Here is a 55,945-nt window from a genome sequence, read left to right as displayed (position 1 = left end):
TGGTGACGGTGTGGTCGGGCTTCTCGCTGAAGTGGTACTCGGCGCTGCTCGATGACGACGAGCTGCTGACCGCCGCGTGGCTGTCGCTGAAGATCGGTCTCTTGACGGCCACCGCGTCGGTCGTGATCGGCACGTGGGCGGGCTTCGTGCTGGCGCGCTTCGGCCGCTTCAAGGGCTTCACGTTGTACACGGGGATGATCAATGCGCCGCTGGTGATTCCGGAAGTGATCCAGGGCATCTCGCTGCTGTTGCTGTTCGTTGCGCTGGAGCAGATGTTCGGCTGGCCGAAGGGTCGCGGGATGGTGACGATCTGGATCGGCCACGTGATGCTGTGCGTGTCGTACGTGGCGATCATCGTGCAGTCGCGCGTGAAGGAGATGAACAAGTCGCTGGAAGAGGCGGCGCTGGATCTGGGGGCGACGCCGCTGAAGGTGTTCTTCGTGGTGACGCTGCCGCTGATCTCGCAGGCGCTGCTGTCGGGGTGGCTGCTGTCGTTCACGCTGTCGATCGACGACCTGGTGCTGTCGGCGTTCCTGTCCGGGCCGGGCTCGACGACGCTGCCGCTGGTGGTGTTCTCGCGCGTGCGGCTGGGGCTGAACCCGGAGATGAACGCACTGGCGACGCTGTTCATCACGGCGGTGACGATCGGCGTGATCGTCGTGAACCGGATGATGATCGCGCGCGAGCGGCGGCGCATCGCCGACATGAAGGCGGCGTTCGCGGTGGCGTGAGGGCGGGTGTGATGGCGTGACGAAAGAGACGGCGGGCGCGTGACGGACCCGCCGTTTGCGTTGGTCTGCGGGGCGGGATAACCGGGCAGTCGTGAACCGCGCGCTTTGCTGGCATCATGTCGGACAATTCAACGACATGCGTTCCTGCCATGCTCTGCCATCTGTCAAGAAGAATGGTGCCGGCGATCGGCTTCGCCGCCGCCGTCGTCGCGATGAGTCACGGGCAATGGGCCGCCGCCGCGCCGGCCGCCGATTCCCGCACACTGCCGGCCGTCGGCACGACGTGGTGCTACAGCGTCGGCGAGGGCCGTGTGACGCCGATGACGCTCAAGGCCGTGCATGACGGCGTCGCGAGCTACGACGTCGGGCCGGCCGCCGCGCCGATGAAGATCGACGAAGATATCGCGACCTATACGACGCCGAATCCGGCGCGGCACGGTGAGCGCAGGCTGATCGTGTTTCCGCTGAAGCAGGGCAAGCAGTGGGAGGATCGCTTCGACGAAACGGTGACCGCGAACATCGGCCGGGGATGGGCATGGCATTACCGCTACAAGGCGGTTGCGTCGAGCGAGGTGATCGGTACGGAGAAGCGGCAGGTTGGCGCGGGCACGTACGACACGTTCGTGATTGTGCGCACCACGTCGTGGACCAAGAGCGATCCCGGTACGACCGACGCGACGCTGCGCGACATGAACATGCATTGCGACCAGCCGGAATGCACGGTGTCCGGCTACAGCAAGGAAGTGTCGTGGTATGCGCCGTCGATCGGACGGGTCGTGCTGCGCGCGAACCTGCAGAGCGGGTTCGAGCCGTCGATGGCTGACGGAGCAGCCGACGAATCGCTGAAGAATGCGGGCTCGCTCGTGACCGAGCTGGTCGGCTACGGCGACGATGCCACCTGCAAGGCGGCGCAGCCGTCGCGATTCGCGACGGTGCCGTCGGCACCGGGATTCGGGTTCCCGATGCGGATGACTGACACGTGGGAATTCCACATGGCACGCGATATCGCGCGTGAGTAGCGCGTTCGCCATGCGGCGGGCGACACGCTATAGTCGTGCGATGCCCGCTGCGGTTGCGATACACCCGGCGGCCCTTTCACGCACGCGTGCTCCCGATGACAGCCCTTCCCGACGTTACCCTCCGGCTCACCGACACCGAGCAGCCGGCCGCTCACGACTTCATCAGCCGCAAGCTCGGCGAATTCAATCACGCGATGACGGGGCGCGCCGACGCGGCCGCGCTCGACGTGTACGTCACCGATCCCACGACCGGCGAGATCCTGGGCGGCCTGACCGGGCGCACGTCGCTCGGCCTCTTCTTCATCGATCTGTTCTACCTGCCCGAATCGCTGCGCGGCGGCGGCTTCGGCAGCCGGCTGCTGCGCGAGGCCGAAGCGGAAGCGAAACGGCGCGGGTGCGCGCGTGCGGTGCTCTACACGATCTCGTTCCAGGCGCCGGATTTCTACCGGAAGCAGGGCTACGAAGCGTTCGGCGAGGTACCGTGCGAGCCGGAAGGCGCGTCGCGCGTGTTCATGGTGAAGGTGCTGTGAACCGGTTCAGGCGGCTCGCCTTACGCGGTCGGAATTTTCGTCGCGATCGCCTTCGGCACGTAGCTGGAGTGAGCGACCGGATCGACGAACAGGCCTCTGAATGACCCCTCGCCGTTCTGGTCGGACATGAACGGCGGTGAGGCCGGATCGAGCATGCGGCGCCAGAATGCGTCGCGGCGGGCGATGTTGTCGATCGTCCGCTTCGTTCCGAGGATCTTGCCGGTGATCGTTGCATCCTTGTCGCTGAGGCCGCCGCTGAGAAAAAACGGGAAGCTCGATGGAAGGGGAAGCGTTCGACGAATTTCCGACCAGCACAGCGTGCCGATGCCCTGGCAGCACAATTCCGGCGGCAGGATGAAGTCGCCGACGTGCATCTCGAACGACCGCTGATCCAGCGGAAACCATTTTCCGTCGAACGGGAATTTCCTGACCTGGGTGGTCGATCCGCCCGACGTTTCCGGGTAGTCGAGCTCGACGGTCACGCGCCCGGTGCAGTACCGGTAGGACGCGGGGTCCGGCTTGTCGAGCGTGTGCGCGATCGTCATGGTCACGTCCGGCGCGTGTTGCAGATTGCCGATCAGGTATCGATGCCGCGTGGTGTTCGTGGTGCGAATCCTCGGGTAAGCACGATTACGCGGCTCGAACGCCGGCATCCCGGCGCCGCCCCGTGCGAACCGCCACGGGGCGCATGCCACGCGGGTCAGCAATGCTCCAGCGCGTACGACAGGTCGGCGATCAGGTCGTCCGGATGTTCGAGCCCGACCGACACGCGAATCAACCCTTCCGACACGCCCGCCGCCGCACGCGCGTCGGCCGGCACGCCCGAATGCGTCGTCGATGCCGGATGGCAGATCAGCGACTCCGTGCCGCCGAGACTGACCGCCGACTTGAAGAGCGTCAGGTGGTTGATGAACCTGAACGCCTGCTCGCGGCCGCCGTCGAGGATGAACGCGAACGTCGAGCCGGGTCCGGTGCACTGGCGCTGATAGACGGCCTGATAGGCCGGTTCGTCGATGAGCTCGGGGTGCAGCACGCGCACCGGCCGATGCGGATTGTCGGCGAGCCAGCGAGCGACGGTGCTGCCGCTGCGGGCGGCCTGCTGCATGCGCAGCACGAGCGTTTCCATCGAGCGCGTGATCATCCAGCACGAATGCGGGTCGAGCTGCGAGCCGAGCGTGCTGCGGATCGAGCGGATCTTCGTGATCAGCTCGCGGGTGCCCGTGACACCGCCGGCGACGAGGTCGCTATGCCCGCCGATGTATTTCGTCAGCGAGTACACGCTCAGGTCGATGCCTTGCCGCGACGGCTTCTGGTACAGCGGCCCGAGCAGCGTGTTGTCGCAGACCGACAGCGGACGATAGCCGTGGCGAGCCTCGAACGCGTCGATCTCGCTGCGCAGCCCTTCGAGGTCGAACAGCGCGTTGGTCGGGTTGGCGGGCGTCTCGATGTAGCACATCCGCACGTTGCCCTTTTGCGCGGCCGCTTCGAGCGCGGCGCGGATCGCGTGGGTGGACAGTCCGTCGGCAATCACTTCGGAGCGGATGCCCCACTCGGGCAGGAACTTCGAGATCAGCGTTTCGGTGCCGCCATACAGCGGCACGGACTGGACGACGCAGTCGCCCGGCCGCAGAAAGGTCAGCAGGATCGCGGCGATGGCCGACATGCCGCTCGACGTCACGACAGCGGCTTCGGAATCGTCGAGCAGCGCGAGGCGATCCTCGACGATCTCCAGGTTCGGGTGATTGAAACGGCTGTAGACGAGGCCCGCGCCTTCGCCTTCGGGCGACGGCTTGCGTCCGGCCACGACGTCGAAGAATTCGGCGCCGTCCTCGGCCGTGCGGAACGCGAACGTCGACGTGAGGAACACGGGCGGCTTCACCGATCCTTCCGACAGGAACGGATCGTAGCCGTACGACATCATCTGGGTTTCGGGATGGAGTTCCCGGTCTGCAATCTTGCGCTTGTGATAGTTGCGATAGGCCATGCAGTGCTCCGTGCAGGGGTGGTGAGGAACGGCCGTTGCAGCGACGGCATGACGCGCGCGGCGCCGGGTAGGCACCGGCCGTTGCGACCGCGTGTGGCGATACTACCCCGAAGGCGCTGCTGCGTGACCCACCCCCTGACACTATCGTCAGGGGGTCGCCTGCTCGACGATCATGTCGTACAACGCACGGGCGGCCGGCGACAGTTGCGCGCTCTTGCGTGTGACGAGCACGAGCGTGCGCGACACCGCCGGCTCGACGAGCTCGATCGTGCGGATCATCGGATACGCGTTCTTCTGGATCGCGAGCTTCGGCACCACGGCCGCACCGAGCCCTTCGGCGACGAGCCCGAGCGCCGTCGAACTGCGCTGCACTTCGTAGAACGAATGCAGCGACACGCCGCTCGTCTTCAGCGCACCGTCGAGCAGCCCGCGATTGCCGCTCACTTCGCCGGCGAAGATCAGCGGGTGCGGCTGCAGGGCGGCCCAGCGAATGCGCCGCCGCTTCGCGAGCGGATGATCGTCGCGGCACACCAGCACGTACGGGTCGCTCGTCAGCGGCACGTTGACCAGTTCGGGATGCTGGTCGCCGGCGATGCCGATGCCGAACTCGGCCTCGCGATGCAGCACGGCCTGCAGAACCGACGCCGACGCGTGATCGAGAATCTTCACGCGATCGTGCGGCCGGTGCGCGGAGAAGGCGCGCAGGATGCGGGGCAGGTATTGCACGCCGACCGTCGGCACGCATGCGATCGTGACGTCGCCGCGCTGGCTCAGGCCGGTTTCGCGAATTTCGGTGAGCGCGTCGGACAGTTCGTTCAGCAGCCGGCGCGCTTGCGGCAGGAAACGCCGGCCGATTTCGGTGAGTGTGGTGCGGCGCGTGGTGCGCTCGACGAGCGCGACGCCGAGAAAGGTTTCGAGCTTGCGCAGCCGCTGCGTGATGGCTGTTTGTGTGACGTGCAGCGTTTCGGCTGCCTGCCGGAAGCTGCCGCCGTCGGCGATTGCGACGAAGGCCTGGACACCGAGCGTATCGATTTTCATCAGAAATATGACTCAATCACGATATTAAATTCATTTTACTGAACTCCGTGACGATCGCAGAATGCGTGGGATCGACGGCCGCTGGCATCCCCTCCGCGTAGAAGCCAAGGCCGTCCACGCCGACCAGGAGAAACGACATGACGACCCCACTCGACCGATACGCCGCCCAGTACGTGCAATTCGAAGACGAGCGCACGCGGCCGATCCGCGATCTGTTGGCCGCCGTGCCGAACACGCCGATCCGTACCGCGATCGACATCGGCTGCGGGCCCGGCAATTCGACGGAGGCGCTGATCGCACGTGCGCCGCACGCAACGGTCCACGGGATCGATGCATCGGCGGACATGATCGACGCCGCGCGCAAGCGCCTGCCGGACCTGCGTTTCGATGTCGTGGATATTTCCACCTGGGACGATCCGGGCGGCTACGACCTGATTCTCGCGAATGCGGTGCTGCAATGGGTGCCCGCGCACGACACGCTGTTTCCGGCACTCGTCGGCCGGCTCGCGCCGGGCGGCCATCTCGCGGTGCAGATGCCCGACAACCTCGACGAACCCGCGCATCGGCTGATGCGCGAAGTCGCCGCGGCCGGGCCGTGGGCGGACAAGCTGAAGGGGGCGGCGCGCACCGAGCGGTTCGATGCGCGTTATTACCACGCGCTGCTGTCGCCGTTGTGCTCGCGCGTGGATGTATGGCGGACGACTTACTACCACCCGCTGCGCGGCGGCGCCGACGCGGTCGTCGAATGGTTCAAGGGCAGTGCGCTGCGGCCGTTCCTCGCGGCGCTCGACGATGGCGAGCGCGCGGCGTTTCTCTCGCGGTATCGCGATGCAATTGCGGGGCCGGGTGGTTATCCGGCACTCGCCGACGGCACCGTGCTGCTGCCGTTCCCGCGCCTGTTCATCGTCGCGACGCGGACGTAAAGCGGCAATGATTCGGTCATGAAGCGCGGGCGGCCGTGCATCAGCCCACCGGCCGCATCGATTCCGGGTCGACCGTGCGGATCCGCGCGGTCTGCCCGTCGCGCAGGTCCTTGTACCAGAACAACGCCACTTCACCGTCGTTCTCGTCGTCCGCATACAGCAGGCGGTCGTGCCCGCCCAGCACGAAGCCCCCGCGCGCATAGGTGCTGCACGCGGCGACATTGTTCGACTGCGTTTCCAGCCGCATGAAGCCGAACCCGTGGCCGCGCGCCCAGGATTCGGCGGCCGCCAGCAGCAACTGCCCGATGCCTTGCCGCCGGCAGTGGCGGTCGACGGCCAGCTCCGCGATCTCGGCCATGCCGTTCCAGCTCTGGCCGATGGCCACGAACCCGGCGAGCCGGCCGCCGGCCGTCGCGCGAAAGAGCGCCGTCTTGCCGGACGCCTCGTCCGCCCAGCCGGCCGGATCGAAGCCGTAGTGCTTGCGCCGCGTCGGTAGCGCGCGGAGATCGAGCAGGTCCTGATACGGCGCGTTCAATTCCCAGGCGATGTCGAACGAGAAGTCGCATCGGTCCAGTTCGTCGGCGGGCAGCCCGCTCGTCTGTTCGATGCTGATGTGCTCGGTTCGGTCCATGTGTCGGTGTCCTGTTTTCTGCGGGATGGCGTGGTGGTGTCCGTGATGCGAGGGTCGGCGCCCTGATGTGCGCCGCATCGCGATTGTCCTTGCTTCGTTTTTTTGCACCTGCACAATTCGCCGCGCTCGCGACCGGCACAGACTCGCTGCGTCCGTGCCGGTGAAACGCGGTCAAGCGATGGACCGGACGGCGACGCAAACGTGTGCGGGGCGCGCGCGCCGGTTGAGGCGCTCGTTCAACCGCCTGATTATGCTGGATTTCGGCGTAGGCCCCGTGTTTGCTTCGGTGCGATGACGGCCGCGATGAGTCGTGCATTCGATCCGCGAGGCCGTCGGCCGCATGTGGATGAAAGACGACAGGAACCCGAATAATTGTTTACCGTTTGGTGACAACTCGATATATTCCGAAAAATATATCGAAGGTCGTGGCGTCGTCAGGCGCCACGTCGTCCACCGCTCCACGAAAGCCGGAAGAGATTCTGACCTGCATCGCCGGAGCAACGCGTCGTCGCGGCATGCGCAACCGGAGCGCACGCTGTTCGACGCTGCAATACGAGCGGCCGCCCCGCGGCATGCCGCTTCAGCAAGCCCACACTGGCATCGAAACGGAACATCGTGCACGCGCATGAGGTGTTGGTGCGTGTGGCGATCCTGTGGCTTGCGCTCGTTCATCAGTCGGTTCTTCGTCAATACGCCGCGCGTCACGCTGCGATGCAGGCGCGCGCGTCAACAACAAAAGGAAGTGAGCATGAAAAAGACCATCGTGGCCGCGGCCGCACTCGGGATGTTCGGCACCGCCGCGCACGCGCAAAGCAGCGTCACGCTCTACGGGTTGATCGATGCGGGTATCACGTATTCGAACAAGGTCGCGACGACGGGCGGGCACGACAAGCTCGTCAAGTACGGTGACGGCGTCGCGTCGGGCAGCCGCTGGGGCATCCGCGGCACCGAGGATCTCGGCGGCGGGCTGAAGGCGCTGTTCGTGCTGGAGAACGGCTTCAGCAGCGGCGACGGCTCGATCGGCCAGGGTGGCGCGATCTTCGGCCGCCAGGCGTTCGTCGGCCTGTCGAAGAACGGGATCGGCTCGCTGACGTTCGGCCGCCAGTACTCGTTCTCGACCGACTACATCGGCGCGAACTATTCGATGGGCAGCCAGACGCCGGCCGGCAACTACGCGTATCACATCAACGACCTCGACCAGCTGACGTCGAGCCGCATCAACAACGCGGTGAAGTTCCAGAGCGCGAACTTCGCGGGCCTCACGTTCGGCGCGATGTACGGCTTCTCGAACTCGACGCAGTTCGCGGGCACGCCGACCACGACCGGCGCGAACGGTTCGCAGGGTTCGTCGAGCGCGTACAGCTTCGGCGCGAACTATGCACAAGGGCCGTTCGGCATCGGCGCCGCGTACACGAACATCCGCTTCCCGAACGGCGCACAGCCCGCATTCGGCGTGAGCATCGCGAACGTCAACACGCAAGGGCTGCGCGACCTCGAGACGGTCGGCGTCGGCGCGCGCTATGCGATCGCCGCGGCGCTCGTGTGGGCGAACTGGACGCACACGAAGTTCGTGCCGCTGTCGGGCGAAACGTCGAAGCTGAACAACTACGAAATCGGCGGCCGCTATGCGTTCACGCCGGCCCTGAGCGGCGGTCTCGGCTATACGTTCTCGAAGCTCGACGGCCGCTACGACGGCAAGTGGCACCAGGTCAACGCCGCGGTCGACTATGCGCTGTCGAAGCGTACGGACGTGTACGTGAGCGCGGCCTACCAGAAGGCGTCGGGCAGCAACACGATCAACGGTCGCGTGGTGCCGGTGCAGGCCGAGATCGGCTCGTCGGGATCGTTCATCGGCAACGCGGGCGCGAACACGCAGTTCGTCACGCGGATCGGCCTGCGTCACAAGTTCTGATCGACGCGTCACGCTGACGGGCGCTCCATCGGGGCGCCCGTTTTGCTGTGGGGGGGCGAAGCGCGACTCGGCACCGATCGGCGAATCGATATATTCTCCTGTGCATATCGAAACGACGAACGACCGACCCCACCCCCTTTCACCCGCACGGGAGCACCATCTTGAATTCGACGCACCGCGAAGCCGTCGGCGAAGCCTTTTCGCTCGACGCGATGCAGCACGCAAGAACCATGACATGGCAGGCGGTCGACGCGATTGCCGAGGGCATCCGGCCCGGCATGCTGGAATCGGAGGCCAATGTGCTGGGGTTGAGCGTGCTGAAAGCGCTCGGGATGGACAGGATCTGGCATCCGGTGCTCGTGCGTTTCGGGGAAAACACGCTGCGCACGTTCAAGGAGCGCTCGGTGGCGGACCCCGTCCTCGCCGACGACGACATCTTCTTCATCGACCTGGGCGCGGTATGGGCGAAGCATGAGGGCGACGCGGGCGCGACGTTCGTGCGCGGCGACGATCCCGACATGCACGCGTGCGCGCACGCGGCGCGCGTGATCTACGACGAAGTCGAGCATCACTGGCGCACCACCGGCTGCGCGGGCATCGCGCTGTACGAATTTGCCGCGCAACGCGCCGACGCGCACGGCTTCCGGCTGAACGTCGACATCAAGGGGCATCGCGTCAGCGACTTTCCGCACGCGATCTACAAGGCCGGCAATCTCGGCGACTTCGATGCTGCACCGGCGGCCGGGCTGTGGATTCTCGAAATCCAGATCGCGCATCCGACGCGGCCGTTCGGCGCGTTCTACGAGGATCTGCTCGTCTAGCGCGTACCGTGCGGCTGGAAAAGCATTCGGGCGCAACGGGGTACGTCGCGCCCGAATGCGTGTCGGCCCCATGCGGGCAGCCGACACGGTCCGGCCCTGCCGTCAGATGGTGATCGTGACGGGGCCCGCGAGCGGCGTGTAGCCGTCGTCGAACAGGTACCACGCGTCGTACTGCCCCGACGCCAGCGTGCTGTTGGCCGTGGACGAGAACAGCAGCGAGCCGCTGCTCTTCGGCAGGTACGCCCACGACTTGTAGCTGCCCTTGGTCGGCTGCGCGCCATGCGCAAAGATGCCGACCCAGTTCTTCGGGCTGTGGCTCCACGGCGGCGCGACGTAGTCGAACCGCAGCGTGCCGAACGTCGAGCCCTGCGACGCGAGCGACGCGACGAACTTCTTGCTGGTATTGCCGATCGCCGAATCCGTGAGCAGCGCACCGGATTGCGTCTGCACGCAGCCGGCCACACGACGCAGGAAGTTCGGATCGTTCGCGTCGCGAATGCTGGCGTCGTACCAGCCGGCGTCGCCGTACCACGTGACCGCTTGCGTCGCGCCGGCGGCGACGGTGAACGACTGCCGCGTGTTCATCCCGTACGCATTGTCGGTGAGCTGGAACGTCGTCGCGCTGGCCCCGGCCGAGTTGTCGAGCGTGATCTGCACGTTGCCGTTCGCCACGTCGTAGCACAGGCTGATTTCGGCGGTCGATCCCGTATTGCCGGACGAGCCGATGCTGCCGCGGAACGTCTGCAGGAAGCCGTTCGGCCCGTAGACCGAATAGTCGTAGCTGCCGCCGCTATTCAGCGCGAGCGAATCCGACAGGTTCGTGCACTGGCTCGCGCCGGCCGCGATCGTGTAATGCCGGGGGATCGTGCTCGTGCCGTCGACCCACGCCTGCAGGTGCACGCCGGCGGTGCCGGTGTTGGTCATCGTCAGCGCCAGCGTGTGGCCGGCGCGGTTGACCTTGCCTTGCACGAAGAACTCGTAGGGCAGGCGGCAGGCGGTGCTGCGGCCGGTGGCCTGCGCCGGCACCGCGGTGGTGGTCGGATAGGGGATCAGGACGGTCGAGCCGTTCGGGTTCATGTTGCTGGCCGGCGGCTGGATCGCGGGCACCGTCTGGTCCGCGTTGGAGAAATCGAAGGCCGACGTCAGGTCGCCGCACACCGTGCGGCGCCACGGCGTGATGTTGGTTTCCTGCAGACCGAAGCGCGCTTCCAGAAAGCGGATCACCGACGTGTGATCGAAGACCTGCGAGTTGACCTTGCCGCCCTTCGACCACGGCGAGATCACGAACATCGGCACGCGCGGCCCGAGCCCGATCGGCACATCGCCGCTGGCCGAGCCGTCCGATGCGGCGCCGCTGCTGGCGACGAATTCGGCGGCCGTCGAGACCGTCGACTGGCCGGTGCCGGCGGCGGAGCTGGCCGGGACGGCCGGCGGCATGTGATCGAACAGGCCGTCGTTCTCGTCGTACATGACGAGCAGCACCGTGCTGGCCCACACCGCCGGATTCGACGTCAGCGCATTGAGGACGTTGCTCACGTACCATTCGCCGCCGCTCGCGGCCCACGACGGATGTTCGCAGTAGGCGTAGGGCGCGGCGATCCACGATACCTGCGGCAGCGTGCCGTTGGCGACGTCGGCGCGCAGCTGGCTGAAGAGGTTCGTGTCGTATTCTTTGCCGCCGCCTGACGGGTCGATCTGCGTGCCGTTGAGCGCCGGCGCGAGCGGATCGCTTGCGCCGAGGTTCTGGTATTGCTTGAAGTTCAGGATGACGTTGTCGCCGTAATTGCCGTTCCACCAGAGATCGCTTTTGGAGCCGTTGTATTCGCCGTAGCCGTGGCCGGCATCCAGGCCGTTGCCCTTGTCCTGGTAGAACTTCCACGTGACGCCGGCCGAGTTCAGGCGCTCCGGCATCGTGGTCCAGCCGGTGCCCGTCATCGTGTTGGTCGTGTACGGCGAATAGCCGGTGACGTTGCCGCAGCACCCGGTCCACAGATACAGCCGGTTCGGGTCCGTCGGGCCGAGCATCGAGCAATGGTATGCATCACACACCGTGAACGCGCTCGCCAGCGCGTAGTAGAACGGAATGTCGTTCTGCGTGAAGTAGTACATCGTGCCGCTGCCCTTCGCGTCGGCCCAGTTGTCGTAGCAGCCGTTGTTCCACGCACTGTGCGTGCCGCTCCAGCTGTGGTCGAGGTCGCCGTAGTAGGTGTCGCCGTTCGCGGTGCCGGAAGGCGGGGACGGGTTGAACGGGAACACGTAGGACGTCAGCCAGGGCTGGCGCCACACCGGATACCCGCTCGAGATCACGACCGGCCGCGGATCGCCGAAGCCGCGTGCGCCGCCCAGCGCGCCGAGGTAGTGGTCGAACGAGCGGTTTTCCTGCATCAGGATCACGACGTGCTTCACGTCCTGGATCGTGCCGGTTACGGTGGCGGCCGGAATGGCCTGCGCGCGTGCGATGCTTTCGGGCAGCATGCCCGTGATCGCGGTGGCGCCGGCGAGTTTCAACGCATCGGCGAGGAATTGACGTCGTGTTGTGGGTTTGTTTTGCATGATCGCTCTCTGTCGTGGATGGCTGGCCTCGCGGCCGGCGTCGGTCAGTGGCACGCGCTCGCGCAGTGCAGGACAGGCGTGGACGCCGCGCCCGGTGCGGCGGCGCGCGCGGCCGCCACGCTGGCGGCCGTGCCCGAGTCGCCATCGCCGCAAGCGGCCAGCGTGCACAGGAGTGCGATCATGAAAACGCCGCGCCAGTGCGGAAAGCGGCTTTCCGACTGGCTCGACTTGACGATTGGCTTTCGATCCGATTCGAATCGGATTCCTGAATGATCGAGACTGTTGCTGCGTGCTCCGTATTTCATTACCCCTCCAGACATGAAAAATGGACAGCAGAGAATATCGCCCGAATCAGAACAACTTCATGACAGGCCACCCGCGCGTGCCTGCCACTTGCAACAGCTTCGAGTCGGGATTGGTGGCGACCGGATGCGTGACGTAATCCAGCAGCGGCACGTCGTTGATCGAGTCGCTGTAGAAGTAGGTGCGTTCGAAATCGGACGGCGCGTAGCCGAGTGACGCGAGCCACGCGGTCGTGCGTACGATCTTCCCTTCACGGAAGCTCGGCACGCCCGTACTGCGCCCGGTGAACGCGCCGCCCGGCGTGCCGTCGTCGGTATCGAGCTCGATGCCGAGCAGGTGCTCTATGCCGAATTCCGTCGCGATCGGCTGCGTGACGAAGACGTTGGTCGCCGTCACGATGCAGCAGAGATCGCCGTTCTCGCGATGGCGGTCGACCAGCTCGCGCGCCTGCGGCGTGATCGCCGGACGGATCACTTCGTCCATGAATCGTGCATGCCAGCGTTCGAGCACCTTGCGCGGATAGCGGGAGAGCGGCGCGAGCGTTACCGCGAGATACGCGTCCATGTCGAGCGTGCCGGCCGCATAGTGCCCGTAGTGTTCGTCGATCAGCGCCACGTGCGCGTCGTCTTCCCGCCACCCCACTCGCGTGATGAAGCGGCTCCAGGCCTGGTCGCTGTCGAGCGGCAACAGCGTGTGGTCGAGGTCGAACAGCGCGAGATTCTTGTACATAGGTGGTTCCTTGTGTTGCGTGTTCAGGCGCCGATGAGCTTCTCGATCGCGTCCTTCGCGTTCTTGCCGTCGATGGTCGTGACGCCGTCGAGCCACTTCGACAGCACGCCGGGGTTCTTCTTCGCCCATTCCTTCGCGACGGCGACCGGATCGGCGTGATTCATGATCGGCACCATCAACTGGTTCTCTTCATCGGTCGTGAACTTCAGGTTGGTCAGCAGCCGGCCGACGTTCGGGCAGCGGTCGAGGTAGCCGGGCGTGACGAGCGTGTAGACCTTCGCCGAGCCGTAGTTCGGGCCGAACACGGTATCGCCGCCGTCGAGATAGGCGATCTTGTAGTTGATGTTCATCGGGTGCGGCTCCCACGCGAGGAACACGATCATCCGGTGCTCCTGCACCGCGCGGGTCACTTGCACGAGCATCCCGGCCTCGCTCGATTCGACCAGCTTGAAGCCGCCGAGCCCGAACTCGTTCTTGTCGATCATCCGCTGGATCAGCGCATTGCCGTTGTTGCCGGCGCCGATCCCGTAGATCTTGCCGTCGAGCTGGTCGCGGAACTTCGCGATGTCGGCAAAACTCTTGAGGCCCTTGTCCGACGCGTATTGCGGTACGGCCAGCGTGTAGCGCGCGCCGATCAGGTTCGGCTGCGGCAGCTGGTGGACGGCGCCGGCATCGACGAACGGCTTCACCGTCGGCGTCATGCTCGGATCCCAGTAGCCGAGGAACGCGTCGATCTGCGCCTTCTTCACGCCGGCCAGCACGATCGGCGGCGACGCGATCGTCTTGGTCGCCTCGTAGCCGAGCCCGTCGAGCAGCATCATCGCGACGCCGGTGGTGGCCGCGATGTCGCTCCAGCCGACATCGCCGAGCGTCACCTTTTTGCAGACGTCGCCTTCCGACGCGTGAGCGGGGGCCGTCGCCAGCGCTGCCAGCAGTGTTGCGGCCAGCATCCATGCCTTCTTCATCATGTGGGTATCCTAAGCAAGTGTTCCGGATCGTGTTGCCTGAATGGTCTGACGATTGATCGTGCTGATCGGATGAAACGAACGAACTTGGGTCTGGCTTTGTAGTTTTGCGTACCGTATATTAGAACGCACAAAATCGCAAGATCGCACAAAAATACAACTTGCCGGTTGCCGGGTTGGGCGACGGGCGGGCGAGGGCAGGAAGAATCGGGCGGCGGCCCGGGCGGGCCGTGCTTCATCAGGTAGACCAGGCAAAGCAAGGAGACCTCGCATGATCAGTCAGCTGGAAATCGTGTCCCGCCTGTTGCTGGCGGCATTGCTCGGCAGCATCGTCGGCATCGAGCGCGAGCGTCTGTCGTGGGCGGCCGGATTGCGCACGCACATGCTGGTGGCCGTGGGCGCCGCGCTCGTGATGGTCGTGTCGGCGTTCGGCTTCGCGGATATCCAGAACGCGAAGAACGTGTCGCTGGACCCGTCGCGCGTCGCCGCACAGGTGGTGTCGGGCATCGGCTTCCTCGGCGCCGGTTCGATCATGCTGCGCGGCGAGATCATCCGCGGCCTGACGACCGCCGCGAGCCTGTGGGTCGTGGCGGCGGTCGGGCTCGCCGTGGGCGGCGGCATGTACGTGGCCGCGATTGCCGCGACGGCGATCGTGCTCGCGATCCTGGCCGGCCTGAAGCCGATCGAGAAGCGCTTCTTCGCCGCACGGCAGCGCTGGGGCGTGCGTATCCTCGCGAGTCGCGGCGCGGTGAAGCTGACGTCGCTGCAGGCGATGCCCGGCATCGACCAGGCGCGCATCGTCCAGTTCATCATCGAACAGGACGACGCCGCGCCGGACGACGATCGCATCCACGTGGTGTTTTCAAAGATGACGAGCAGCGAGGTCCAGGCGGTCCGTCAATCCCTGCAGACCCTCGTCGGCATCAAAAAGTTGGAGGAGAGCGCAGCGTAGTTCGCCGTTCGAATAACATTGACGTTCATTCCGAGGACATTCCATGTGGCAAGAAGAGCGATACCAGAGGATCCGGCTTCTGTTATCGAAGATGCAGCGCGTTTCCACCGACCGGATCATGGCCGACCTGAACGTGTCGCGGGAAACCGTGCGGCGCGATCTCGTCGACCTCGAGGCGCTCGGTGAACTGAAGCGCGTACACGGCGGTGCGGTACAGGTGGGCGACGAAGCGCCGATCGCCGAACGCGCGCAGACGCACGTGAAGGCGAAGCTGGCGATCGCCCGCGCGGCGGCCCGGCTGGTCACGGGCTCGCAGACGTTGTTCATCGACGCGGGCACGACCACGACGCTGCTGGCCGAGGAACTGGCGAAGCTGTCAGGCCTCACGATCGTCACGAACTCGATCGACGTCGCACTGAAGATGCGCTCGAGCGACCCGGCGCAGGCGAACAACGAAACGATCCTGCTCGGCGGGATGATCGGCAGCCGCGCGGCCGCGACCGTCGGCGACGGCACGGTGGCCGAAATCTTCCGCTACCGTGCCGACCTCGCGCTGCTGTCGCCGGTGGGCGTCGATGCCGTCCGTGGCGCGACCAACTACGATCGGATGGAAACCGAAGTGGCGCGCGCGATGGTCAGCAACGCGGCGGACGTCGCGATCCTGGCCGATTTCAGCAAGCTCGGCACGAACAGCCGGATCAGCTTCTGCGAGCCGGCGCGGATCGGCGCGCTGGTGACGGACTCGAAGGCGGAATCGGTCGACAGCTACAAGAGCCTCAAGAAAGCCATCAAGCACATCGTGCTGGCGTAGCGCCACGCGGTGCGGGGCACGATCGGCTGCCGTTATGCCGCCCATGCGGCGCGCATTCTGTCGGCCGGCTTTTTAGCGGCGTAATATACCCGTCGATACAACGCAGGCACGCCCACCGGCGGGCCGTCATGGAGGCGGGCGATGGAGATGGCAGGGACGGCGGCGCCTTCGGCGCATCAGGCGGCGGCAGGCTCGATCGCGCTGACGGGCGCATTCGAGCGGCCGATGACGGTGACGCTCGACGACCTGCGCCGGTACGCGAGCGCAATGGCCGAGCCGTTCGACCTGCGCTGCTTCACGACGAACCGCTTCATTCGCTCGGTCGCGCCATATCGCGGCGCGCGGTTGAAAGACCTGCTCGACGCGGCCGGCTTGCGCAACGATGCGCCGGGCGACTTCAAGCGCATGGTGTTCATCGCGCATGCGCACGACGGCTATGCGGTCACGTTTTCCTGGCATGAGCTGTTCAACACGCCCGTCGGCGAACACGTGATCGTCGCGTTCGAATGCGGCGATGCGCCGCTGTCGATCGACGACGGCGCGCCGCTGCTGTTCTCGGGCGCCGACCTCCTGCCCGCGCCGCGCCACGTGAAGCGGCTGGCCGGCATCGTCGCGCGCGTGCTCGAACTCTGAACCGGCACGCGCCGCACCGGCCATCGTGTATGCTTGCCCGCATCGTTCAAAGGGCAGGACAACATGAAGACACCGGCACACCCCAAGCCTGAGGTGCGGTTCAGGATGCGGATCCAGCAAGCCGACACGATCGCGCTCGGGCCGGGCAAGGTCGCGCTGCTCGAAGCCGTGCGCGAGCACGGTTCGATTTCGGCGGCGGCGCGCAGCCTGAAGATGTCGTACCGGCGTGCGTGGTTGCTGATGGACGAGCTGAACCGCTCGCTGAAGTCGCCGGCGACGGTGTCCGAACACGGCGGGCAGAGCGGCGGTGGCAGCGTGCTCACGCCGGTCGGCGAGGAGATCATCCGGCTCTATCGCGGGATCGAGGAGCGGGCTTACGCGGCCTGCGCCGACGACATCGCCGCGCTCACGAAAATGGTGCGGCGTTAAGGGCGCACTGAGTGCGTGCTTTCCCGCGGGGCTGCTTCAGGCTGACGACGGGCTTTCACCGGCCCATGACGGGCAGTGCGCAAGGGATGCGACGACGAGTACCAGGGCCTAGCCGTGCCGCAGGCAGAAGCGCGATGCGTCGCCCGTGGCGGCATCCGGCACGATGACATCGCGTGCCTGCGCATCGAGCCGCCCGATCAGTTCGACGAAGCTGGCGACGCTCGCCGTCCGCAGCGGGTAGTAGGCGATGTGATGGCGTTCGCAGATGCGCTTGAGCAGGTTCATCGAATCGTGGTCGATACAGTCGACCGGGAACACGACCATGTTCGCGCCCGGTAGCGCCGCCGCCAGCAGGCCCTTGCGATCCTCGATGCCGCCGTCGTGCAGCGTCATCTCGCCGCCCGCCGTTTCGACGATCCGCTTGATCGCGCGGTTCGAGCCGGGGCGCCCGCCGACATACACCAGACGCGTACCCTGAAGGATCGACAGCGGATCGGCTGCGCGTTCGGCCGGATCGTCGGCCGATGCCTGCACCGCCTGTTCGATCGCGCTCGCTTCGGCGCGCAGCGTTTTCACCATCGCCATCAGGTCGTCGAGCCGCGCGCGCATCGCGCGGGCGCTTGCCTGTTCCGCGGCTATCCGCTGCTCGGCTGCCTCGCGGCGGCTCGTGTGCAACGCGAGCCGTTCGTCGCGTGCGGCCAGCGCTTCGCGTAGTTCGTGCACTTCCTCACGCAAGACGTTTTCAGCCGCCAGCGGCTGCGCGTTCTGGCGCGCGGCGAGGGCATCCCGTTCCTGCAGCGCCGCGTCGCGCTGCGCGCTCATTTCCTGCAGGCGCGCCTGCTGCCGTTCGATCTTCGCGTGCAGCGCCGCATTCTCTTCCTCCAGCGCGACCAGCCGCCGGATATCGGCGCGATTGGCCGAGCCGACCAGGTGCGACAGCATGTGCAGGTCGCCGAACGCGGCCTGGCGTACGCCCATCGTCGTGCGCGGATGCGTCATCAGCGCCCAGTACGCGGGCGGAATGTCGCCGCTCTTCAGCGCTTCCTTCCAGCGTGCGAGGAGTTCGTTCGCATCCTTCGCGCTGTCGAACGCGCGGATCGCGCCGGCGTAGCGCTCGTCGAGCGCCTTGTGCAACGCCTTGGCGCCGGCCGTGCCGTCGATCGCGAGCTCGACGGCCGCGTGATGGATCTCGAGGTCGGTCGCGTGCTGGCGGTCGAGGTCGGTGAACTTCGGCACGAGCCTGCGCAGTTCGTGCGTGGTCAGGCAGGTGCCGATGATCGAGCAGTGCAGGTTCGCATCGAGCTCGGACAGGCGCGTGCGGCGCTTCAGCTCGGTCAGTTGCGCGCGCGACGGCGCGCAGCATGCGTCGACCCGCACGCCGGTTGCCGCGGGCAAATTACCGCCGGGTGACGAGAGATCCGCCGTGCGGGCAAGGCGAAAGGGCGGAGCGTGCATGTTGACCTCTATCCGGCGTGGTCGAGCCGGAGACGGATGCGCGAAAGATTTTCGAAATATACCACGGAATATAACGCACGAAATTCCGGGGAAATCACGGAGCAAGGCTGCGTGGCGTGGTCAGCAGAGCACGGTTGAATGGTCGGCGAGCGGCAGTGCGGCAGGGGCAGGGGCAGGGGCCGGGGCTGCGGCCTCGGGCGAAACGGCGGGCGATACCGGCGCGTGACGCGCCATCACGTACTCGACGCACAGCCCGACGAACAGCACGTCGACGCGCTCCAGCGCGGCGACCGCGTCGCGCATCGCCGCCGGGTCGTTGCTGAACGAGTCGGAGAACACGTCGTCGCGTGTGCGTTCGAGGCGGCGCGCGTGGCTAATCACCCGTTCGAGCTCGGGCAGGCGCGTGAAGCGGGCGGCGCGGGCTTCGTCTTCGAGCGTCGACAGCAGTTCACGAAAACCCAGGGCGGACAGCGCATCGTCCGGCGTGTCGTCGGCGTGCGCGGCCGAGAACATCCGGATGAAGCGCACGACGCTGCCGCGCAGGCGCCGGAACGCGTCCACGACATCCGTGACCTGCTGCGCGCGTGCGTCGCTCGACAGCGGCCTGAGCGCGCTGATCTTGCGCGCGAGCGGCTGTTCCCGTGCGGCGCGCTGCGGGGCGCGATCCGTCGGCGTGCGGGGCATGGCGAGTCTCCGGAAGTGCAGGTGTCGATATATTCTACGGAATATATCGACTACGCAGAAAAAGACGGCACCGCGGGTGAGACACGGTGCCGTCAACGGCCTGAGCGGCCGACTGGTCAGTCGATGGGGCTCACGGCTATTCCGACCGTGGCCGTGAAGCGGACGGACATGCTGCCGGGCAGGAGGACCTTGCGCGTGGCCGGACATCTCCGGCCCAAGGCCGTCGCGAACGCGCTTAATGCTGCCGCGTAACCGCGGCGGGCAGCACGGCGGCCCGGGCGCCCGCCGTTTCGTCCACGGTCGTCCGGCCGCCGTCGTGAAAGAACGCCTGCTCGGCCGCATTGTTCATTACGAGGATGCTGATGCGGCGATTGGTCGGCTCGTCCGCCACGTTCTTGTCGAGCGGCAGGACATCCGCGAGCCCGCGCACCTGAAGCAGCTTGTCTTCCCGCAACCCGCCCGCCACCAGCGCACGCCGCGCCGCGTTCGCGCGATCGCTGGAGAGCTCCCAGTTCGAATAGCCGGTGGAACCGTCGGGATACGGCGTCGAATCGGTATGCCCCGCAATCGATACGCGGTTTTCGACATCGTCGAGCGCCGTACCGATCTGGCTGAGGATCGCGGTGGCATAGCTTTCAGGTTGCGAACTGCCCGACGCGAACATCGGGCGCTTGAGCGAATCGACGATCTCGATGCGCAAGCCCTCGTTGGTGATCGCGATCCGGATCTGGTCCTGATACGCGCGCAATGACGGGCTTTGGGCAATCGCCGCGGTCAGTTTCGCCTTCAGCCGTTCGAGCTTTTGCGTATCGACGATGCCGGCGAGTGCGGCGGGCGAGCTGGCCGGCACCGGTTGCGCTTTCGTGTCGATCGCCGGCGTCGGGTCGGACATGTCGCGGCCGCCGCCTTGCACGACGCTCGGGCGCGGCGCCTGCGCGTCCTGCCCGCCGGACAGGAGCGTCGACAGCGGCGTGTTGAAGTAGTCCTCGATCCCCTGCTTGTCGTACTTGGAGACCGAGCCGAGCAACCACATCAGCAGGAAGAACGCCATCATCGCCGTGACGAAATCGGCGTACGCGATTTTCCATGCGCCGCCGTGATGGGCGTCGTGGTCCTCGCCTTTCTTGCGGCGCACGACGACGAGCGATGCCGCGACGGACTGTTTCGACGGGGTGGAGCGACTGTCGGCCATGGCGCCTCCGTTACGCGGCCTTGGGCGACTTCGTCGCGCGGACGGCCTCGTCGAGCTCCTTGAAGCTCGGGCGATCGGCCGTGAACAGCACCTTGCGGCCGAATTCCACCGCCACCGGCGGCGCGTAGCCGCTCATCGACGCAAGCAGTACGGCCTTCACGCACTGGAACGGCTTGGCCGCCGCGCGGCCCTTCGCGTTGAGCAGATCCGCGAGCGGACCGACGAAGCCATACGCGAGCAGGATGCCGAGGAAGGTGCCGACGAGCGCGCCGGCGATCATCTTGCCGAGCACGGCGGGCGGCGCGCCGACCGAGCCCATCGTATGCACGACCCCCATCACCGCGGCGACGATACCGAACGCCGGCAGGCCGTCCGCCATCTTCTGGATCGCATTGGCCGCGACCGACGCCTCCGCATGGTGCGTATGCAGTTCCTCGTCCATCAGGTCCTGCATCTCCAGCACGTTCACGTTGCCGCCCGACATCATCCGCAAGTAATCGACGATGAAGTCGAGCAGGTGATGGTCTTCGAGCACATGCGAATACTTCTGGAACAGCGGGCTTTGCTCGGGCGCATCGACGTCGGCCTCGAGCGCCATCATGCCGTCGCGGCGCGCCTTCTGCAGCAGCTCGTACAGCAGCGCGATCAGTTCGACGTATTGCTGCTTCGTGTAGCCGCCGCCCTTGAAGCAGGTCGGCAGGGTCTTGATCGTCTTCTTCAGCGTCGTGACCGGATTGCTGACGACGAACGCACCCAGTGCGGCGCCGAAAATGCACAGCAACTCGAAGGGCTGCAGCAACGCCGGCAAATGGCCGCCCACGCCGACAAAACTGCCGATCACCGACCCGATGACGACGATCCACCCGATGGCTACAAACATGATTACCTCGTCCGCGACTTGCGCTGCTGCATCCGTTGTTCAAAAGCGAGCGGGGCGCCTGGCTGCCCCGCTCCATGCCCGCGATGGCGCCGATTCGCTGCAAGACGACGTCGATCGGCGGGTGTTGATGCAATAACGGCGATCGTCTGGACAACTGAACCCGTGATTCCACGGATCACGCGGGATGCATGCGTGGCACACGTTTGCACCTGCCGTTCTGCGCGGTTTTCTTGATCGAAGTCAAAAAATGCGCGGCCATCGCGTGAACTCCAGGACGGATGGGCGCGGAAAACGGGGAGGGAGTGATGCAATCCTCTCCGGAAAGGGACGCCGCGGGAGGCCGGGGAACGCGGCGCGCATCGCCGGTTGAACGGCGGCGGCCGCATGCCGGCAGGGTTTTCATCAGGACATCCGGGGCGCCGCACGATCCATCATGGCGAAAGTGCTGTCGCAGCCAACCGCAGGAGGGCGCGCCGTGACGTCCGATCCCACTCTCACGACCGCCTTCGTGTTCGCCGGCGGCGGCAGTCTTGGCGCGATCGAGGTCGGCATGCTCCGCGAACTGGTCGCGAGCGGCGAACGGCCCGGTTGCGTCATCGGCGCGTCGGCGGGCGCGATCAATGCCGCCTATTTCGCCGGCCGCCCGGACGCGGACGGCGTCGCGATGCTTGAAGCGCTGTGGTGCAGGATCCGCCGCCAGGACGTGATGCCGTTCTCGATGCGCAGCCTCATCGCGATGCTGCTGCGCAACCGGCCGCATCTGGTCGAGGCCGATGCGCTGCGCCTGCTGCTGGAAAAGAACCTGCCGTACCGGCGGATCGAGCAGGCCGCGTTGCCGCTCCATATCGTCGCGACCGAGGTGCTGAGCGGCCGCGAAGTCGTGCTGTCCGCCGGCTCGGTGGTGGACGCCGTGCAGGCCAGCGCGGCGATTCCCGGCGTGTTTCCGTCGGTCAGCATCGACGGTGTGGAACTCGTCGACGGCGGCGTCGCGAACAATACGCCGATCTCGGTGGCGGTCGCGCTCGGCGTCAAGCGGATCGTCGTGCTGCCGGCCGGGTTCGCCTGCGCGTTGCGCGTCCCGCCGCGCAGCGCGATCGCGCATGCGACGCATGCGCTGACGCTCGTGATCGCGCGGCAACTGGTGCGCGATCTGGAACTGTATGCGGCGCGCGCGCAAATCCATGTCGTGCCGCCGCTCTGTCCGCTGGAAGTGTCGTCATACGATTACTCACAGTGCGCGCAGCTGATCGACAAGGCCGCGGAACGCACGCGCGCGTGGATCGATGAGGGCGGGCTCGCGGCGTGCGCGATTCCTGGCCCGCTGCGCGAGCACGATCATGCGGCGGCGCTGTCGCATTGACGGGGGCTCGCGCGCCGTGCAAACGCATGATCGATGCACGCCGGTTTCCGGGGCCTCGCTCCGTCAATCGGCAAAAAAAAAGCGGCACCGTGCCACTAGACACGGTGCCGCCAACGGCCTGAACGGCCGCACTGGTCAGTCGATCGCGTGCATCGCGTGGCGTAGTTCCTGATAGCTGCGCAGCCCTGCCACGCCGAGTTCGCGGCCGATTCCGCTGAGCCCGAAGCCACCCCAACACACGTGCGGGTAGATGAGCTGCGGCGCGTTGATCCACACGAGCCCCGCGCGCACGCGCTGCTGGAATTGCTTCGCGATGGCCGCATCGCGCGTCACGACCGTCGCGACGAGCCCGTAGCGCGTGTCGTTCGCGAGTGCGATCGCTTCGTCGTCGGTACGGAACGATTTCACGCATGCGACGGGGCCGAACACTTCGTCGGTCCACAGCGGGTTGTCGGCGGCCGGCTCGGCGATCACGACAGGCGCCATGAAGAAGCCGTCGCCGCCGGCATCCGCCACGCGGCCGCTGAAGGCGACGCGTGCGCCCGCATCGATGCCTTGCTGGAGCATCGCTTCGACGCGCGTACGCTGCGCGGCGGAGATCAGCGGCCCCATCGCGACCTGTTCCGCGGCCGGCGGCGCGACGACGAGCGCACGCACGGCCGTTTCGAACGCGGCCATGAAGCTGCGGTACACGCTGTCGTGCACGAGGATGCGCGCGGTGGCCGAGCACATCTGGCCTGCGTTCGTGAAGGCGCCCGCGACCGCGAGCGACACCGCGACGTCGAGATCGGCGTCGTCGCGCACGATCAGCGACGACTTGCCGCCGAGTTCGAGCGTCACGCGCTTCATGTCGACGGCGGCGGCCTGCATGACCTTTCGGCCGGCCGCGGTGCTGCCGGTAAACGAGATCTTGTCGATCAGCGGATGCGCGGTCAGCGCTGCGCCGACCTCGGCGCCGCCGTTCACGACGTTGACGACGCCGGCCGGCACGCCGGCTTCGGCGACGATGTCGAGCAGCGCGTGTTCGGTGGGCGACGTGAGTTCGGACGGCTTCAGCACGACGGCGCAGCCGGCCGCGAGCGCGGGTGCGAGCTTCCACGCGGTCGTGACCATCGGGAAGTTCCACGGCATGACGAGCGCCGCGACGCCGACGGAATCGTAGAAGCGTTCGGCCGTGACGGCGTCGCTCGGCAGTGCGACCGGTTCGGCCGCGAACAGCGCAGGGTCTTCGCACAGCTTCGCGTAGTACGCGAACGTGGCGGCGACGTCGCCGACATCGGCTTCGGCCTCGAACGGCGGCTTGCCGCTCACCTGCATCTGCAGCGCCGCGAGGCGATCGCGCGACGCTTCGACGCGCTCGGCGATTTTCGCGAGAATGCGGCCGCGTTCGGCGGGCGGCGTATCGCGCCAGCCGGCGAACGCGTCGCGCGCGGCGCGCACCGCGGCGTCGACGTGTGCGGCCGTCGCGAATTCCTGCCAGCCGATCGCGGCACCCGTCGACGCGTCGAAGATCGGCGCGCCGGGCGCGTCGGCATGCGTGCGTACGGGCTGGCCGGCAATGTGCGCCGCGGGCAGCACGAACGTGGCGGTGGAACGGGAAAGCTCGGCAGTGGACATGAGGGTCATCCTGTCGGTCGGGTTAGCGGTAGGCGACGCCCGGCATCACGCAGAGCATCTCGAACGCGAGGTTCGCGCCGGTGAGCGCGGTGGTGCCGGTCGGGTCGTACGGCGGCGCGACTTCGACGAGGTCCGCACCGACGATGTTCAGGCCCTTCATCCCGCGCACGATCTCGAGACCTTGCTGCACGGTGAGGCCGCCGATTTCCGGCGTGCCGGTGCCGGGCGCGAACGACGGATCGAGGCCGTCGATGTCGAAGCTCAGGTAGACCGGCGTGTCGCCGACGCGTTCGCGCACCTGCGCCATCAGCGGCGCGAGCGATTTGTTCCAGCATTCTTCCGCCTGCACGACGGTGAAGCCCTGCTGGCGGCACCAGTCGAAATCGTCCGCGTGGTAGCCGGTGCCGCGCAGGCCGATCTGCGTGACCTTGTTGCATTGCAGCAGGCCGTCTTCCACCGCGCGGCGGAACGGCGTGCCGTGCGCGATCTTCTCGCCGAACATCGTGTCGTTCACGTCCGCATGCGCGTCGACGTGCACGACGGCGACCTGGCCGTATTTCTTGTGCAGCGCGCGCAGGATCGGCCACGCAATCGTGTGGTCGCCGCCGAGCGTGATCGGCCGGCAGCCGTTCGCGACGATCTCGTCGTACGCCTCTTCGATGCGGCGCACCGAGTCCTTCAGGTCGTACGGGTTGGTCGCGACGTCGCCGATGTCGGCCACCTGCAGCGAATCGAACGGTGCTGCGCGCGTGGCCATGTTGTACGGGCGCAGCAGCACGGATTCGGTGCGGATCTGGCGCGGGCCGAAGCGCGAGCCCGAGCGGTTCGACGTGCCGAGGTCGAGCGGCACGCCGACGAAGCACACGTCGAGGCCGTCGGTCGTTTCGGCTTGCGGCAGCCGCATCATCGTGGCGATGCCGCCAAAGCGCGGCATCTCGTTGCCGCCCATCGGTTGATTCAGTTCGCGGGGCATGGGCCGTCTCCTTTTTTCTGAGGTAAAGCGATCGGCCGATGGTAGAGGAGAACGCTCGCGCGAAGATTTTGAAGTCGCAACGTTTACATCGACGGGTCTCGATGCAAGTGGCGCTGCCGCATCGACGAGGCGCAACCGAATGCGGCCGCGCGGCGCGGCCGGGCGCGTCAGCGCGGGATGGCCGACGGCGCGGCGCCGTCGTGCGAGCCGGCGGCAGGGAGCGCGGTGGTGGCCGAACCCCACGCGGCGAGTTCGCGCTTCGTGCGTACGCCGAGCTTCGCAAACGCGCGCTTCACGTACGACTCGGCCGACGCGACCCGCACGCCGAGGATCTCGGCCGTCTCCGGCACGGTCTTGCCGGACAGCAGGTGCTTGCAGGTTTCATATTCGCGCTTCGACAGCTTCACGCCGTCGGCCGCGATCCTCGCATCGAACTGCGCGAGCGGATGGACTTCGGGTGTGGGATGCGCGATGCGCCGCACGGCCGTGGTCGACGCATGCAGTTCGAGCAGCGGAAACAGCACGTCGCTGATGCTGCGAAAGCGGTTCATCTCGGCGAGCGTGAACGGCGGCCGGTCGCGGCCGCGCTCCAGCGCGATCGAATGCTGCGAATAGCGCGTGCCGCGCGCGAGCACGCATTCGTGCCCGATACGCACGTCGTCGAACAGCCGCTGGCGGAATTCGCCGGGCGGAATCGCCGCGATGTCGCGCACCACGAGCATCGTGCCCGTCTTGCCGCGCAGCCCCGCGAACAGCGGGTCGCTGTCGAGAAAGCGCTCGTAGTAGAGCGTCATCACGTCGGAGATTTCGGTGGATTCGGTGTCGATGCCGCTGCTGCCGATCCATTCGCATCGATAGCCTGTGGGCATCGAGCCGTCGACGCGCGAACGTTCGACATGCGCGACATCGAGCGGCACCACGTCATTGAGCAGTTGCGTGAGGCGCGGCACGAAGTGCGGCGTGCCGACCGTCTCGATCAGCTCGCCCAGCGCCTTGAACGACACGTTGAAACGGTCGTTGTCGCGGTGGAAGGGGTTCACGTTGAGCAGCATGCGGTTCCCCGGGTGAAAGGCGGCGCGATTGTAGCGTCGGCAACGAAAAACGTCATTAGGGGGAAATACCGGCAGGTGTCCTTGCGACCTGTCGGAAACCGGAAAACACCGCTTGTCCCCCCCGGAGGGGGGCATACCGGGGCAGTGTAAATGAGTAACTTTGTCTCTGCTTTTTTCAATCAAGAGACGAAAGACTCAGATGACCAAACTGATCAAGGACATCCTGCCGCTCGGCGCAGGCATCGGCGAATTCACGAAGCTCGACTTCGGCATGGACGAGAGCGACTGGCGCGCGGCGGAAGGCAAGAGCGGCAACTACATCATCGGCTGGTGGGAAGGGAAAGTCGGCTCGGTGGAGTTTCCGGAAACCGCGGCCGACGAAGCCGTGTGGCTCGTCGAGGGCCGGATCGCACTGACCGACGTCGAAGGCAATCGCAAGGAATTCACGCCGGGCCAGGGCTACCTGCTGCCGGCCGGCTTCGCGGGCCGCTGGGAGACGATCGAGGACGCGAAGAAGTTCTACGTGCTGCTCGAGAAGTCGTGATGCCCGAAACCGCCGCCGTGGTGTCGTCGTCCGTGTGACGCGCGCCCGGCGGCGGTTTCGTTTTTCGCGTGTGATGGCTGGGATCATGGAAATGGAAGTCAAAGCAAGAGAGACTGCACCGGAGCAGGCGCACGCAATGCGTGGCGCGCCGGTCGCACTGGGCGTCGAGGCGGCGCTCGCGAATACGAAGCTGTTCCCGTACTGGCTCGACAACCCGGCGGCGCCGGCCACCGAGCCGGAACTCGTCGGCGACGTGACGGCCGACCTGCTGATCGTCGGCGGCGGCTTCACGGGGCTGTGGTCGGCCGTGCAGGCGAAGGAACAGATGCCGCACCTGAACGTGGTGCTGATCGAGGCCGGCAAGGTGGCGCACGGCGCATCGGGCCGCGCGGGCGGGATCATCTCGACGTCGGTGATGCACGGGCTGCCGAACGCGGTGCGCGTGTTCCCGAACGACATCGCGCAGCTCGAGGAATTCGGCCATCACAACCTCGACGGTTTCGAGGACACGCTGAAGCGCTACGACATCGATGCCGATATCGAGTGGAACGGCGAGATGACGGTCGCGGTTGATCCCGAGCACATCGCGCACCTGAAGGGCGACTACGACCTGCATCGCGAGTACGGCCACAACGTCGTGCTGCTGAACCGCGAGGAGACGCTCGAACAACTGAATTCGCCGCTGTTCGCGGGCGCGCTGTGGTCGCGTAACCGCAGCGGCATCGTGCACCCGGCGAAGCTCGCGTGGGGGCTGAAGCGCGCGGCGCTGAAGCTCGGCGTGAAGCTGTACGAGCACACGCCGCTCGTGACCGTGACCGACGAAGGCAGCACCGTCTTCGTGACGACGCCGAAGGGCAGCGTGCGCGCGCCGCGTGTCGTGTTCGGCAGCGGCACCGCGAAAGTCGGGATTCCCGACATCAACCGCCGCGTGATGCAGGTGCGCGACCACGTGCTCGCGACCGAGCCGCTCACCGACGAGCAGCTCGCGCGGATCGGCTGGAAAAATCGCCAGGGCGTGTACGACACGCGCACGCAGCTCAACTATTTCCGTCTGACGAAGAACAACAACATCATCTTCGGCGGGCTGGTGAGCTATCACTTCGACGGCGATCCGGAGCCGCACCAGGACGGCCAGCGCGAAACGTATTACCGGCTCGCGGAAGCGTTCTACCGCACGTTCCCGCAACTGAGCGACGTGCGCTTCTCGCACGCGTGGGGCGGCCCGATCGACTACTGCTCGCGCGGCTCGGTGTTCGCGAAGCGCTATCTCGGCGACAAGGCCGTGTTCGTCGCCGGCTATACGGGCTTCGGCGTCGCGGCGAGCCGGTTCGGCGCGTTCATGGGGCTGAACATCCTGTTCGATCGCGACAGCCCCGAGCGCAAGCTCGACATCGCGAACCAGAGCCCGAGCTACATCCCGCCGGAACCGATGCGCTGGATGGCCGCGAAGATCACGTTCCATGCGTTCGACGGCGCGGATGCGGAAGGCGGCTGGAAGCGCGCGTGGATCAGCGGCATCAAGGCGATGGGCTTCCCGATGTAAGCGACGACGGGGTGGCCCCGCGCCGGGCCGCCCCGTCATGCCGATACCAAAAAACGATCCCCAGAGGACACGGTCCGCCCCGCGGACACGGAGAGAGACACCAGATGAATGTAGTCAACCTGCAGGATGAAGCGCGACAGGAAAGCGCGCTGTTCGTCGTCGTGATGCTGCTGCTCGGCATGCTCGGGCCGACGGTCTTCCTCGGCCTGCCCGCGATCGTCGGGCAGGTCGAGCGTCATTGGGGCTTCGGCGAGGCCGCGCTCGGGCTGTCGAGCTTCATCGAGGTGCTCGGCGAATCGACGGGCACGCTGCTCGTCGCGTTCGTGCTCGGCCGCCAGCCGGTCCGGTGGGTGCTCGCGGGCGCGGTGACGCTCGCGGCCGGCGCGAACCTCGGCACGCTCGCGACGCACGGGCTCGTCGCGTATTCGGCGTTGCAGTTCATCGCGGGCGTCGGCTCGGGCGGGCTGAACGGCATCGCGCTGCGCTACCTGTCGTATTCGCGCGCGCCGGAACGCAATCTCGGGATCATGCTGATGGGGCAGGTGACGTGGAGCATGGTGCTGCTCGCCTACATCTTCCCGATGCTGAGCGACGCATGGGGCGCGCACGGCGTGTTCGGGTTCGTCGCGTGCGTGCTCGGCGTGTTCGTGCTCGCGACGCCGCTGTTTCGCCGCGGCGAGACGCTGGCCGCGCCGGCACCGGACGGCGTGGCCGGCCGCATCGACCGCAAGGGCGCGATGCTCGTGCTGTGCGCGCAGCTCGCGCTGTACGGCGGCGTCGGCGTCGTGTGGACCTTCCTCGAGAAGATCGGCACCGCGGCGGGCCTGAGCGGCAAGTCGGTGTCGCTGGTGCTCGGCGCCGCGAACATCGCGAGCCTCGTGATCTGCGCGGCGATGCCGAAGCTCGGCGCGGGCGCGGGCCTGCGCCGCTGGGCGCTCGTGAACCTCGGCGGCTGCGCGGTCGCGGCCGTGCTGCTCGCGCTGCCGGCCTCGGCCGCGACGTTCACGCTCGGCGCGATCGTGTTCATCGGCTGCTGGACCGGCGGCGCGCTGCTGATCTACGCGACGATTCCGCAGTACGACCTGGTCGGCAAGTCGGCCGCGCTGTCGCCGGGCTGCGTCGCGCTCGGCTATGGCGTCGGCTCGGTCGCGGGCGGTTCATTGATCGAGAGCGCGGGCACGCAGTCGGCGCTGATCGCGGCGATCGTGCTGTGCGCGGTGGCGTTCCTCTGCTACCGGCGGCTGCGGCCGGCGGTGTTCGGCATGGAACGCGCGCTTGCGGTAGCACCTGAATGACGGTTGCGACGCGCGCTGCTGCCGATGGCGGCGCGCGTCCGGTTCGGTTCATCGGCGAAGGCGGCCGGCGTGGCGCGCGATGCGCGTCGTGCCGGCCGGGCAACGCGCACACGCGCAGCGGCTGGAAGCATGTTCTCGAATACCTCCGATCTCGATCTCCGGCTCATCCGGGTCTTTCTGGCCGTCGTCGACGCACGCGGCATCACGGCCGCCGAGGCGTCGCTCGGCGTGCGGCAGTCGACGATCAGCACGCAGCTGTCGGCGCTCGAAGCGCGCGTCGGCTTCAAGCTGTGCGATCGCGGGCGCGGCGGCTTTCGCCTGACGTCGAAGGGCGAACGCTTCGCGGCCACCGCGCGCACGCTCGTCGCGGCAACCTCCGAATTTGTCGCGCGGGTGCGCGACATCGACCGCAAGCTGGTCGGCACGCTGTCGATCGGCCTGATCGGCCAGGCGCCGCTCGTCGAGAACGCGCGCGTGGCCGATGCGATCGGCGCATTCCGCAAGCGCGACCAGGCCGTCACGTTCGCGATGAAGGTCGCGTCGCCGCAGGAGCTGGAGGAAAGCCTCGTCAACAACCAGCTCGATCTCGCGATCGGCTATTTCTGGCATCGCGTGCCGGGGCTGCTCTACACACCGCTGTTCACCGAGCAGCAGGTGATCTACTGCGGGCGCGGGCATCCTCTGTTCCATGCGTCGCGGCCCGTGACGGCGGACGACCTGCAGCTTCACGACTGGGTCTGGCGCACCTATCCGGTGCCGGAGGAGCAGTATCCGCTGCCCGAGCGGCGCGTGACCGCGAGCGCGGACAGCATCGAGGCCGCGACGATCCTGATCCTGTCGGGCGGCCATCTCGGCTACCTGCCCGCGCACTACGCGGAGCCGTTCGAGCAGCGCGGGCTCGTGAAGGCCGTCGGCCGTTCGACGTTCAGCTTCGACGTACCGTTGCATCTCGCGATGAAGCGCAGCGCGAGCGACAAGCCGATCGTCGATGCGTTCTGCGAGGATCTGCTGCGCGCCTTCAACATCAAGGCGGCCGCGCTGGCCGCATAAGCGCACGGCGCGCGCTCAGCAGTCGACCAGCACCCAGTCGAACAGCTCGCGGCGCGTGCGCACGCCGAGCTTCGCGAACGCGCGCTTCACGTACGACTCGGCCGTCGACAGCTTCACGTCGAGCTGCTGCGCGGCCTCGGGCACCGAACGCCCGCACAGCATCAGCCGGCAGATTTCGTGCTCGCGGCGCGACAGCTGCACGTCCTGCCGTTCGAGGCGCGCGTCGAAGCTCGCCTGCGACGCGGTATTCACCGTCCCCGACGCCACGCGCCGTGCCGCGCAGCTACGCGCATGCAGCTCGAACATCGGGAACAGCAGGTCGACCATCTGCCGGAAGTGGAACAGCTCGTCCATCGTGAACGCGGGCCGCCCGACGGTGCGCGCCAGCCCGAGTGCGTATTGCAGGTGCGCGTTGCCGTGCACGAGCATGCATTCCTGCGCGATGCCCGGCTCGTCGAAGATCCGGCGGCGGAACTCGCCTTGCGCGATCCCTTCCACGTGGCGCTGTACCAGCAGCGTGCCGGCCTTGCCGCGCAGCGGCGCGACCAGCGGATCGACCTGGCAGTAGTTCTGGTAGTAGACATCCATCACGCGCAGCGTATCGGCCGCGAAGCGCAGGCTGCCGCTGCCGAGCCACTCGACGACGAAGCCCGACGTACTGCCCGTATCCGCGCGCCAGCGTTCGAGGTGCACGGCGTCGGCGTCGATGCTGTCGTTGACGAACTCCGTGACCGCGCCGACGAAATCGGTCGTGCCGACCGCGCGCAACGTCGCGCCGAGCGTGTCGGGGCGCACGCCGATCAGGTAGTGGCCGCGGGCGGCCGGGTCGGGCTGGAGAAGTCGCATGGTCGGGCGTGGGCGGTCAGGGGACAGCGCGACGTTACGCGAACGCCGCACACGCGTCAGCCGGGAATTCACCGGATCGACCCCACCAATTTCATGCGTTGTCCCCAAAACGACGACAAGACCGCGCGTGCAACGGCCGGAATTCGCCCGAGCCCCCGCAGCGGGGGGGCATACCGCCACGAATCGTCTGCCTATAGTGAAAGCACTTCGAAAACCTGATCAACAGAAAGGACAGGCCATGCAGATGAAACCGACGCCCGCCGCCAAGGATTCGACACCGGCGGATTTCGTTCTGACCAACGCGAAGGTCTACACCGTCGATCCGCACAAGCCGTGGGCACAGGCGGTTGCCGTGCGCGACGGCCGGATCGTCCACGTCGGCGACACGGCGGCCGTGCAGGCGTACGTCGGGGCGGACACGAAGGTCGTCGACGCGGCCGGCCGGCTCGTGCTGCCGGGCTTCGTCGAGTCGCACTGGCACTTCGAGACGACCGCGTTCGCGTTCCAGGCGTTCGTGAACTACGAGGATCCGCAGAAGGTGCTCGGCGCGCTGCGTGCGTATGTCGAGTCGCATCCGGACGAGCCTGCGATCACCGGGATGGGCTGGGTGCAGGCGACGATTCCGCCGGCGCTGCTGCGCAAGGAGACGCTCGACGCGATCTGCGCGGATCGCCCCGTATGCCTGCTGTCGACCGATTTCCATTCGATGTGGGTGAACTCGAAGGCACTGGAGATCGCCGGGATCGACGCGTCGACGCCGCCCGTGCAGGAAGGCGCGAGCTGGTTCGAGAAGGATGCCGTGACGGGCGAGCCGACCGGCCTGATCGTCGACGGTGCCGCGTATTCGTTGCTGATGCAGCGGATCAGCGCGGCCGGCCTGCTGCCGACCGGCATCGACCTTTACCTGAAGTCGATTCCGCCGTGGCAGAAGAAGCTGTGCGCGGCCGGTGTGACGACCGTGTTCGATGCGGGCTTCTTCGACCCGAGCGGCGACCAGTCGCTGCTGTACGAGACGCTGCAGACGATGGAGCGCGCGGGCGACCTGAAGCTGCGGGTCGTGGGCAGCGTCGCGGTGATCGGCGAGATCGACGATCCGGTCGGCACGCTCGTCAAGTATCGCGAGCAGTACGATTCGCCGCTCGTGAAGGCGCGTGCGCTGAAGCTGTTCCTCGACGGGACGGAAGCGAACCACACCGCGTACCTGCTCGAACCGTACGCGGACCGCCCCGACACCTGCGGCGCGCCGACGATGCCGGCCGACACGTTCAACCACTACCTGGTCGAAGCCGATCGCGTGAACGCGAACGTGATGGTCCATTGCGTCGGCGACGCGGCCGTGCGGATGGCGCTCGACGGCTTCGATGCGGTCAACCGCACGAACCCGCCGCGCGACCGGCGCCACGTGATCACGCATGCGTTCCTCACGCATCCGGACGACATCCCGCGCTTCCGCCGCGCGGGCGTGATGGCGAACACGCAGCTGCAGTGGGGCGTGGTCGACGCGTACACCGAGCAACTGCGCGACCACTACGGCCACGAGCGCTGGAGCAACATGTACAAGTTCCGCACGTTCCTCGACGAAGGCGTGACGGTGTCGATCGGCATGGACGGCCTCGCGTGCCAGTGCCGCTGCCAGCACAAGCCGCTCGAGCACATCGAGTCGGGCCATACGCGCCAGCTCGCGGGCGAGCCCGATGCAGCGGTGTTCCCGGACATCGCCGAGCGCCTGAGCATTCCGCAGCTGATCGCCGCGTACACGATCCACGGCGCATACCAGCTCGGGATGGAGCATGAGGTCGGCTCGCTCACGCCCGGCAAGCGCGCGGATCTCGTCGTGCTGGAACACGACCTGTTCGAAGTCGGCCAGTACGACATCGGCCGCATCGACGTCGCGCTGACGATGATGGACGGCCGTGTCACGCACGTGGGCGAGGACTTCGGCGTGCGCACGGGCGTGCAGGCTTCCTGAGCGGTTTTAGGCTGACCTGGCCACGCGGCGAAGGAAGCTTTCAAATCGCTTCCGCTTCGTGCCGATCGGGGCATCCGTCCGGAACCGGATGCCCCGATTGTGCGGCGTGTCCCCCTATTGGCAGGGCAGACCGGCCAATTTCCTCTGGCTACATTTTTCCGGACCGAAGCACACACCGTTCATCGCGAGCGGATCATGATATCGACGGAGGAAACCATGGCAGGGGATTGGAGCAAGCATCTGAGAACGGCATGCGCGGCGCTCGCGCTGGGCGGCGTCCTGTGGGCCGGCGCGCCGGTCGCGCACGCGGCGGACGTCGTCAACGTGTACAACTGGGGCAACTCGATCGGCAAGGCGACGATCGCGAACTTCGAGAAGGCGACCGGCATCAAGGTGGTCTACCAGGAGTTCGATTCGAACGAGACGCTGCAGGCGAAGCTGCTGTCGGGCACGTCGGGTTATGACGTCGTGGTGCCGTCCGACATCTTCTGGGCGCGGCAACTGCAGGCGGGCATCTACCGCAAGATCGACAAGAGCCAGGTGCCGAACTACGGGCTGCTCGATCCGGAAATCATGAAGGTGCTCGCGAAGGACGATCCGGGCAACCAGTTCGGCATTCCGTGGACGTGGGGCACCGACGGGCTCGGGATGAACGTCGAGAAGGTGAAGGCCGCGCTCGGCAACGACGCGCCGCTCGACAGCTGGGCGCTGCTGTTCGACCCGAAGTACGCGCAGAAGCTGAAGCACTGCGGCATCTCGGTGCTCGATTCGCCGGTCGATGCGTTCGGGATGGCGTTCGTCTACCTGAAGAAGGATCCGAACACGACCAACCCGGCCGACTACCAGGCCGCGTACGAGCTGCTGAAGACGGTGCGGCCGTACATCACGCAGTTCAATTCGAGCAGCTACATCAACGATCTCGCGGGCGGCGACATCTGCCTCGCGCTTGGCTGGTCGGGCGACGTGAACTCCGCGCGGATCGCGGCCGCTTCCGCGAAGAAGCCGTATCACATCAAGTACGTGATCCCGACGGAGGGCAGCGCGATGTGGTTCGACATGATGGCGGTGCCGAAGGATGCGCCGCATCCGGACGCCGCGCTGAAGTTCGTCAACTTCGTGCTGTCGGAGAAGGAGAGCGCGAACCTGACCAACGACACGTCGTACCCGTCGGCCGTGCCGTCGTCGAAGCACCTGGTGCGCGCCGAAGTGACGAGCGATCCGGCCGTGTTCCCGCCCGCCGACGTGATCCGCAAGCTGAGCCTCAGCAAGCCGGTTCCGCCTGAGCTGATGCGTCTGCAGAACCGTCTCTGGACGAAGCTGAAGACCGAGTAAGCCGGCCGCCGCTTCTCCCCACTCCCGCACACCTTTCGCGCGCCCCGCCGCTCATCGCGGCGGGCGGGGGCGCGCTCGTCCCGACGACCACCTACAACATGACAATCAAACACATGACGGCGCTGTGCCTGCTGGCGTTCGAAGCCGCCTCGGCATTCGCGCACACGCCGCAGGCGACCGACGCGAGCAGGATGAAGGCGCTGCAGGCGCAGGTCACCGCGCTGCAGCAGCAGGTGAACGAGCTGCGCGCGAGCATGCTGGCGGCGAAGCCCGCCGGCACGGCAACGACCGCCACTGCCGCCTCGGGCGGCGCGAAGATCGGTTCGGTCAACACGGCGGCGGCTGCCGCGCCTTCATCCGATTCCGCACCGGCGTTCACGAACGACGACCTGCAGCAGATGCGCGAGCAGATCGCGAACGCGTCGCTGAAGGTCGACTCGCTGCAGGAAGCCGCGACCACCGGCCCGCTCGCGGGCCTGAGCATCACCGGCTATGTCGATCCCGTGTACCTGTTCAACCGCGCGCAGCGTACGTCCGGCTTCCAGTTCCTGAACCACGATCCGGGCGCGTACGACTACTTCAACAGCACGATCGGCGACGTCTACCTCGACATCAAGAAGACTTTCGGCGTCGGCCCGATGGCGCCGTCGGCGGAAGTCGTGATCCAGCCGAACCGCGGCTTCGGCAACGTGTTCAGCAATGCGCACGGCGGCGTCGGCAACAACATCATCACGCAGGCGGTGGTCACCGTGCCGCTCAGCACGACGCGTACCTTCGAGGTCGGCATGATGCCGAGCCTCGCCGGCTACGAGGTGCAGCCGTCGACCCAGATGCTGACGCTCACGCACGGGCTGCTGTACGACTTCAGCGAGCCGGGCAACCTGATCGGCGTCGGGCTGAAGGGCTCCAACGCGGCGATGACGCGCTTCTGGCAGGTCGTGATCGGCAACGAGGTGCTGCGCACGGCCGGCGCGATCGCGAACGCGGCGAACAACACGACGAAGACCAACTGGACGCCGACGATCACCGCGCGCTTCGACAACGCGACGTCGACCGCCTTCGACTTCGGCATCTCCGGGATGCTCGGCCGGCAGTCGCTGTTCTCGCCGTGCGCGCAGGCGGGCGGCTACGGCTACCAGTGCAACGGCTCGTCGCCGACCGGCCTCTACAAGTACGTGGAAGCCGACGTGACCTATACGCACGACAAGACGCAGGTCAACGCGCAGGTCGACTACGGCGAGCTGCAGAAGGGCGCGTGGAACGGCGGCACCGCGCGCTGGTACGGGATGTCGCTGCTCGGCCATACGAAGTGGACGACGTCGTGGGTCGGCCGCATGGGCGCGACGCTGCGCTTCGACTACCTGAACAACACGTCGAACGGCGGCGGCGGCACCAACATCCAGTACGGCCTCGCGGGCGGCAATCCGTCGGTGAACGGGTCGAGCGGCTTCGGCATCGATCCGACGTGCTTCCAGGGCTCGTCGACGAACGGCACCGAGTGCAAGGGCGCGCAGCGCTACGCGATCACGGCCGACCTGCTGTTCTATCCGACGCAGCAGATCACCGTGAAGCTCGAATACCGCCACGACGCGGCGAACCATCCGGTGTTCCTGAAGAGCAACGGCACGTACGCGCGCAGCAACGACCTGGCCGGGATGCAGTTCATCTATTCGTTCTGATCGCGCTTGCCGTACCGACCGGCGCGCGTGCCGGCCGGGCGGCTGCGCGAGGCATCAGGTTCCGGGCCGCACCGGCCCGGAACGCATTCAACCCAGGAGATTTGACCTTGAAGCTGCATACCTTCGTGACCGACATCACCGATCCGCGCGAGCGCGGCCGCCTGATCGGCGAGCGCTTCGCGCCGGAGATCCGCGAGACGGTCGCGCTGTATCTCGCGTTCTTCCCGAAGCTCGGCATCGCGCCGCAGCGCGCACGGGAGATCGGCGAAGCGAGCCTGGCCGCGCTCGGTGCGTGGTGTCCGCGCCTCGCTGCCGAAGTCGAGGCAATCGCCGACGGTGTCGACCTGCCGCGCTGGCAGCTCGCGTGCCTGAACGCACGCACCGAGATTCTCGCGACTGCGCCCGCATCGGCCGAAGGCGAGTGCTCGACGACCGTCTACGCGCCGGCCGGCCCGCATGCGCCGCGCACGTTGCAGACATGGGACTGGCACGACAGCCTCGCCCCGCAGGGACTGCTGATGCAGTTCGCGACGCCGCACGGCCGCACCGTCAAGCTGTTCTCCGAATTCGGGATGCTGGCGAAGCTCGGCGTGAACAGCGCGGGGCTCGGGCTGCACTTCAACATCCTGCATCACGCGAGCGACAACGACAGCGCCGGCGTGCCCGTGCACGCGATCGCACGGCGCCTGCTCGAAGACGCGACGACGGTGCAGGAGGCGATCGAACTCGCCCGCACCGCACGCGTGAGCGCCTCGACGGTGCTGACCGTGTTCACGCGGCACGACGCGAACCCGCGCGCGGCGAGCATCGAGCTGAGCCCGTCGGGCGTGGGCGTGGTGGTGCCGCGTCCGGATGGCTGGCTGCTGCATACGAACCACTTCCTCGATCGCGCGCTGAGCGGCGGCGAGTGCATGCCCGACAGTTCGACCACGCGCGAGCGCTTTGCGCACCTGAACGACGTCGTGAACGGAATGACGAGCGCCGACGTGCGCGAGCGTGCGGCAGCCATGTGCGGGGCGGCCGGCGACCAGGCCGTCGTGTGTTTCCATCCGGACCTGTCGATGCCCGACACCGAGCGCTGGGAAACGCTGCTGACCGTCGGCATCGACACCGATGCGTGCGCGCTCGACTACGTGGCGGGCAATCCGCACGTTCTTGCGCGCGACGGGGCTCAGCGGTTCTGACGCGACGTGCGCCGCGCGGTTAGCGGTAGCGGTAAAGCAGGGCGGCGCGCGCGTGCCGCCCGCGTGACGCTTATGCGTCGATGCGCTCGACCTTGCCGACGAGCAGCCCGTACGACAGGCTGCCCGCAAGCGCCATCGCGGCGATGTAGGTGATCGCGCGCGAGAAGTCCGCGCCGTTCACCAGCAGCCCGATCACGATCGGCGTCGCGATCGCGGACAGGTTGCCGATCAGGTTGAACACGCCGCCCGTGAGGCCGAGCAGCCGTGCGGGCGCGAGCCCCGACACGAGCGACCACGTGATCGACGCGAAGCCGTTGCCGAAGAACGCGATCGTCATGAACGCGATCACCCAGCCGGTCGACGTGACGTAGTTCGCGCCGATGATGGCGGTCGAGATCAGCAGCCCCGAGATGATCGGCAGCTTGCGCGCGAAGCCCTGCGATGCGCCGCGGCGCATCAGCCAGTCCGACAGCACGCCCGAGCACAGCACGCCGACGAACGCGGCGAGGAACGGCAACGATGCGAGGAAGCCGGACTTGATGAAGTCCATTCCGCGGTACTTGACGAGGTAGGTTGGGAACCACGTGAGGAAGAACCACAGCGTCGAGTTCAGCGCGAACTGGCCGAGATAGATGCCCCACAGCTTGCGCCGGCCGAGCACGACGCCGAGGTCGCGCCACGTCGACGGTGCACGTTCGGTGCGCGCCGCGACGCGGTCCTCGAGATCGACGAGGCCACCGCCGTCGCGGATCAGCGCGATTTCGGCCGCGTTGACGCCGCGAAACGCGCGCGGTTCGCGATACACCGCATACCAGATCGCGGCCCACGCGATGCCCGCGAGGCCGGTCGCGACGAACACCATGTGCCAGCCGAGATGCACCTGCAGCCACGCGAGCACCGGCGTGAGGAACGCGAGGCCGACGAACTGGCCCGACGTGTAGCCGCCGATCGCGCTCGCGCGTTCGCGGGTCGGGAACCAGGTCGTCACCACGCGGTTGTTGATGGGATAGGCAGGCGCTTCGAGCGCACCGACCGCGAGGCGCAGCACGATCAGCCCGACGAACGAGCCAGCGAAACCGAGCAGCAGCGTCGCGGCCGACCACAGCGCGAGCGCGCCGGCATACAGCACGCGTGGCGACACCTTGTCGACGAGCCAGCCGCCCGGGATTTGCATCAGCGCGTAGGTCCAGCCGAACGCGGAGAACACGAGGCCCGCGCGCACCGGATCGATGTTGAGTTCCTTGAACAGCGCGGGCGCGGCGATCGACAGGTTGCTGCGGTCGAGATAGTTGATCACGACGGTGACGAACAGCAACGCGAGGATCAGCAGCCGCTTGCGGCTGGGTGGCGTCGCCTGCGCGGCTGCTGCACGGGTGGCGGAATCGGATGCGGCGCCAGTGTGCGCGGACAGTTGTTCCGGCGGGTTGGCGTGAGTGCGTGACGCGGAATGGGCCACGGTTGTCTCCTGTGTTCTGTGCCCGGCCGTCGCCCGCGAGCGGGGCGGCCGAATCGAATGGCGTTGGGGCGAACGTTAGAGCCGTGGCGGGAAGCGCGTCAACATTTGGACAGGTATCCCTATTAATGGGATATGTCGCGCTCAATATGTGGGAAAGGGCGGCGATCACGTCGCCGCTTGTGTCAGTTGGCCATCGCTTCCTTCGCGCTGACCCAGCCCTGCACCACGCCGGCGTGCGGGTTGCGATACCGCACCTTCAGCCACTGGAAATCGGCGCTCGCGTCGATCAGCTCGACCGTGTCGCCCGCGACGACGTAGCGGCGCGTGGGCGCGTCGTTCATCGCATCGTGCAGCGGCAGGCGCGCCGGGCGCACCTTGAACGTGACGATGCCGCCGCCGTACGCGTCGGGGCGGCGCGATACGCGCTTGCCTTGCGCGTCGAAGGTCAGCAGCATCGACGACGGGCCGGAATCGGTGTCGAGCAGGTCGCGCAGGTCGTCGGGTATCGCTTCGCTGGACTGGTACAGGTACAGCTTGCCGCTCGCGTCGAAGCGATACGCGTCGGTGTACCAGATCGGGCCGCCGCGGCACGAGCTGTACAGCGTGCGTTCCTTCGGCTTCGCTTGCACGTTGATCAGGTCGTCGCAGTTGCCGTGCGGCATATTGCTTGCCGGCAGGTGCAGCGGCTCGAACTGCTGGCGTGCGGGGTCGTACAGGTAGATGCCATAGCTGTCGTTGACCATGCCGAGCGTCGCGTGCATGGCGAGATCGCGGTGGCCGTCGAAGTTGTAGTCGTCCGACGAGAGGTGATAGTGGCCTTCCTCGTCGGCGGCGGTGACGTCGAGCGTTTGCGTCTTGCCGCTTGGGAGGAAGCGCACGGTGATGTGCTCGCTGTCAGCACGCTCGACGCGGGCCGTGACGGTGTCGTCGACCTTGAACGTGAGCAGCGGCTTGGCCGCGTGCGCGGCGGGTGTGATCGATGCGCAGGCGGCGAGCAGCAGCATGGAGCGGTGGAGCAGCGAACGGAGTCGTGAAGGGCGCGTCATGATCGGATCAGGCATGAAAGGCGTGAATGTGGACGGAAGCGGCAGGCCACGCTCGGTTTCCGATTGCCGGCAATGTACCGGCATCCGGCTTTTTCCGCGAGCGGGGCGGGCGTGGCTGAACGTTGCCGGGTAGTCGCGATACCGGTACCTTTGCTCGCCTTGTTCGGAGCCGGCGCGATTGCAAGAATGTCCGTTCCATTCCCGCTCGCTGGTGAGATTGACGATGAAGACATTCAAGCCCGGTTTCATCCTTTGTGCAGCGATGATCGCTGCCGGTACGGTGCAGGCAGGCGATTTCTCGATCGAGAGCGCGGAGCTCGCCGGCGGGGCGTTCGATCAGGCGCAGGTATCGAACAGCTTTGGCTGCCATGGCCAGAATATTTCGCCATCCATACGATGGAGCGGCGTTCCGGAGGGAACGCAAAGCTACCTTCTGACGATGTTCGATGCCGACGCCCCGACGGGCTCCGGATTCTGGCACTGGGTCGTCGCCGACATACCGGTGTCGGCCCGTGGCATCGCGCCTGGTTCGGGAAGCGACGTTGCCAGCCTGCCGGCGGGTGCTGTTCCGATGAAGAACGACACCGGCCGCGCCGGCTATCTCGGCCCGTGTCCGCCGCAAGGCGAGCCACATCGTTACGTCATCACGCTGACCGCGCTCAAGGTGGCGAAGCTGCCGGTCGAGCCGGACGCGACGCCGGCGGTCGTCGGCTTCACCGCTCACTACCAGGCTATCGCGAAGGCGACGATGACCGTGCAATTGAGCCGCTAGCCACGCGCACTGTCGTCCTGATACCCGTTTTTGCCGACGAAGATCTCCTTCAGCGCGGCGCGCAGCGTAGCCGGATCGTACTGGCCGGGCGCGAGATGGATCACGTAGCGCGTCTGGCCGTCGAGACGCGCGGCGAGGGCGGGTTCGATCTCGACGTCGATCGTGTCGTCCGTCAGGCGCACCGACAGATCCTTGACGCGCACGGTGATCTGGTCGCGCACCATCACTTCGATCAGCGAGTCGTCCGGGAAGCGCGACAGCGCGAAGCAATAGTCCTGCTCGGCGTCGTGGCAGTAGATGTTGGCGAAGCTTTCGTCGTCGTCGAGATCGGACGTCGCCGCGCCGATGGTGGCGTGAAGTTCCATGAATGTGGGTTCCTGCGTATGGGATTAGGGGTTATCGGGTTGAATGGAGTGCCGTTTCGCTCGCGGCTGCCGCGCCCGGCGCGACGCCGGTGACGCACGACGCATCGGCATCGCGCGCCTTCAGCCACAGCCCGAATTCCCGCATGACGTCGACGATGGGCCGCAGCCGGTCGCCGTCGGCGGTCAGATCGTACTCGACCCGTACCGGCACTTCCGGATAGACGGTGCGCAATACGAGCCCGGCGTCTTCGAGTGCGCGCAGGTCGAGCGTGAGCATCCGTTGCGAGATGCCGGGCATGTCGCGCCGCAGGTCGCTGAAGCGCCGCGGCCCGTCGAGCAGATACGACACCAGCAGCAGCCGCCAGCGGCCGCCGAGCAGGCGCATCGCTTCTTCAACGGAACATCCTGTCGCACTCGTTTTCATCGTGCTGAATCCTGGTCGGTAAACTTTTTGTGACTACGGCACAAACGACTGCCGTCTTCTCAGCGTTGCGCCGATGCGAGATATTAGCGCCCGCGTCGCGGCGAATCGATACATGGACAACCCACGAAGGACACGCATGAAGCTCTATCACGCTCCCGGAAGCTGTTCCCAGGCCATCTGCATCGTGCTGCGCGAAGGCGGCATCGACGCGGAGATCATCCAGGTCGACGCGCGCAAGCACGTCATTGAAGACGGGCGCAATTACTACGATGTGACCGAACTCGGCTATGTACCGCTGCTCGAACTCGACGACGGCACGCTGCTGCGCGAAGGGCCGGTGATCGCGCAGTATCTCGCGGATCGGTGTCCGCAAGCCGAACTCGCGCCCGCATACGGCACGCTCGGCCGTTATCGGCTGATGGAGTGGCTGAACTTTCTCACGGCGGAAATCCACAAGGGTTTCATTCCGCTGCTGTACGCGGTGCAGGCGGGGAAATACGTCGACCCGGCGAGAGCGAAGCTCGACAGCCGTTTTGCGTGGATCGACCGCCAGCTCGCCGGCAACGCGTTCCTGACGGGCGACACGTTCACGGTCGCCGATGCATACCTGTTCGCGCTGACGGGCTGGGGCAAGGCCGAGTGGCTGCGGTCGGTGTACCACGCGGATATCGACCTGACCGGGTATGCGCATCTGCGTGCGTGGTACGAGCGGGTGCGGGCGCGGCCGGCGGTGCAGCAGGTGCTGCAGGCCGACTCGCGACCGAACGCATCCTGACGCGCTCAGCGCGCCAGCGTCAGGACCAGGTACCCCGCATAGCCCGCGCCGTTCGCCAGCAATGCCCAGATCGCGAGCCCGCGCGCGCGTGCATTGAAGCGCAGCCATGCCGCCGCCGCGAGCGTGATGATCACGCCGGTCAGCACTTCGGGGCGCGGCTCCCAGGGCGTGAGCATGATGCCGATCGCCGGCAGCAGCGTGCCCTGGAACACCATCGCGCCGGTGATGTTGCCGAACGCGAGCGTGTCCTTCTTGCGGCGGATCCACAGCACGCTGTTGACCTTCTCCGGCAATTCGGTTGCGATCGGCACGATGATCAGCGACAGCAGCAGCGCCGATACGCCGAGCACGTGCGACACGCCTTCCACGCCGTGAATGAAGCCCTTCGCGCCGCCGACCAGCAGCGCGACGCCGATGAGCAGTTGCAGCGCGATCGTCGCGAGGTTGGTCGGCAGGCCCAGGCGTGACAGGAACATCGTGTGCGGCGCCTCGGTGCCGTGCCCGGCATCGACGAGCTGGTTCGACGCCCGGAACGTCATCACGACATACATCACGTAGATGCCGACCAGCATCGCCGCGAGCAGCGCGCGCACGGCCCAGTTGTGATGCGGGACGAACATCGCCGCGGTGGCCAGCGAGAACGCGGCGAGGAAGTAGTTCATGTCGCGCACGAAGCCGGTGCGTTCAGGCGCGATCGTGCCGCGCAGCCCGCGCGAGCGGATCACCGCGAGCGTCATCAGGAAGGTGGTGAGCGTCGCGAGCATCAGCGGCGCGCCGAGAATCGCGCCGACGCCGATCTCCTCGTTCACGGCCTGGTTCGCGGTGCCGCCGGCGAGCGCGAGCAGCGGCACCATCGTTTCGGGCAGCGCGGTGCCGACGGCCGCGAACAGCGAACCGGTTACGCCTTCGGAAATCTTCAGGCGTTCGCCGAGATGTTCGAGCGCATTGGTGAAGACTTCGGCGGCGACGAGGATGACGATCAGCATGAACGCCAGTTCGAGGAACATGAAAGTCATGCGGCACCTCCGCAGGCATGCGCGCGGACGGCGGCGAAACGCGGGGAGAGGGCGGTGGGGAACATGGGGACTCCGTGGTCGGACGCTGACGAACCATGGCGCATCCGACGACGTCCGACCAGGAACGACGCGATGCGCCCATGGTCTCGCCAAGCCGATCAGGCTGAACGCGCCACGGCCGCAGGCCGAGTGTGTTGACGCGTTCGCTTTCCAGGGACGGAAAGCAGGCTACTCCCCAAAGACGAAGGGCAGTCTAGCCGAGCGGATTGCTTTCGGCAAGCTTGCGCAGGCATACCCACTCATCGGATGGGGAAAGGGGCGTGCGTGGCGGGTACTCATGCCGGATCGGGAGGCATTCGGCACGCGTTGGCCTGGGTGTTGCGTGCGTGGCCTGAATGAGAATCGCTAACCGGCTTGCGCTGTCGTGCCGCGCGGAAAATAAAGCGCAAACGTCGTGCGCCCGTCACGGCTCGCGACCTCGACCTTGCCGCGATGCAGCTCCATGATCGACTTCACGATCGCGAGCCCGAGCCCCGCGTTGCGCGCCGCGCCGTGCCGCGACGAATCGATGCGGTAGAAGCGTTCGAAGATCTTGTCGACCTGCTCGGGTGGAATCGCGGCGCCGCGATTCGTGACTTCGACGACCGCGTAGCTGCCTTGCGCGGAAACCGCCAGCTCGATCGTCGACGCGGCTTCCGCATGTTCGAGCGCATTCGACGTGAGGTTGCTGACGGCGCGCCGGAACAGCGTCGCATCGGCGACGACCGGCGCTTCGCCATGCACGTCGATGCGCACGCCGGCTTCGTCGGCCAGTGCCTGGAAATACGACGCGAGCCGGCGCAGCTCGCTGCCCGCGTCGAGCTCGGTGGTTTTCAGGTGCTGCCGCGCATTGTCGGTGCGCGCGAGAAACAGCATGTTCTCGATCATCCGCTGCAGCCGCTCGCATTCCTCGATGTTTGAATCGATCAGCGCTTCGTATTCCTCGGTCGTGCGCGCGCGCGACAGCGTGACCTGCGACGAGCTGATCACGTTGGCGAGCGGCGTGCGCATGTCGTGCGCGAGATCGGACGAGAATTGCGACAGCCGCACGAACGCGCGTTCGAGGCGGTCGAGCATCCGGTTGACCGACGTTGCGAGCTCGCGCAGCTCGACCGGGCCGCCGCGCGCGTCGAGCCGCGCGTTCAGGTTGTGTGCCTCGATGCGCGACGTCTGCCGGCCGAGGCTCTCGACCGGGCGCAGGCCACGCGAAGCGACCGCGTAACCGAGCGCACCGACCAGCAGCGCGCCCACGGCCGCCGCGAGCCAGATGTCGACGCGATAGCTTTCGAGCAGCGACTGGCGATCGGTCGCCGTGCGCGCCAGCGCGACCTGGATCGCGTCGCCGGACGGCAGCGTGGCGCGTGCGTACACGCAACGCGACGTGCCGATGCCGGGCGGCGAACAGGTGAACGGCCCGCGGGCTTCGCCGGCCGGATGCGGCGCCGAGATCACCGATGCGAGCGTGTTGCCGGCTTCGTCGGAATGCTCGACGATCGGGCGGTGCTGCGCATCGTAGATGCCGAGATACACGCCGGGATGCGACAGCAGCACCTCGTGAAACACGGCAGGATCGGCACGCAGCGCGGCGATCGATCCGCTCGCGTGCGCGAGCTGCAGGAACTGGTTGAGCTTGCCGGAGATCTCGATGTCGTCGCGCCGCGTGAGTTCGGCGGACAGCGAGCGGTACAGGTACGCGCCGGTCAGCGCGAACACGAGCGCGGCGACGACGGCGAACGCGAGCGTCAGGCGCCGCAGCAGCGAATACGAGCCGGAGCTGCGCGTCACGAACGATCCTCGAGCACGTAGCCCATGCCGCGGATCGTGTGGATCAGTTTCTTCTCATAGGTGTTGTCGATCTTCGCGCGCAGGCGCTTGATCGCCGCATCGACGACGTTCGTGTCGCTGTCGAAATTCATGTCCCAGATCTGCGACGTGATGAAGGTGCGCGTCAGCACTTCGCCCTCGCGCTCGGCGAGCAGTTGCAGCAGCGCGAATTCCTGCGCGGTCAGGTCGATGCGGGTGTCGGCACGCCGCACGCGGCGGCGGATCAGGTCGACTTCGAGATCGGCGACATGCAGGATGTCGCGTACGTTGCGCGGCGCGCGCCGCAGCAGCGAGCGGATGCGCGCGAGGAACTCGGCATACGCGAACGGCTTGAGCAGATAGTCGTCGGCACCCAGCTCGAGCCCGGCGACCTTGTCCTCGATCGCCTCGCGCGCCGTGAGCAGCAGCACGGGCGTCTGCTTCTGCGCGCGTAGCCGCTTGAGCACCTCGAAGCCATCCATTTCCGGCAGCATCACGTCGAGCACGACGAGATCGAAATCCTCGTGCAGCGCGAGGAACAGCCCGTCCTTGCCGTTTTCCGCGACGTCGACCGTGTAGCTCGCCTCCATCAGCCCTTTCCGGAGGTACGACGCCATCTTGGGTTCGTCTTCGACTATCAGTATCCGCATGGTGGGGCAGGCCGTCCGTGATTCATCCTTGATTCCAGCCGGTCAGTGTAACGCGTGAGCTTACGGTGCCGTGCGTGCGCGAAGGATGATCGCGGGATGACGGAATTGTCATGAAGCGTGTGCGCCTCATCGCCCGCGTTTCGTGAAAATTCCGTCATGTTTCGGCCATGTCGTCGTCACCGCGGCGGCGATAAGCTGCGGCCGTCTTGTCCCCGGAGCGCGCCGTCGCGGCGCCGCGCCGGCCGATCCGGTCGTTGCCTGCCTGATTCCGCATCCATGTCGTACTGGCGCAAATTCGTCCTCGTCATGCTGCTGGCGCTGAGCCTGCCGATCCAGTCGTTCGCGACCGTGTCGATGGCGTGTGCGGGCGCGGATGCGGTCGTTGCCATGCCGCATGCGGAAGACGGGGCAAGCGCCGTCGAGGCAGTGCGACATGCAATGCCGAACGCGCACGGTGGCCAGCATGCGCATCAGCACACGCCCGACGATCATGCGCGACATGCCCAGCCGTGCTCCGCGTGCGGGTCCTGCTGCCTGGGCACCGGCATGGCGGATCTTCCTGCGATGTCCGTTGCGTCGGGTATCGGCGTTTCGATCATTTCGTTCGCACCGACGCCCGTCGTCGTGTCGTTCCTGACCGGCGGCATCGACCGGCCGCCGCGCCGGCTTCTCGTCTAGACCCTGCCCGCGGCCTTGACCGGCCGCGCTCTGCAAACCGCTCCGGCGGCGGCATCCGTGCCGCCGGACGACTTACGACGAGACCCATTCATGCGATTGATTACTGCGGCGCTGCTTGGCGCGGCGGCCTTCGTGCCGTCGCTCGCGCCTGCGCAAACCCCGCTGCCCGATCCGGCGGACGCCACCGTGGCCGTGCCGGATGTCACCGTGACGTCCGCATTCGACGGCTACCGGCCGTATCGGGACGACGAAGGCCCGGGCTGGAAACAACTGAACCGGGACGTGATGGAGCGGCCCGCGAAAGGACGGTCGACCGGCGGCGCGGCCGGAAGCGGCGCCGCGCATTCGAAGCACGGAGGCGCTGCGCAATGACGATGCTTGCGATATCGCCGAGGATCGGCGCGGCGGCGGCCATGCTGGCCTTTCTCGCCGGCTGCACGACGTTCTCGAAGGATGGCGGTTTCGACGCGGTGTCGTCCGCCGCGTCGGAACGCATCGGCAAAGACGCGGTCGTGGTCAAGACCGACGCCGACCGCGAAGCCGTCGACAAGCGCACGAAGGAGCTGCTGGCCAAGCCGCTGTCGATCGACGATGCGGTGCAGGTCGCGCTGCTGAACAACCGTGGCCTGCAGGCGTCGTACGCGGAACTGGGGTTGTCGGAGGCCGATCTCGTCCAGGCCGGCCGGCTGCCGAACCCGCGCTTCGCGTTCAGCCGCACCCGCGCCGGCGACGGCGAGCTGACGCTCGGCCGCACGTTCTCGGCGAACGTGTTCGCGCTGCTGACGATGCCGCTCGCGACGAACATCGAGCGCCGCCGCTTCGAGCAGACCAAGCTCGAAACGGCCGACGCGATGCTGAAGGTGGCGGCCGATGCGCGCCGCGCATACGTCGAGGCCGTCGCCGCCGAGCAGGCCGCGAACTATGCGCAACAGGTGCGCGATGCCGGCAGCGCGGCTGCCGAACTCGCGCTGCGCATGCGGCAGGCCGGCAACTTCAGCCGGCTCGATTACGCACGCGAGCAGGCGTTCCATGCCGATGCGGTCGCGCAGCACGCGAAGGCGCGCCAGCAGGCCGTGGCCGCGCGCGAGAAGCTCACGCGCGCGATGGGCCTGTGGGGCGAGCGCACCCAGTACGCGCTGCCCGAGCGCTTGCCCGACCTGCCGAAGGCGCGGCCGAACCTGCGCGATCTCGAGCGGTTCGCGATGAGCAACCGTTTCGACATCCAGGCCGCGAAGCTGCAGACGCAGGGCGTCGCGTCGTCGCTGGGCCTGAGCAAGGCCACGCGCTTCGTCAATGCGATCGACCTCGGCTACGTGAACAACTACGAGACCGGCAAGGGGCACGAGCACGGCTACGAGATCAGCGTCGAGATTCCGCTGTTCGACTGGGGCGGCGCGAAGGTTGCGCGGGCCGAGGCCGTCTACATGCAGTCGGCGAACCGGCTCGCGAAAACGGCCATCGATGCACGCTCCGACGTGCGCGAATCGTATGCGGCGTACGTGACGAGCTACGACGTCGCGACGCACTATCGCAACGAAGTCGTGCCGCTGCGCAAGACGATCTCCGACGAACTGCTGCTGCGCTACAACGGGATGCTCGCGAGCGTGTTCGAGCTGCTGGCCGATGCGCGCGAACAGGTCGGCGCGGTCAACGGCTACATCGATGCGCTGAAGGACTACTGGCTCGCCGAAACCGATCTGCAGATGGCCGTCGGGGGACGGCTGCCGTCGCCGGGCGCCACGCCAAGCGCGACGCAATCCGCCCCACCCGACGCCACTCCCAACGCCGACGCTGCGCCGCAGCCGGCATCCACCCCCGCGGCGCAACCGGCGCCCGCGACGCAAACGCATCCGGAAGGTCATTGACATGGTGTCCCGTCGACAATTTCTCAGCGGCTCGGGCGCCGCGCTACTGGGCGCCGCGATGGTCAGCAAGGCCGGCGCCGCGTCGCTGCCCGAAGCGCCCACGATGGCGAAAACCGCCACGCAGCCGCCGCTCGTGCCGCCGAACGGCCGCCCGTACACGCCCGTCGCGACGTTGAACGGCTGGACGCTGCCGTGGCGAATGAAGAACGGCTGGAAGGAGTTCCACCTGACGGCCGAGCCCGTCGTGCGCGAGATGGCGCCCGGCATGAACGCGCACCTGTGGGGCTACAACGGCCAGTCGCCGGGCCCGACGATCGAGGCCGTCGAAGGCGACAAGGTCCGCATCTTCGTGACCAACCGGCTGCCCGAGCACACGACGATCCACTGGCACGGGCTGCGGCTGCCGAACGGGATGGACGGCGTCGGCGGGCTCACGCAGCCGCATATCCCGCCCGGCAAGACCTTCGTCTACGAGTTCCAGCTCGAATCGCACGGCACGTTCATGTACCACCCGCACGCCGACGAGATGGTGCAGATGGCGATGGGGATGATGGGCATGTTCATCGTGCACCCGAAGGATCGCGGCACGATGCCGGTCGATCGCGACTTCGTGTTCCTGCTCGCCGCGTACGACATCGATCCGGGCAGCTATACGCCGCGCGTGAACGAGATGACCGACTTCAACATGTGGACCTTCAATTCGCGCGTGTTCCCGGGCATCGATCCGTTGCCGGTGCGCGCGGGCGACCGCGTGCGGATCCGGTTCGGCAACCTGACGATGACGAACCATCCGATCCACCTGCACGGCTACAGCTTCGAAGTTGCGGGCACCGACGGCGGGTGGATTCCGCCGGCCGCGCGCTGGCCGGAAGTGACGGCCGATGTCGCGGTGGGCCAGATGCGCGCGATCGAGTTCACGGCCGATCGTCCAGGCGACTGGGCGTTCCATTGCCACAAGTCGCATCACACGATGAATGCGATGGGCCACCAGGTGCCGAACCTGATCGGCGTGCCGCAGAAGGATCTCGCGAAGCGCATCGGCAAGCTCGTGCCCGACTACATGGCGATGGGCAGCACGGGTGGCGCGATGGGCGGCATGGAGATGCCGCTGCCCGACAACACGCTGCCGATGATGACGGGCACGGGCCCGTTCGGGCCGCTGGAGATGGGCGGCATGTTCACGGTCTGCAAGGTGCGGCAGGGGCTCGGCCGCAACGACTATCGCGATCCGGGCTGGTTCAGGCATCCGAAGGGCACCGTCGCGTACGAGTACACCGGCGAACTGCCGGACGGCTGAGCAGCAGCATGCGGCGGCTGCGCTCAGGTGGCCGCCGGTTTCATTTCATTCACTGGGAGTCGACACGATGAAGAAGGGACTGGTTTCGATGGCAATGGTGTGCGCGCTGGCGTTTCCCGGCGCGTCGTACGCGGCCGGCGACATGGCGGGCATGGACATGAGCGGTGGTGCGAAGCAGGAAGCCGCGGCGCAAACGGGCATGTCGCACGGCGAAATCCGCAAGGTCGACACGACTGCCGGCAAGCTGACGATCAAGCACGGGCCGCTGGAAAACCTTGGCATGGACGCGATGACGATGGTGTTCAAGGTGAAGGACCCGGCGATGCTGTCGCAGGTGAAAGCCGGCGACAAGATCGACTTCGTCGCGGAAGACGTGGACGGCGCGCTGACCGTCGTCGAACTGAAGAAGCCGTGACGCGGAGCGTGAACATGAAGATCCCGAACCTCACGCGGCTGGCCGCGATCGTCGCGACCGGTGCGATTGTCGCGGCCGCGCCGGTCGCGGCCTCCGCGCACGGCAAGCTGGAAAGTGCCGCACCGGCGACGGGCAGCACGGTCGACACGGCGCCCGACACGTTGCGGCTCATTTTCAACGAAGACCTCGAACCGGCGTTCAGCTCGGTGAAGGTGTCGGATGCGAACGGCAACGCGGTCACGCAGGAAAAGGCGAAGGTCGATGCGGCTAACCCGCGCGTGATGACCGTCGCGCTGCCGAAGCTCGCGCCCGGCGCATACACGGTGCAGTGGGCGGCGATGACGGCCGATGCACATCGCACGAAGGGCACCTATACGTTCCGGGTGAAGGGGTGAACGACGGCGTCATCGGTCTCCTGCGGCTCGTGTCGGTGGCGATCCAGAACGCCGGGTTCGCCGTCGTCGTCGGCGCGCTGCTCGGCAGCCACTGGCTCGCGCGCGGCGCGTCGGCGTGGCAGCACGGGATCGGCCGCCGGCTCGTCGCGACGCTGCGCATCGCGTCCGCCGTCTCGCTGGTCGCGAGTGTCACCGCGTTCTGGGCGCATTGCGCGCTGATGAGCGAGGTGTCGTTGCTCGAAGCGGGGCCGGCCGTCTGCTCGATGCTCGCGGGTACCGGGTTCGGTCATGCGTGGCTGGCCGGTGCGGCGTTCATGCTCGTCGTCGTGGTGCTGTCGTTCGTCAGGCGCGCGAACGAGTCGCGCGTGCCGTTCGCGATGTGGGCCGCGCTCGCCTGCGTCGCGCTCGCGCGCAGCAATGGCGGCCATCCGGTGGATGCCGGCTTGTTCAGCGTGCCGGTGTGGATCGACTGGCTGCATCTGCTGGCGATCAGCGCGTGGGTCGGGCTCGTGTTCGTGACGGCATTCGGCGTGATGCCGAGGCTTGCCGCGATGCCCGCGAGCGAACGCACGACCGGCGCATCGTTCGTGCAGTCGCTGTCCGATGCGTCGACCTACGCATTGATCGTGCTGTTCGCGACCGGCGCGTACAACGGCTGGCGCGGCGTCGATACGCCCGCGAACCTGCTCGCATCGACGTACGGGCAGATCCTGCTGCTGAAGCTCGCGCTCGTGCTGATCGCGGCGGCGCTGGGCGGACATAACCGCTTCTTCGGGATGCCAGCGTTGCTGGACGCGTTGAAGGATCCGGCCGCCTCGATACCGGCCGGTTCGTTGAAACGGTTCGGCACGGTGTTGCGGATCGAGGCGGTCGTGCTCGGCGGCGTGCTGATGATCGCGGCCGTGCTCGTGTCGAGCGCGTTGCCGGGCACGGTGTAGCGCGGCGCCGCGACGCTGCGGCAGCGAGGGCTCGCGGGGTAATCGTCAAGGGGCGCGGTGGTTTTTCATCAGACGATTTCCCCGCTTTTTCAGGGGCAAACGTGCGGTTGATGACGATCGCACCACGATAAAAATAGTTACATCTACCTGTCTTTCGATTACCAAAAACTGTCATTGAGCGCCGCTAAGCTTTCGCCACCCTCACAACCGGGATTCCCCGACATGCGCTCGACAATCCGCCTCATCACCCCGCTATTGCTGCTCCCGACGCTCGCCGCGCCGGTTTTCGCCGCCACTGCCGCGCCCGTCAGCCCGAACTGCGGCGGCAGCACGACGCCGATCGCCGATATCCAGGGGCCGGGCGCACCGTCGCCGCTCGCCGGCCAGAACGTGTCGATCGAAGCCGTCGTCACCGCCGATTTCGGCGGTACGGACGGCTTCGGCGGCTTCTTCGTCCAGCAGGCCGACGCGCAGCGCCGCAACCAGCCGGGCGTGTCCGAAGGCCTGTTCGTCTACGCGCCGAAAGTGCGCGCGAAAGCGGGCGACCTCGTGCACGTGACCGGCAAGGTCGAAGAGAAATACGGCCAGACGCAGCTCACGCAGTCGGGCGCGATCGCGGTGTGCGCGAACAACCAGACCGTCACGCCCGCGACGCTCACGCTGCCGGTCGACAGCCCGAACGCGTTCGCCGCGTATGAAGGGATGCTCGTGCGCCTGCCGCAGACGCTGAACGTCACCGACAACTACGAGCTCGGCCGCTACGGCAGCGTGATGCTCAGCAACGGCCGCCTGCGCACGCCGACGAGCGTCGTGCCGCCCGCGCAAGCACAGACGCAGATCGATGCGAACGCACGCAACCGCCTGGTTCTCGACGACGGCTCGAACAAGCAGAACCCCGCCACGGTGCCGTACCCGGCGCCGGGCCTGTCGGCCGCGAACACGCTGCGTGCGGGCTACACGGTGCGCGACATCGAAGGCGTGCTCGAAGTGCGTTATGGCGCATGGCGCGTGCAGCCGCTGCCGGGCGCGGCCGTGCCGGCATTCGAAGCGCGCACGAACCCGCGCACCAACGCACCGGCGCGCGATCCGAAATCGAACCTGCGCGTCGCATCGTTCAACGTGCTGAACTACTTCAACGGCAACGGTCTCGGCGGCGGCTTCGACGATCCGAACAACCGCGGCGCGAAGAACTTCCAGGAATTCCAGCGCCAGGAAGCGAAGATCGTCAGCGCGCTGAAGGCGATCGACGCCGACGTGATCGGTCTGATGGAAATCCAGAACAACGGCTACGGCGAACTGAGCGCGGTGCGCCAGCTCGCGGCGAAGCTCGGCAACAACTGGCGCGTCGTCGATCCGGGCGTGTCGCGCCTCGGCGGCGATGCGATCACGGTCGCGATGATCTACGACAGCCGCAAGGTCGAGCCGGTCGGCCGCGCAGCCACGCTCGCGATCGACGACAAGAACCGCCAGCCGCTCGCGCAGTCGTTCCGGCTGATCGCCGGCAACAAGCAGTCGCTGACGGTTGCGGTCAACCACCTGAAGTCGAAGAACTGCCCGGACGCCGCGAACGACGATCTCGACCAGGGCGACGGCCAGGGCTGCTGGAACCCGACGCGCACGCGCGCGGCCGCGAAGGTCGCCGACTGGCTCGCCGGCAACCCGACGGGCGTCGCAGGCCAGGGCGTGCTGCTGATCGGCGACTTCAACAGCTACACGTACGAAGACCCGATCCGCACGCTCGAAACGCGCGGCTACCGCAACCTCGTCGCACGCTGGATCGGCGCGAATGCGTACAGCTACGTGTACAACGGCGAAGCCGGCTATCTCGATCACGCGCTCGCGACGCTGCCGCTCGCATCGCACGTGAAGGCCGTGCACGAATGGCACATCAACGCGGACGAACCGCTCGCGCTGCAGTACACGCTCGCGTACAAGTCGGCGGAGCAGCAGAAGACCTTCTACGCGCCGGATGCGTATCGCTCGTCGGATCACGATCCGGTGCTGATCGATATCGCGCTGCCGGGTGGCGGGAAGTAATGGCGGATTGAACGCGAACGAAGTGCGGCGTGCGGCGAGGCTGCACGCCGCGCTTCATTTCGACCGCATACGCCGGCCGGACCGCGGGTAAATAATTCCGTCGATTTTTTCGGGAATTAGCGAAATCGGTATTTTATGGGTGGTGTGATGCGGATAAACGCATCGATTGAAGAATGGTTGAAGTGACTCGAATCATCGAGTGACGGTCTATGTGCAATGTCGTACCGAATTAATCGATCCCGGATAATTAAAATGAAAGAATAATTCTGGTGATCTGAAGGCTTTCGATGCGCAGCATCAGCGCCAGTAAAGGATTGCTGGTTGTGCGATAAAGGCGGCGGATTCGGCGGATTATTGTCGGTGGAGCGTGCAATGCGCGAATAATCCCGCTTTCTTTCAATTGCCAGACACTGTCCGCCGTTAGCATCATTGCGGGATTTTTAATATCCGAATGATCTTTGACAACGCGGCGCAGCACCGCCTATTTTTGTGTTGTCGTAAATTTTGGTCATATAAAAGTTGTCCAAACTGCAGGGGGCGTCCGAGCACCATTCTCGCCAGCAGTTTGCTGTGTCTGTATCAAGTTCAGTCTCTTAGAAGTCCAATCCCCAACCGCCGACTGCCGACCGTGCAACGCGAGTGGCGGGTCGGTCTGCGCGTTTCGCAGGCGTTGGCGGCCTTTGTGAAGCGGTATCCGAATCAAAGGACAGAGATGAAACCAGACAGGAGCTGTACCGGCAGCCGCCGTGGCCGTCACGGCCGGTTGGCCGGGCTAGGTGCATTGACCGTCATGACTCTGGCGCTCGCGGCATGCGGCGGCGACGATTCGTCGTCCGTCGGTGCGTCGAGCCTCGCGCAGGCCACCGCCAGCCAGCAGGCCAGCGCGCAACAAGCGGCCGGGCAGACGCCGGCCAACCAGCCGTACGTCGACCCGGTCGCGTATTCGATGAATGCGACCGACGGCCTTGCCCCCGGGCAGGTGTCCGAGAAAACGGCCGTCATGCATTACCAGTGGAAGAACGGCGGCACGGCCGTCAACTACACGACGACCACCGGCCACCTGACCGCGCAGGATGCGAACGGCAATGCGGAAGCGTCGATGTCGTATGTCGCGTACACCGCGCCGAGCACGAACGGCAAGCCGCGCCCCGTCACGTTCGTCTATAACGGCGGCCCCGGCTCGTCGTCGATCTGGCTGCGGCTCGGCTCGTTCGCGCCGACCCGCGTGGCCACGCCCGATCCGCTGTTCGGCGCCAACTGGCCGAACTATCCGCTCGTCGACAACGCCGAAAGCCTGATCGACACCACCGACCTCGTGTTCATCGACCCGCCCGGCACCGGGCTGTCGGAAGCCGTGTTGCCGAACACCAACCAGAAGTACTGGGGTTCCGATGCGGACGTGAACATCATGCGCGACTTCATCCAGCGCTACCTGAACGTCAACAGCCGCAGCACGTCGCCGATCTACCTGTACGGCGAATCGTACGGCACGCCGCGTACCGACATGCTCGCGCTGGCGCTCGAATCGGCCGGCGTGCACCTGACGGGTATCGTGCTGCAGTCGGCGATCCTGAACTACTTCGCGGATGCGACGGAAGCGGTGGCGATCACGCAGTCGACGGAAGGGCTGCTGCTCGATACCGATACCGTGGCCGGCTACCTGCCGGGCTATGCGGCGGTCGCGGCGTACTTCAACCAGGTTTCGCCGGCCCCGGTGAACCAGGATCTGTACGCACTGCAGACGGAACTGTTCACGACGCTGATCTATAACCAGCTGCAGAAGTATTCGCAGTCTTGGGTGTTGAGCCAGCTCGGCATTCCGGATGCGCTCGGCACGCCGGTGTTCCCGAGCGATGCGACGTTGAAGCTGTGGTCGATCCCGTCGAGCCTCACGCAACAGGCGCTGCGCGGCTACTTCAACGCGAATCCGTTCGGCACGAGCTTGCTGCCTGGCACGACGATCGGCCGGTATGACGGACGCGTGTCGTTGCCGAACTCCGATCCGCGGCTGCAGAACGACGGCGACCCGTCCGACATCCTGATTTCGCAGCCGTTCACGAACGCGCTCGCGACGCAGATGCCGGATTACCTCGGCTACACCGCCCCGAACGCGACGTACCTGCCGCTGAACGACAACATCATCGGCGTCTGGGACTTCACGCACGACGGCCAGCCGATGCCCGACACGATCCCCGATCTGCTCGGTGCGCTGCAGCTCAACCCGAAGCTTCGCGTGCTGTCGGAGAATGGCTTCCACGATCTTGCGACGCCGTTCTTCAACACCGAGAAGCAACTCGCGCGGCTGCAGACGGTGAAGGGCTTCAATCCGAAGCTGCAGGTGAACTTCTTCCAGGG

Annotated in this window: 54 protein-coding genes and 1 riboswitch (2 of these 55 cut by a window edge); of the genes, 30 read left to right on the top strand and 24 right to left on the bottom strand. The window is 66.6% G+C overall.

Annotation, left to right across the window (positions count from 1 at the left end; all coding sequences use genetic code 11):
* The 3 genes from BCEP18194_RS36765 to BCEP18194_RS36755 form a co-directional block, all read left to right on the top strand.
* Positions 1-731, top strand: partial view of an ABC transporter permease subunit gene (locus tag BCEP18194_RS36765; protein WP_011353448.1) — the 3' portion only. 109 nt of this gene lie to the left of the window's left edge; the window shows 731 of its 840 coding nt (coding positions 110-840); its start codon lies off the left edge, out of view; the stop codon is at positions 729-731.
* 149 nt (positions 732-880) lie between these two features.
* On the top strand, positions 881-1,750 hold the full coding sequence (locus BCEP18194_RS36760; protein WP_157687411.1) for a hypothetical protein: 870 nt from the start codon (positions 881-883) through the stop codon (positions 1,748-1,750).
* 95 nt (positions 1,751-1,845) lie between these two features.
* On the top strand, positions 1,846-2,280 hold the full coding sequence (locus BCEP18194_RS36755; RefSeq protein ID WP_011356400.1) for a GNAT family N-acetyltransferase: 435 nt from the start codon (positions 1,846-1,848) through the stop codon (positions 2,278-2,280).
* A 20-nt stretch (positions 2,281-2,300) separates the two neighbouring features.
* Here the strand turns inward: BCEP18194_RS36755 and BCEP18194_RS36750 are convergent, their stop codons facing one another.
* The 3 genes from BCEP18194_RS36750 to BCEP18194_RS36740 form a co-directional block, all read right to left on the bottom strand.
* Positions 2,301-2,933 carry a hypothetical protein gene (locus BCEP18194_RS36750; protein WP_011356399.1) on the bottom strand — a complete coding sequence of 211 codons (633 nt, stop codon included), beginning with the start codon at positions 2,931-2,933 and terminating at the stop codon, positions 2,301-2,303.
* Between the two features lie 47 nt (positions 2,934-2,980).
* Positions 2,981-4,264: a cystathionine gamma-synthase family protein gene (locus tag BCEP18194_RS36745; RefSeq protein ID WP_011356398.1), complete on the bottom strand. Its 1,284-nt coding sequence runs from the start codon at positions 4,262-4,264 to the stop codon at positions 2,981-2,983.
* Positions 4,265-4,411: 147 nt separating this feature from the next.
* Complete coding sequence (locus BCEP18194_RS36740) at positions 4,412-5,302, bottom strand: LysR family transcriptional regulator (protein WP_011356397.1); 891 nt, start codon at positions 5,300-5,302, stop codon at positions 4,412-4,414.
* Between the two features lie 137 nt (positions 5,303-5,439).
* On the opposite strand from BCEP18194_RS36740, the gene tam reads away from it, so the two are divergent.
* A complete protein-coding gene (gene tam, locus BCEP18194_RS36735) occupies positions 5,440-6,225 on the top strand; it encodes a trans-aconitate 2-methyltransferase (RefSeq protein ID WP_011356396.1) in 786 nt (261 codons plus the stop codon).
* A 40-nt stretch (positions 6,226-6,265) separates the two neighbouring features.
* Here tam and BCEP18194_RS36730 read toward each other — a convergent pair whose 3' ends face one another.
* On the bottom strand, positions 6,266-6,856 hold the full coding sequence (locus tag BCEP18194_RS36730) for a GNAT family N-acetyltransferase (RefSeq protein ID WP_041493400.1): 591 nt from the start codon (positions 6,854-6,856) through the stop codon (positions 6,266-6,268).
* A 748-nt stretch (positions 6,857-7,604) separates the two neighbouring features.
* On the opposite strand from BCEP18194_RS36730, the gene BCEP18194_RS36725 reads away from it, so the two are divergent.
* Positions 7,605-8,768, top strand: coding sequence for a porin (locus tag BCEP18194_RS36725; RefSeq protein WP_011356394.1), 1,164 nt, complete (start codon positions 7,605-7,607; stop codon positions 8,766-8,768).
* Between the two features lie 161 nt (positions 8,769-8,929).
* Positions 8,930-9,589, top strand: a complete 660-nt coding sequence (locus BCEP18194_RS36720) for a M24 family metallopeptidase (protein WP_011356393.1) — start codon at positions 8,930-8,932, stop codon at positions 9,587-9,589.
* A 102-nt stretch (positions 9,590-9,691) separates the two neighbouring features.
* On the opposite strand, the gene BCEP18194_RS36715 is transcribed toward BCEP18194_RS36720, so the two are convergent.
* The 4 genes from BCEP18194_RS36715 to BCEP18194_RS36700 form a co-directional block, all read right to left on the bottom strand.
* Positions 9,692-12,142, bottom strand: a complete 2,451-nt coding sequence (locus BCEP18194_RS36715) for a phosphocholine-specific phospholipase C (protein WP_011356392.1) — start codon at positions 12,140-12,142, stop codon at positions 9,692-9,694.
* A 44-nt stretch (positions 12,143-12,186) separates the two neighbouring features.
* Positions 12,187-12,324, bottom strand: coding sequence for a hypothetical protein (locus BCEP18194_RS42215; protein ID WP_241025100.1), 138 nt, complete (start codon positions 12,322-12,324; stop codon positions 12,187-12,189).
* Positions 12,325-12,493: 169 nt separating this feature from the next.
* Positions 12,494-13,174: an HAD family hydrolase gene (locus BCEP18194_RS36705; RefSeq protein WP_011356390.1), complete on the bottom strand. Its 681-nt coding sequence runs from the start codon at positions 13,172-13,174 to the stop codon at positions 12,494-12,496.
* 23 nt (positions 13,175-13,197) lie between these two features.
* On the bottom strand, positions 13,198-14,142 hold the full coding sequence (locus tag BCEP18194_RS36700) for a choline ABC transporter substrate-binding protein (protein WP_011356389.1): 945 nt from the start codon (positions 14,140-14,142) through the stop codon (positions 13,198-13,200).
* A 268-nt stretch (positions 14,143-14,410) separates the two neighbouring features.
* Here BCEP18194_RS36700 and BCEP18194_RS36695 point away from each other — a divergent pair, with 268 nt between their 5' ends.
* From BCEP18194_RS36695 to BCEP18194_RS36680, 4 genes are all read left to right on the top strand, one after another.
* A complete protein-coding gene (locus BCEP18194_RS36695; RefSeq protein WP_011356388.1) occupies positions 14,411-15,091 on the top strand; it encodes an MgtC/SapB family protein in 681 nt (226 codons plus the stop codon).
* A 43-nt stretch (positions 15,092-15,134) separates the two neighbouring features.
* A complete protein-coding gene (locus BCEP18194_RS36690) occupies positions 15,135-15,902 on the top strand; it encodes a DeoR/GlpR family DNA-binding transcription regulator (protein WP_011356387.1) in 768 nt (255 codons plus the stop codon).
* A 141-nt stretch (positions 15,903-16,043) separates the two neighbouring features.
* Complete coding sequence (locus tag BCEP18194_RS36685) at positions 16,044-16,535, top strand: molybdopterin-dependent oxidoreductase (protein ID WP_011356386.1); 492 nt, start codon at positions 16,044-16,046, stop codon at positions 16,533-16,535.
* A gap of 105 nt (positions 16,536-16,640) precedes the next feature.
* Entirely contained in the window at positions 16,641-16,964 is a 324-nt protein-coding gene (locus tag BCEP18194_RS36680) for a winged helix-turn-helix domain-containing protein (RefSeq protein ID WP_011356385.1), read from the top strand.
* 108 nt (positions 16,965-17,072) lie between these two features.
* Here the strand turns inward: BCEP18194_RS36680 and BCEP18194_RS36675 are convergent, their stop codons facing one another.
* From BCEP18194_RS36675 to motA, 4 genes are all read right to left on the bottom strand, one after another.
* Positions 17,073-18,419 (bottom strand): DUF2325 domain-containing protein, encoded by a 1,347-nt coding sequence (locus tag BCEP18194_RS36675; RefSeq protein WP_011356384.1) that lies wholly within the window; start codon positions 18,417-18,419, stop codon positions 17,073-17,075.
* Between the two features lie 120 nt (positions 18,420-18,539).
* Positions 18,540-19,103: a hypothetical protein gene (locus BCEP18194_RS36670; protein WP_011356383.1), complete on the bottom strand. Its 564-nt coding sequence runs from the start codon at positions 19,101-19,103 to the stop codon at positions 18,540-18,542.
* A 235-nt stretch (positions 19,104-19,338) separates the two neighbouring features.
* Entirely contained in the window at positions 19,339-20,295 is a 957-nt protein-coding gene (gene motB / locus BCEP18194_RS36665) for a flagellar motor protein MotB (protein ID WP_011356382.1), read from the bottom strand.
* Positions 20,296-20,305: 10 nt separating this feature from the next.
* Positions 20,306-21,175 (bottom strand): flagellar motor stator protein MotA, encoded by an 870-nt coding sequence (motA, locus tag BCEP18194_RS36660; protein ID WP_011356381.1) that lies wholly within the window; start codon positions 21,173-21,175, stop codon positions 20,306-20,308.
* A 433-nt stretch (positions 21,176-21,608) separates the two neighbouring features.
* Here motA and BCEP18194_RS36655 point away from each other — a divergent pair, with 433 nt between their 5' ends.
* The gene (locus BCEP18194_RS36655; RefSeq protein ID WP_011356380.1) at positions 21,609-22,535 is read left to right on the top strand and encodes a patatin-like phospholipase family protein; all 927 of its coding nucleotides are present in this window, start codon (positions 21,609-21,611) and stop codon (positions 22,533-22,535) included.
* 135 nt (positions 22,536-22,670) lie between these two features.
* Here BCEP18194_RS36655 and BCEP18194_RS36650 read toward each other — a convergent pair whose 3' ends face one another.
* The 3 genes from BCEP18194_RS36650 to BCEP18194_RS36640 form a co-directional block, all read right to left on the bottom strand.
* A complete protein-coding gene (locus BCEP18194_RS36650; RefSeq protein ID WP_011356379.1) occupies positions 22,671-24,152 on the bottom strand; it encodes an aldehyde dehydrogenase family protein in 1,482 nt (493 codons plus the stop codon).
* Positions 24,153-24,174: 22 nt separating this feature from the next.
* The gene (gene speB / locus BCEP18194_RS36645; protein ID WP_011356378.1) at positions 24,175-25,125 is read right to left on the bottom strand and encodes an agmatinase; all 951 of its coding nucleotides are present in this window, start codon (positions 25,123-25,125) and stop codon (positions 24,175-24,177) included.
* Between the two features lie 167 nt (positions 25,126-25,292).
* A complete protein-coding gene (locus tag BCEP18194_RS36640) occupies positions 25,293-26,177 on the bottom strand; it encodes a helix-turn-helix transcriptional regulator (RefSeq protein ID WP_011356377.1) in 885 nt (294 codons plus the stop codon).
* Between the two features lie 199 nt (positions 26,178-26,376).
* Here BCEP18194_RS36640 and BCEP18194_RS36635 point away from each other — a divergent pair, with 199 nt between their 5' ends.
* The 4 genes from BCEP18194_RS36635 (at position 26,377) to BCEP18194_RS36620 (ending at position 30,609) form a co-directional block, all read left to right on the top strand.
* Positions 26,377-26,721 (top strand): cupin domain-containing protein, encoded by a 345-nt coding sequence (locus tag BCEP18194_RS36635; protein ID WP_011356376.1) that lies wholly within the window; start codon positions 26,377-26,379, stop codon positions 26,719-26,721.
* An 85-nt stretch (positions 26,722-26,806) separates the two neighbouring features.
* Positions 26,807-28,264 (top strand): NAD(P)/FAD-dependent oxidoreductase, encoded by a 1,458-nt coding sequence (locus tag BCEP18194_RS36630; RefSeq protein WP_041493398.1) that lies wholly within the window; start codon positions 26,807-26,809, stop codon positions 28,262-28,264.
* Positions 28,265-28,368: 104 nt separating this feature from the next.
* A complete protein-coding gene (locus BCEP18194_RS36625; RefSeq protein WP_011356374.1) occupies positions 28,369-29,559 on the top strand; it encodes an MFS transporter in 1,191 nt (396 codons plus the stop codon).
* A 129-nt stretch (positions 29,560-29,688) separates the two neighbouring features.
* Complete coding sequence (locus BCEP18194_RS36620; RefSeq protein WP_041493671.1) at positions 29,689-30,609, top strand: LysR family transcriptional regulator; 921 nt, start codon at positions 29,689-29,691, stop codon at positions 30,607-30,609.
* A gap of 15 nt (positions 30,610-30,624) precedes the next feature.
* On the opposite strand, the gene BCEP18194_RS36615 is transcribed toward BCEP18194_RS36620, so the two are convergent.
* A complete protein-coding gene (locus BCEP18194_RS36615) occupies positions 30,625-31,455 on the bottom strand; it encodes a helix-turn-helix transcriptional regulator (RefSeq protein WP_011356372.1) in 831 nt (276 codons plus the stop codon).
* Positions 31,456-31,693: 238 nt separating this feature from the next.
* On the opposite strand from BCEP18194_RS36615, the gene BCEP18194_RS36610 reads away from it, so the two are divergent.
* The 4 genes from BCEP18194_RS36610 to BCEP18194_RS36595 all read left to right on the top strand — a co-directional run bounded on the left by BCEP18194_RS36610 (position 31,694) and on the right by BCEP18194_RS36595 (position 37,619).
* Entirely contained in the window at positions 31,694-33,424 is a 1,731-nt protein-coding gene (locus BCEP18194_RS36610) for an amidohydrolase (protein WP_011356371.1), read from the top strand.
* Between the two features lie 216 nt (positions 33,425-33,640).
* A complete protein-coding gene (locus tag BCEP18194_RS36605; protein ID WP_011356370.1) occupies positions 33,641-34,756 on the top strand; it encodes a polyamine ABC transporter substrate-binding protein in 1,116 nt (371 codons plus the stop codon).
* A gap of 98 nt (positions 34,757-34,854) precedes the next feature.
* Positions 34,855-36,435, top strand: coding sequence for a DUF3138 family protein (locus tag BCEP18194_RS36600; protein ID WP_011356369.1), 1,581 nt, complete (start codon positions 34,855-34,857; stop codon positions 36,433-36,435).
* Positions 36,436-36,542: 107 nt separating this feature from the next.
* Positions 36,543-37,619, top strand: a complete 1,077-nt coding sequence (locus BCEP18194_RS36595; RefSeq protein WP_011356368.1) for a C45 family autoproteolytic acyltransferase/hydolase — start codon at positions 36,543-36,545, stop codon at positions 37,617-37,619.
* A 70-nt stretch (positions 37,620-37,689) separates the two neighbouring features.
* Here BCEP18194_RS36595 and BCEP18194_RS36590 read toward each other — a convergent pair whose 3' ends face one another.
* Together BCEP18194_RS36590 and BCEP18194_RS36585 are read right to left on the bottom strand one after the other, a co-directional pair.
* Positions 37,690-39,075 (bottom strand): MFS transporter, encoded by a 1,386-nt coding sequence (locus BCEP18194_RS36590; protein WP_011356367.1) that lies wholly within the window; start codon positions 39,073-39,075, stop codon positions 37,690-37,692.
* Between the two features lie 182 nt (positions 39,076-39,257).
* Complete coding sequence (locus BCEP18194_RS36585) at positions 39,258-40,121, bottom strand: XAC2610-related protein (RefSeq protein ID WP_041493670.1); 864 nt, start codon at positions 40,119-40,121, stop codon at positions 39,258-39,260.
* Between the two features lie 223 nt (positions 40,122-40,344).
* Between BCEP18194_RS36585 and BCEP18194_RS36580 the strand changes: the two genes are divergently transcribed.
* Positions 40,345-40,893, top strand: a complete 549-nt coding sequence (locus BCEP18194_RS36580) for a YbhB/YbcL family Raf kinase inhibitor-like protein (RefSeq protein WP_157687408.1) — start codon at positions 40,345-40,347, stop codon at positions 40,891-40,893.
* Here BCEP18194_RS36580 and BCEP18194_RS36575 read toward each other — a convergent pair.
* Positions 40,890-41,258: a hypothetical protein gene (locus BCEP18194_RS36575; RefSeq protein ID WP_011356364.1), complete on the bottom strand. Its 369-nt coding sequence runs from the start codon at positions 41,256-41,258 to the stop codon at positions 40,890-40,892. The two genes, BCEP18194_RS36580 and BCEP18194_RS36575, sit on opposite strands and share 4 nt — an antisense overlap.
* 31 nt (positions 41,259-41,289) lie before the next feature.
* Positions 41,290-41,682 (bottom strand): winged helix-turn-helix transcriptional regulator, encoded by a 393-nt coding sequence (locus tag BCEP18194_RS36570; protein ID WP_011356363.1) that lies wholly within the window; start codon positions 41,680-41,682, stop codon positions 41,290-41,292.
* A 136-nt stretch (positions 41,683-41,818) separates the two neighbouring features.
* Between BCEP18194_RS36570 and BCEP18194_RS36565 the strand changes: the two genes are divergently transcribed.
* Positions 41,819-42,457 (top strand): glutathione S-transferase C-terminal domain-containing protein, encoded by a 639-nt coding sequence (locus BCEP18194_RS36565; RefSeq protein WP_011356362.1) that lies wholly within the window; start codon positions 41,819-41,821, stop codon positions 42,455-42,457.
* 5 nt (positions 42,458-42,462) lie between these two features.
* Here BCEP18194_RS36565 and BCEP18194_RS36560 read toward each other — a convergent pair whose 3' ends face one another.
* The 3 genes from BCEP18194_RS36560 to BCEP18194_RS36550 all read right to left on the bottom strand — a co-directional run bounded on the left by BCEP18194_RS36560 (position 42,463) and on the right by BCEP18194_RS36550 (position 45,965).
* Complete coding sequence (locus tag BCEP18194_RS36560) at positions 42,463-43,473, bottom strand: sodium:calcium antiporter (protein ID WP_011356361.1); 1,011 nt, start codon at positions 43,471-43,473, stop codon at positions 42,463-42,465.
* An 84-nt stretch (positions 43,474-43,557) separates the two neighbouring features.
* Positions 43,558-43,722, bottom strand: a riboswitch (yybP-ykoY riboswitch).
* A gap of 156 nt (positions 43,723-43,878) precedes the next feature.
* A complete protein-coding gene (locus BCEP18194_RS36555) occupies positions 43,879-45,297 on the bottom strand; it encodes a heavy metal sensor histidine kinase (protein ID WP_011356360.1) in 1,419 nt (472 codons plus the stop codon).
* Positions 45,294-45,965: a heavy metal response regulator transcription factor gene (locus BCEP18194_RS36550; protein ID WP_011356359.1), complete on the bottom strand. Its 672-nt coding sequence runs from the start codon at positions 45,963-45,965 to the stop codon at positions 45,294-45,296. Before BCEP18194_RS36550 ends, BCEP18194_RS36555 begins: the two co-directional genes overlap by 4 nt.
* A 276-nt stretch (positions 45,966-46,241) precedes the next feature.
* Between BCEP18194_RS36550 and BCEP18194_RS36545 the strand changes: the two genes are divergently transcribed.
* From BCEP18194_RS36545 to BCEP18194_RS36510, 8 genes are all read left to right on the top strand, one after another.
* A complete protein-coding gene (locus BCEP18194_RS36545) occupies positions 46,242-46,643 on the top strand; it encodes a hypothetical protein (protein WP_041493397.1) in 402 nt (133 codons plus the stop codon).
* A 90-nt stretch (positions 46,644-46,733) separates the two neighbouring features.
* Entirely contained in the window at positions 46,734-47,015 is a 282-nt protein-coding gene (locus BCEP18194_RS36540; protein ID WP_011356357.1) for a hypothetical protein, read from the top strand.
* Entirely contained in the window at positions 47,012-48,508 is a 1,497-nt protein-coding gene (locus BCEP18194_RS36535; protein ID WP_011356356.1) for a TolC family protein, read from the top strand. The genes BCEP18194_RS36540 and BCEP18194_RS36535 overlap by 4 nt, the downstream gene beginning before the upstream one ends.
* Position 48,509: 1 nt before the next feature.
* Positions 48,510-49,805, top strand: coding sequence for a multicopper oxidase family protein (locus tag BCEP18194_RS36530; protein ID WP_011356355.1), 1,296 nt, complete (start codon positions 48,510-48,512; stop codon positions 49,803-49,805).
* A 67-nt stretch (positions 49,806-49,872) separates the two neighbouring features.
* Positions 49,873-50,220, top strand: a complete 348-nt coding sequence (locus BCEP18194_RS36525) for a copper-binding protein (RefSeq protein WP_011356354.1) — start codon at positions 49,873-49,875, stop codon at positions 50,218-50,220.
* A 14-nt stretch (positions 50,221-50,234) separates the two neighbouring features.
* Complete coding sequence (gene copC, locus BCEP18194_RS36520) at positions 50,235-50,615, top strand: copper homeostasis periplasmic binding protein CopC (protein WP_011356353.1); 381 nt, start codon at positions 50,235-50,237, stop codon at positions 50,613-50,615.
* A complete protein-coding gene (locus tag BCEP18194_RS36515; protein ID WP_011356352.1) occupies positions 50,612-51,553 on the top strand; it encodes a CopD family protein in 942 nt (313 codons plus the stop codon). Before copC ends, BCEP18194_RS36515 begins: the two co-directional genes overlap by 4 nt.
* Before the next feature lie 222 nt (positions 51,554-51,775).
* Positions 51,776-53,590, top strand: a complete 1,815-nt coding sequence (locus BCEP18194_RS36510) for an ExeM/NucH family extracellular endonuclease (RefSeq protein WP_011356351.1) — start codon at positions 51,776-51,778, stop codon at positions 53,588-53,590.
* Positions 53,591-53,837: 247 nt separating this feature from the next.
* Here BCEP18194_RS36510 and BCEP18194_RS40615 read toward each other — a convergent pair whose 3' ends face one another.
* Complete coding sequence (locus BCEP18194_RS40615) at positions 53,838-54,068, bottom strand: hypothetical protein (RefSeq protein ID WP_244273029.1); 231 nt, start codon at positions 54,066-54,068, stop codon at positions 53,838-53,840.
* A 234-nt stretch (positions 54,069-54,302) separates the two neighbouring features.
* Between BCEP18194_RS40615 and BCEP18194_RS36505 the strand changes: the two genes are divergently transcribed.
* A protein-coding gene (locus BCEP18194_RS36505; RefSeq protein ID WP_011356350.1) for a S10 family serine carboxypeptidase-like protein crosses the window boundary here: on the top strand, positions 54,303-55,945 show its 5' portion. The gene runs 202 nt beyond the window's last position; the window shows 1,643 of its 1,845 coding nt (coding positions 1-1,643); it begins with the start codon at positions 54,303-54,305; its stop codon lies off the right edge, out of view.

The organism is Burkholderia lata, from assembly GCF_000012945.1.
Taxonomy (GTDB): Bacteria; Pseudomonadota; Gammaproteobacteria; order Burkholderiales; family Burkholderiaceae; genus Burkholderia; species Burkholderia lata.
This window is presented reverse-complemented; position numbering and strand designations above follow the sequence as displayed.

Coding starts and splice junctions, on each gene's coding strand:
- tam (WP_011356396.1), top strand. CDS start 5,440: ATGACGACCCCACTCGACCGATACGCCGCCCAGTACGTGCAATTCGAA.
- BCEP18194_RS36625 (WP_011356374.1), top strand. CDS start 28,369: ATGAATGTAGTCAACCTGCAGGATGAAGCGCGACAGGAAAGCGCGCTG.
- BCEP18194_RS36580 (WP_157687408.1), top strand. CDS start 40,345: ATGAAGACATTCAAGCCCGGTTTCATCCTTTGTGCAGCGATGATCGCT.
- BCEP18194_RS36650 (WP_011356379.1), bottom strand. CDS start 24,152: ATGTCCACTGCCGAGCTTTCCCGTTCCACCGCCACGTTCGTGCTGCCC.
- BCEP18194_RS36675 (WP_011356384.1), bottom strand. CDS start 18,419: ATGCACGCTCCGCCCTTTCGCCTTGCCCGCACGGCGGATCTCTCGTCA.
- BCEP18194_RS36565 (WP_011356362.1), top strand. CDS start 41,819: ATGAAGCTCTATCACGCTCCCGGAAGCTGTTCCCAGGCCATCTGCATC.
- BCEP18194_RS36610 (WP_011356371.1), top strand. CDS start 31,694: ATGCAGATGAAACCGACGCCCGCCGCCAAGGATTCGACACCGGCGGAT.
- BCEP18194_RS36655 (WP_011356380.1), top strand. CDS start 21,609: ATGGCGAAAGTGCTGTCGCAGCCAACCGCAGGAGGGCGCGCCGTGACG.
- BCEP18194_RS36550 (WP_011356359.1), bottom strand. CDS start 45,965: ATGCGGATACTGATAGTCGAAGACGAACCCAAGATGGCGTCGTACCTC.
- motA (WP_011356381.1), bottom strand. CDS start 21,175: ATGTTTGTAGCCATCGGGTGGATCGTCGTCATCGGGTCGGTGATCGGC.
- BCEP18194_RS36605 (WP_011356370.1), top strand. CDS start 33,641: ATGGCAGGGGATTGGAGCAAGCATCTGAGAACGGCATGCGCGGCGCTC.
- BCEP18194_RS36530 (WP_011356355.1), top strand. CDS start 48,510: ATGGTGTCCCGTCGACAATTTCTCAGCGGCTCGGGCGCCGCGCTACTG.
- BCEP18194_RS36750 (WP_011356399.1), bottom strand. CDS start 2,933: ATGCCGGCGTTCGAGCCGCGTAATCGTGCTTACCCGAGGATTCGCACC.
- BCEP18194_RS36630 (WP_041493398.1), top strand. CDS start 26,807: ATGGAAATGGAAGTCAAAGCAAGAGAGACTGCACCGGAGCAGGCGCAC.
- BCEP18194_RS36540 (WP_011356357.1), top strand. CDS start 46,734: ATGCGATTGATTACTGCGGCGCTGCTTGGCGCGGCGGCCTTCGTGCCG.
- BCEP18194_RS36575 (WP_011356364.1), bottom strand. CDS start 41,258: ATGGAACTTCACGCCACCATCGGCGCGGCGACGTCCGATCTCGACGAC.
- BCEP18194_RS36620 (WP_041493671.1), top strand. CDS start 29,689: ATGTTCTCGAATACCTCCGATCTCGATCTCCGGCTCATCCGGGTCTTT.
- BCEP18194_RS36560 (WP_011356361.1), bottom strand. CDS start 43,473: ATGACTTTCATGTTCCTCGAACTGGCGTTCATGCTGATCGTCATCCTC.
- BCEP18194_RS36725 (WP_011356394.1), top strand. CDS start 7,605: ATGAAAAAGACCATCGTGGCCGCGGCCGCACTCGGGATGTTCGGCACC.
- BCEP18194_RS36635 (WP_011356376.1), top strand. CDS start 26,377: ATGACCAAACTGATCAAGGACATCCTGCCGCTCGGCGCAGGCATCGGC.
- BCEP18194_RS36670 (WP_011356383.1), bottom strand. CDS start 19,103: ATGCCCCGCACGCCGACGGATCGCGCCCCGCAGCGCGCCGCACGGGAA.
- motB (WP_011356382.1), bottom strand. CDS start 20,295: ATGGCCGACAGTCGCTCCACCCCGTCGAAACAGTCCGTCGCGGCATCG.
- BCEP18194_RS36640 (WP_011356377.1), bottom strand. CDS start 26,177: ATGCTGCTCAACGTGAACCCCTTCCACCGCGACAACGACCGTTTCAAC.
- BCEP18194_RS36715 (WP_011356392.1), bottom strand. CDS start 12,142: ATGCAAAACAAACCCACAACACGACGTCAATTCCTCGCCGATGCGTTG.
- BCEP18194_RS36740 (WP_011356397.1), bottom strand. CDS start 5,302: ATGAAAATCGATACGCTCGGTGTCCAGGCCTTCGTCGCAATCGCCGAC.
- BCEP18194_RS36700 (WP_011356389.1), bottom strand. CDS start 14,142: ATGATGAAGAAGGCATGGATGCTGGCCGCAACACTGCTGGCAGCGCTG.
- BCEP18194_RS42215 (WP_241025100.1), bottom strand. CDS start 12,324: ATGATCGCACTCCTGTGCACGCTGGCCGCTTGCGGCGATGGCGACTCG.
- BCEP18194_RS36585 (WP_041493670.1), bottom strand. CDS start 40,121: ATGACGCGCCCTTCACGACTCCGTTCGCTGCTCCACCGCTCCATGCTG.
- BCEP18194_RS36685 (WP_011356386.1), top strand. CDS start 16,044: ATGGAGATGGCAGGGACGGCGGCGCCTTCGGCGCATCAGGCGGCGGCA.
- BCEP18194_RS36510 (WP_011356351.1), top strand. CDS start 51,776: ATGCGCTCGACAATCCGCCTCATCACCCCGCTATTGCTGCTCCCGACG.
- BCEP18194_RS36545 (WP_041493397.1), top strand. CDS start 46,242: ATGTCGTACTGGCGCAAATTCGTCCTCGTCATGCTGCTGGCGCTGAGC.
- copC (WP_011356353.1), top strand. CDS start 50,235: ATGAAGATCCCGAACCTCACGCGGCTGGCCGCGATCGTCGCGACCGGT.
- BCEP18194_RS36745 (WP_011356398.1), bottom strand. CDS start 4,264: ATGGCCTATCGCAACTATCACAAGCGCAAGATTGCAGACCGGGAACTC.
- BCEP18194_RS36695 (WP_011356388.1), top strand. CDS start 14,411: ATGATCAGTCAGCTGGAAATCGTGTCCCGCCTGTTGCTGGCGGCATTG.
- BCEP18194_RS36535 (WP_011356356.1), top strand. CDS start 47,012: ATGACGATGCTTGCGATATCGCCGAGGATCGGCGCGGCGGCGGCCATG.
- BCEP18194_RS36680 (WP_011356385.1), top strand. CDS start 16,641: ATGCGGATCCAGCAAGCCGACACGATCGCGCTCGGGCCGGGCAAGGTC.
- BCEP18194_RS36570 (WP_011356363.1), bottom strand. CDS start 41,682: ATGAAAACGAGTGCGACAGGATGTTCCGTTGAAGAAGCGATGCGCCTG.
- BCEP18194_RS36525 (WP_011356354.1), top strand. CDS start 49,873: ATGAAGAAGGGACTGGTTTCGATGGCAATGGTGTGCGCGCTGGCGTTT.
- BCEP18194_RS36615 (WP_011356372.1), bottom strand. CDS start 31,455: ATGCGACTTCTCCAGCCCGACCCGGCCGCCCGCGGCCACTACCTGATC.
- BCEP18194_RS36705 (WP_011356390.1), bottom strand. CDS start 13,174: ATGTACAAGAATCTCGCGCTGTTCGACCTCGACCACACGCTGTTGCCG.
- BCEP18194_RS36755 (WP_011356400.1), top strand. CDS start 1,846: ATGACAGCCCTTCCCGACGTTACCCTCCGGCTCACCGACACCGAGCAG.
- BCEP18194_RS36730 (WP_041493400.1), bottom strand. CDS start 6,856: ATGGACCGAACCGAGCACATCAGCATCGAACAGACGAGCGGGCTGCCC.
- BCEP18194_RS36690 (WP_011356387.1), top strand. CDS start 15,135: ATGTGGCAAGAAGAGCGATACCAGAGGATCCGGCTTCTGTTATCGAAG.
- BCEP18194_RS36760 (WP_157687411.1), top strand. CDS start 881: ATGCTCTGCCATCTGTCAAGAAGAATGGTGCCGGCGATCGGCTTCGCC.
- BCEP18194_RS36600 (WP_011356369.1), top strand. CDS start 34,855: ATGACAATCAAACACATGACGGCGCTGTGCCTGCTGGCGTTCGAAGCC.
- speB (WP_011356378.1), bottom strand. CDS start 25,125: ATGCCCCGCGAACTGAATCAACCGATGGGCGGCAACGAGATGCCGCGC.